Source organism: Pannonibacter indicus (genome assembly GCF_001418225.1).
In the GTDB taxonomy this organism is placed as follows: domain Bacteria; phylum Pseudomonadota; class Alphaproteobacteria; order Rhizobiales; family Stappiaceae; genus Pannonibacter; species Pannonibacter indicus.
Map to the genome: position 1 here is coordinate 17,861 of NZ_LIPT01000016.1, position 44,403 is coordinate 62,263.

At 63.8% G+C, this 44,403-nt stretch carries 46 protein-coding genes and 1 CRISPR repeat array; of the genes, 25 read left to right on the plus strand and 21 right to left on the minus strand.

The window, feature by feature from the left end; genetic code table 11:
* A CRISPR array of direct repeats spans positions 1-823; the repeat unit is 29 nt; unit sequence GCGTTCCCCGCACACGCGGGGATGAACCG.
* Between the two features lie 471 nt (positions 824-1,294).
* Positions 1,295-2,743 carry a TrkH family potassium uptake protein gene (locus tag ASC48_RS16920; RefSeq protein ID WP_244270096.1) on the plus strand — a complete coding sequence of 483 codons (1,449 nt, stop codon included), beginning with the start codon at positions 1,295-1,297 and terminating at the stop codon, positions 2,741-2,743.
* Between the two features lie 11 nt (positions 2,744-2,754).
* Positions 2,755-3,456 carry a DNA/RNA nuclease SfsA gene (gene sfsA, locus ASC48_RS16925; RefSeq protein WP_055456880.1) on the plus strand — a complete coding sequence of 234 codons (702 nt, stop codon included), beginning with the start codon at positions 2,755-2,757 and terminating at the stop codon, positions 3,454-3,456.
* An 18-nt stretch (positions 3,457-3,474) separates the two neighbouring features.
* On the opposite strand, the gene ASC48_RS16930 is transcribed toward sfsA, so the two are convergent.
* The 6 genes from ASC48_RS16930 to ASC48_RS16955 form a co-directional block, all read right to left on the minus strand.
* Entirely contained in the window at positions 3,475-4,221 is a 747-nt protein-coding gene (locus ASC48_RS16930) for a L,D-transpeptidase (RefSeq protein WP_055456881.1), read from the minus strand.
* Between the two features lie 108 nt (positions 4,222-4,329).
* Positions 4,330-4,734, minus strand: coding sequence for a hypothetical protein (locus ASC48_RS16935; protein ID WP_141659001.1), 405 nt, complete (start codon positions 4,732-4,734; stop codon positions 4,330-4,332).
* 166 nt (positions 4,735-4,900) lie between these two features.
* Positions 4,901-5,410 (minus strand): xanthine phosphoribosyltransferase, encoded by a 510-nt coding sequence (gene gpt, locus ASC48_RS16940; RefSeq protein WP_019966479.1) that lies wholly within the window; start codon positions 5,408-5,410, stop codon positions 4,901-4,903.
* A 16-nt stretch (positions 5,411-5,426) separates the two neighbouring features.
* Positions 5,427-6,176: a competence/damage-inducible protein A gene (locus ASC48_RS16945; RefSeq protein ID WP_055456919.1), complete on the minus strand. Its 750-nt coding sequence runs from the start codon at positions 6,174-6,176 to the stop codon at positions 5,427-5,429.
* A gap of 87 nt (positions 6,177-6,263) precedes the next feature.
* The gene (locus tag ASC48_RS16950) at positions 6,264-7,463 is read right to left on the minus strand and encodes an FAD-dependent monooxygenase (RefSeq protein ID WP_055456883.1); all 1,200 of its coding nucleotides are present in this window, start codon (positions 7,461-7,463) and stop codon (positions 6,264-6,266) included.
* A gap of 81 nt (positions 7,464-7,544) precedes the next feature.
* Positions 7,545-7,790, minus strand: a complete 246-nt coding sequence (locus ASC48_RS16955) for a zinc-finger domain-containing protein (RefSeq protein WP_055456884.1) — start codon at positions 7,788-7,790, stop codon at positions 7,545-7,547.
* Between the two features lie 228 nt (positions 7,791-8,018).
* Between ASC48_RS16955 and ASC48_RS16960 the strand changes: the two genes are divergently transcribed.
* Both ASC48_RS16960 and ASC48_RS16965 read left to right on the plus strand, forming a co-directional pair.
* Positions 8,019-8,771, plus strand: coding sequence for an alpha/beta fold hydrolase (locus ASC48_RS16960; RefSeq protein ID WP_055456885.1), 753 nt, complete (start codon positions 8,019-8,021; stop codon positions 8,769-8,771).
* Complete coding sequence (locus tag ASC48_RS16965; RefSeq protein ID WP_055456886.1) at positions 8,768-9,655, plus strand: alpha/beta fold hydrolase; 888 nt, start codon at positions 8,768-8,770, stop codon at positions 9,653-9,655. Before ASC48_RS16960 ends, ASC48_RS16965 begins: the two co-directional genes overlap by 4 nt.
* Positions 9,656-9,762: 107 nt before the next feature.
* Here ASC48_RS16965 and ASC48_RS16970 read toward each other — a convergent pair whose 3' ends face one another.
* Complete coding sequence (locus tag ASC48_RS16970; protein ID WP_072242690.1) at positions 9,763-10,566, minus strand: enoyl-CoA hydratase; 804 nt, start codon at positions 10,564-10,566, stop codon at positions 9,763-9,765.
* A 163-nt stretch (positions 10,567-10,729) separates the two neighbouring features.
* Between ASC48_RS16970 and cysE the strand changes: the two genes are divergently transcribed.
* Positions 10,730-11,563: a serine O-acetyltransferase gene (cysE, locus tag ASC48_RS16975; protein WP_055456887.1), complete on the plus strand. Its 834-nt coding sequence runs from the start codon at positions 10,730-10,732 to the stop codon at positions 11,561-11,563.
* Between the two features lie 117 nt (positions 11,564-11,680).
* Positions 11,681-11,905: a DUF3126 family protein gene (locus ASC48_RS16980; RefSeq protein WP_055456888.1), complete on the plus strand. Its 225-nt coding sequence runs from the start codon at positions 11,681-11,683 to the stop codon at positions 11,903-11,905.
* Positions 11,906-12,046: 141 nt separating this feature from the next.
* Here the strand turns inward: ASC48_RS16980 and ASC48_RS16985 are convergent, their stop codons facing one another.
* On the minus strand, positions 12,047-12,760 hold the full coding sequence (locus tag ASC48_RS16985; RefSeq protein WP_055456889.1) for a hypothetical protein: 714 nt from the start codon (positions 12,758-12,760) through the stop codon (positions 12,047-12,049).
* 222 nt (positions 12,761-12,982) lie between these two features.
* On the opposite strand from ASC48_RS16985, the gene ASC48_RS16990 reads away from it, so the two are divergent.
* A complete protein-coding gene (locus ASC48_RS16990; RefSeq protein WP_082440174.1) occupies positions 12,983-13,312 on the plus strand; it encodes a DUF6949 family protein in 330 nt (109 codons plus the stop codon).
* A gap of 28 nt (positions 13,313-13,340) precedes the next feature.
* Entirely contained in the window at positions 13,341-13,868 is a 528-nt protein-coding gene (locus tag ASC48_RS16995) for a gamma carbonic anhydrase family protein (protein ID WP_055456890.1), read from the plus strand.
* Positions 13,869-14,043: 175 nt separating this feature from the next.
* Here ASC48_RS16995 and ASC48_RS17000 read toward each other — a convergent pair whose 3' ends face one another.
* The 3 genes from ASC48_RS17000 to ASC48_RS17010 all read right to left on the minus strand — a co-directional run bounded on the left by ASC48_RS17000 (position 14,044) and on the right by ASC48_RS17010 (position 16,575).
* Complete coding sequence (locus ASC48_RS17000; protein WP_055456891.1) at positions 14,044-14,658, minus strand: transglutaminase-like cysteine peptidase; 615 nt, start codon at positions 14,656-14,658, stop codon at positions 14,044-14,046.
* Positions 14,659-15,188: 530 nt separating this feature from the next.
* The gene (locus tag ASC48_RS17005) at positions 15,189-15,845 is read right to left on the minus strand and encodes a PilZ domain-containing protein (protein WP_055456892.1); all 657 of its coding nucleotides are present in this window, start codon (positions 15,843-15,845) and stop codon (positions 15,189-15,191) included.
* Positions 15,846-15,942: 97 nt separating this feature from the next.
* A complete protein-coding gene (locus ASC48_RS17010) occupies positions 15,943-16,575 on the minus strand; it encodes a PAS domain-containing protein (RefSeq protein WP_208975792.1) in 633 nt (210 codons plus the stop codon).
* A gap of 466 nt (positions 16,576-17,041) precedes the next feature.
* On the opposite strand from ASC48_RS17010, the gene ASC48_RS17015 reads away from it, so the two are divergent.
* Both ASC48_RS17015 and ASC48_RS17020 read left to right on the plus strand, forming a co-directional pair.
* On the plus strand, positions 17,042-17,818 hold the full coding sequence (locus ASC48_RS17015) for a rhomboid family intramembrane serine protease (protein ID WP_208975793.1): 777 nt from the start codon (positions 17,042-17,044) through the stop codon (positions 17,816-17,818).
* A gap of 135 nt (positions 17,819-17,953) precedes the next feature.
* Entirely contained in the window at positions 17,954-18,385 is a 432-nt protein-coding gene (locus ASC48_RS17020) for a CBS domain-containing protein (RefSeq protein ID WP_055456895.1), read from the plus strand.
* A gap of 54 nt (positions 18,386-18,439) precedes the next feature.
* Here ASC48_RS17020 and ASC48_RS17025 read toward each other — a convergent pair whose 3' ends face one another.
* Both ASC48_RS17025 and ASC48_RS17030 read right to left on the minus strand, forming a co-directional pair.
* A complete protein-coding gene (locus ASC48_RS17025; protein WP_055456896.1) occupies positions 18,440-18,880 on the minus strand; it encodes a CoA-binding protein in 441 nt (146 codons plus the stop codon).
* A complete protein-coding gene (locus ASC48_RS17030; RefSeq protein WP_055456897.1) occupies positions 18,877-19,701 on the minus strand; it encodes an enoyl-CoA hydratase in 825 nt (274 codons plus the stop codon). The genes ASC48_RS17025 and ASC48_RS17030 overlap by 4 nt, the downstream gene beginning before the upstream one ends.
* Before the next feature lie 176 nt (positions 19,702-19,877).
* Between ASC48_RS17030 and ASC48_RS17035 the strand changes: the two genes are divergently transcribed.
* The 4 genes from ASC48_RS17035 to ASC48_RS17050 all read left to right on the plus strand — a co-directional run bounded on the left by ASC48_RS17035 (position 19,878) and on the right by ASC48_RS17050 (position 22,191).
* Positions 19,878-20,312 (plus strand): PaaI family thioesterase, encoded by a 435-nt coding sequence (locus ASC48_RS17035; protein ID WP_055456898.1) that lies wholly within the window; start codon positions 19,878-19,880, stop codon positions 20,310-20,312.
* A 205-nt stretch (positions 20,313-20,517) separates the two neighbouring features.
* Complete coding sequence (gene rplM, locus ASC48_RS17040) at positions 20,518-20,982, plus strand: 50S ribosomal protein L13 (protein WP_019966501.1); 465 nt, start codon at positions 20,518-20,520, stop codon at positions 20,980-20,982.
* A gap of 2 nt (positions 20,983-20,984) precedes the next feature.
* Positions 20,985-21,458, plus strand: a complete 474-nt coding sequence (gene rpsI, locus ASC48_RS17045; RefSeq protein ID WP_055456899.1) for a 30S ribosomal protein S9 — start codon at positions 20,985-20,987, stop codon at positions 21,456-21,458.
* A 295-nt stretch (positions 21,459-21,753) separates the two neighbouring features.
* Positions 21,754-22,191 (plus strand): EamA family transporter, encoded by a 438-nt coding sequence (locus ASC48_RS17050; RefSeq protein ID WP_055456922.1) that lies wholly within the window; start codon positions 21,754-21,756, stop codon positions 22,189-22,191.
* A 414-nt stretch (positions 22,192-22,605) separates the two neighbouring features.
* On the opposite strand, the gene guaD is transcribed toward ASC48_RS17050, so the two are convergent.
* Together guaD and ASC48_RS20290 are read right to left on the minus strand one after the other, a co-directional pair.
* Positions 22,606-23,937, minus strand: a complete 1,332-nt coding sequence (gene guaD, locus ASC48_RS17055) for a guanine deaminase (RefSeq protein WP_055456900.1) — start codon at positions 23,935-23,937, stop codon at positions 22,606-22,608.
* 124 nt (positions 23,938-24,061) lie between these two features.
* Positions 24,062-24,433, minus strand: a complete 372-nt coding sequence (locus tag ASC48_RS20290) for a hypothetical protein (RefSeq protein ID WP_425270044.1) — start codon at positions 24,431-24,433, stop codon at positions 24,062-24,064.
* Here ASC48_RS20290 and ASC48_RS17065 point away from each other — a divergent pair.
* Both ASC48_RS17065 and speB read left to right on the plus strand, forming a co-directional pair.
* The gene (locus ASC48_RS17065; RefSeq protein WP_055456901.1) at positions 24,363-24,671 is read left to right on the plus strand and encodes an addiction module antidote protein; all 309 of its coding nucleotides are present in this window, start codon (positions 24,363-24,365) and stop codon (positions 24,669-24,671) included. The two genes, ASC48_RS20290 and ASC48_RS17065, sit on opposite strands and share 71 nt — an antisense overlap.
* A gap of 123 nt (positions 24,672-24,794) precedes the next feature.
* A complete protein-coding gene (gene speB, locus ASC48_RS17070; RefSeq protein WP_055456902.1) occupies positions 24,795-25,754 on the plus strand; it encodes an agmatinase in 960 nt (319 codons plus the stop codon).
* Positions 25,755-26,166: 412 nt separating this feature from the next.
* Here speB and ASC48_RS17075 read toward each other — a convergent pair whose 3' ends face one another.
* Both ASC48_RS17075 and ASC48_RS17080 read right to left on the minus strand, forming a co-directional pair.
* A complete protein-coding gene (locus tag ASC48_RS17075) occupies positions 26,167-26,766 on the minus strand; it encodes a DUF6653 family protein (RefSeq protein WP_208975794.1) in 600 nt (199 codons plus the stop codon).
* 96 nt (positions 26,767-26,862) lie between these two features.
* The gene (locus ASC48_RS17080) at positions 26,863-28,686 is read right to left on the minus strand and encodes a PHA/PHB synthase family protein (protein WP_055456904.1); all 1,824 of its coding nucleotides are present in this window, start codon (positions 28,684-28,686) and stop codon (positions 26,863-26,865) included.
* A 279-nt stretch (positions 28,687-28,965) separates the two neighbouring features.
* Between ASC48_RS17080 and ASC48_RS17085 the strand changes: the two genes are divergently transcribed.
* The 9 genes from ASC48_RS17085 to ASC48_RS17125 all read left to right on the plus strand — a co-directional run bounded on the left by ASC48_RS17085 (position 28,966) and on the right by ASC48_RS17125 (position 38,857).
* A complete protein-coding gene (locus ASC48_RS17085; RefSeq protein WP_141659002.1) occupies positions 28,966-29,304 on the plus strand; it encodes a hypothetical protein in 339 nt (112 codons plus the stop codon).
* 310 nt (positions 29,305-29,614) lie between these two features.
* Positions 29,615-30,832, plus strand: coding sequence for an LL-diaminopimelate aminotransferase (locus ASC48_RS17090; RefSeq protein WP_055456906.1), 1,218 nt, complete (start codon positions 29,615-29,617; stop codon positions 30,830-30,832).
* Between the two features lie 93 nt (positions 30,833-30,925).
* Positions 30,926-32,254, plus strand: coding sequence for a homoserine dehydrogenase (locus ASC48_RS17095; protein ID WP_055456907.1), 1,329 nt, complete (start codon positions 30,926-30,928; stop codon positions 32,252-32,254).
* A 46-nt stretch (positions 32,255-32,300) separates the two neighbouring features.
* Positions 32,301-33,299, plus strand: coding sequence for a class II fructose-bisphosphatase (glpX, locus tag ASC48_RS17100; protein ID WP_055456908.1), 999 nt, complete (start codon positions 32,301-32,303; stop codon positions 33,297-33,299).
* 15 nt (positions 33,300-33,314) lie between these two features.
* Complete coding sequence (gene recJ / locus ASC48_RS17105) at positions 33,315-35,147, plus strand: single-stranded-DNA-specific exonuclease RecJ (protein WP_244270097.1); 1,833 nt, start codon at positions 33,315-33,317, stop codon at positions 35,145-35,147.
* A 131-nt stretch (positions 35,148-35,278) separates the two neighbouring features.
* Positions 35,279-35,482, plus strand: a complete 204-nt coding sequence (locus tag ASC48_RS17110) for a hypothetical protein (protein WP_055456909.1) — start codon at positions 35,279-35,281, stop codon at positions 35,480-35,482.
* A gap of 95 nt (positions 35,483-35,577) precedes the next feature.
* Positions 35,578-36,483 carry a nitrilase-related carbon-nitrogen hydrolase gene (locus ASC48_RS17115; RefSeq protein WP_055456910.1) on the plus strand — a complete coding sequence of 302 codons (906 nt, stop codon included), beginning with the start codon at positions 35,578-35,580 and terminating at the stop codon, positions 36,481-36,483.
* Positions 36,484-36,746: 263 nt separating this feature from the next.
* A complete protein-coding gene (locus ASC48_RS17120) occupies positions 36,747-37,265 on the plus strand; it encodes an NUDIX hydrolase (RefSeq protein WP_055456911.1) in 519 nt (172 codons plus the stop codon).
* 101 nt (positions 37,266-37,366) lie between these two features.
* Positions 37,367-38,857, plus strand: a complete 1,491-nt coding sequence (locus ASC48_RS17125; protein ID WP_055456912.1) for an inorganic phosphate transporter — start codon at positions 37,367-37,369, stop codon at positions 38,855-38,857.
* Positions 38,858-38,944: 87 nt separating this feature from the next.
* Here the strand turns inward: ASC48_RS17125 and ASC48_RS17130 are convergent, their stop codons facing one another.
* From ASC48_RS17130 to ASC48_RS17145, 4 genes are read right to left on the minus strand one after another with little or no spacing between them, the layout of a single operon-like run.
* Positions 38,945-39,514 carry a sarcosine oxidase subunit gamma gene (locus ASC48_RS17130; RefSeq protein WP_055456913.1) on the minus strand — a complete coding sequence of 190 codons (570 nt, stop codon included), beginning with the start codon at positions 39,512-39,514 and terminating at the stop codon, positions 38,945-38,947.
* The gene (locus ASC48_RS17135) at positions 39,507-42,527 is read right to left on the minus strand and encodes a sarcosine oxidase subunit alpha family protein (protein ID WP_055456914.1); all 3,021 of its coding nucleotides are present in this window, start codon (positions 42,525-42,527) and stop codon (positions 39,507-39,509) included. Before ASC48_RS17135 ends, ASC48_RS17130 begins: the two co-directional genes overlap by 8 nt.
* A complete protein-coding gene (locus tag ASC48_RS17140) occupies positions 42,524-42,829 on the minus strand; it encodes a sarcosine oxidase subunit delta (RefSeq protein ID WP_055456915.1) in 306 nt (101 codons plus the stop codon). Before ASC48_RS17140 ends, ASC48_RS17135 begins: the two co-directional genes overlap by 4 nt.
* 10 nt (positions 42,830-42,839) lie before the next feature.
* Positions 42,840-44,093, minus strand: coding sequence for a sarcosine oxidase subunit beta family protein (locus tag ASC48_RS17145; RefSeq protein ID WP_055456916.1), 1,254 nt, complete (start codon positions 44,091-44,093; stop codon positions 42,840-42,842).
* Positions 44,094-44,403 lie beyond the last annotated feature (310 nt).

A 44,403-nucleotide genomic window follows, 5' to 3' on the forward strand; every position in this document is an offset into this window, starting at 1 on the left:
GCGTTCCCCGCACACGCGGGGATGAACCGTGATCGTGCGGTTTGATCCCGACCGGCTGCACGCGTTCCCCGCACACGCGGGGATGAACCGGAGGGATACGGCCAGCTGCACAGGAGGATCGGTGCGTTCCCCGCACACGCGGGGATGAACCGCGCGGCTGCAGCGAGTGACCGCAGATGCGGACGCGTTCCCCGCACACGCGGGGATGAACCGGCCAGGCGTGCCGGGGCGATCACCGAGGAGCTGCGTTCCCCGCACACGCGGGGATGAACCGACAAGATGCGGCGCACCAGCGCCGCCCCGACCGCGTTCCCCGCACACGCGGGGATGAACCGAGTCCATCGCAGCTATCACGGATGACGCAGCCGCGTTCCCCGCACACGCGGGGATGAACCGGCTGTCAGTTGCTGCATTGATTTTCCTCACTTGCGTTCCCCGCACACGCGGGGATGAACCGCTGGCGCAGGGGGTCGGCAACGTCATGTGAAAGCGTTCCCCGCACACGCGGGGATGAACCGCCGGGGGGGGGCACCCACGAGCGCGAGCGGGTGCGTTCCCCGCACACGCGGGGATGAACCGGGCGCGGTCCAGATGGAAGAGCTTCGGCAACAGCGTTCCCCGCACACGCGGGGATGAACCGTGGGACTTCGCGCGCAGCCTGACCTATCGGATGCGTTCCCCGCACACGCGGGGATGAACCGTCATCGTCAGATTTGATCCCGACCGGCTGCACGCGTTCCCCGCACACGCGGGGATGAACCGCCCCCGATTGGTCATGAGTATTTTCAGGGCCTGCGTTCCCCGCACATGCGGGGATGAAACGAGAGGTTCTTGACTGGCGTAAATTCTGGCTTGAAGGCCGTTCTGGATTGCATTAAGCCTTAGATCAGGAATGGCCAGCTCAGCTCCACGGGCGGGTGCATTTATCATGTGTCTGCTCAATCCTGCTGGAATTAGCCCAGGTGGACGTGAGCCAGAGGGCCATTCCGTTCTTCTCTCCCAAAGCTTGCATTGCCCGAGGTTCGCCGCTGTGGGGTTCTGGTCTGTTGCTGTGACCGGAGCTGAGCGGTTGTTTCCGGCAAGTGCCGGGAGCCTTGCTGCGGGCTGAGGCTGGAAGCCAGGTTTTCCGGCTGCGCATCTGCCTGTTCCAGCGCCAAACTGCGCTCCTCAACAGGGGATGGGGCGTAATCCGGGCTCGACAGGGCGGGTGCGGCGCGGCAATGTCTGGCGCATGTGCCGGCGGGGTGATGCCTGATGCGGCGGTGATGACGTTGTTCCGGCGGAAAGTCCTGACTTGATTGCTCTGCGCCCAATCCTGAGTGTTCTCGGCTTTCTCTACGCCGCTCTTGCGACGGCCATGCTGGTGCCGGCCATGGTGGATGTGGCCAGCAAGAATGCCGACTGGCAGGCCTTCGTCTTCTCGGCCTTTCTGACCAGCCTTGCGGGTACCCTGCTGGCCCTTGCCATGCGCGGCACGCTGAGCCGGGGGCTGAACATGCGCCAGACCTTCGTGCTGACGGTGATGGCCTGGGTGACGCTGCCAGCCTTCGGCTCGCTGCCGTTCCTGTGGCTCGGCATCGGCTATGCCGATGCCATGTTCGAGGCTGTCTCCGGCTTCACCACCACGGGAGCCACCGTTCTGGAGGGGCTGGATTCCCTGCCGCCGGGGCTGCTCGTCTGGCGCTCCATGCTGCAGTGGATGGGCGGCGCCGGGATTGCCATCATGGCCGTGGTGCTGCTGCCTTTCCTGAGGGTTGGTGGCATGCAGCTGTTCCAGACGGAAGTGGCGGACCGCACCGAAAAGATCGTGGCGCGCTCCGTGCAGCATATCCGGCTGATCGCCGGCTGCTATCTGCTGCTCACCTTTGCCTGCGCGCTCGCCTATGCGGCGGCCGGCATGGAAGCCTTCGATGCGGTGAACCATGCCATGACCACGGTGGCCACCGGCGGCTTCTCAACTTACGATGCCTCCTTTGCCGCCTTTGCGGACATGCCGGCGGTGGTCTGGACCTCGATTGTCTTCATGATCCTTGGGGCGCTGCCTTTCGTGCTGATCGTCCAGGCGCTGCGCGGGCGGCCGCTGCAGCTCTGGAGCGATCCGCAGGTGCGTGCCTTCCTGCTGTTCATGGCCGTGGTGACGCTGGGCCTGACCGTGCATCTGGGCGGCACGCAGGATCTGGTTTTCCATGAGGCCCTCAGAAAAGCGGCCTTCACGGTGGTATCGATCACCTCCACCACCGGCTTTGTGCTGACCGATTATCAGGCCTGGGGCAGTGCGGTGGCCGGTCTCGTGCTGATGCTGTGCTTTGTCGGCGGCTGCACCGGCTCGACCTGCGGCAGCATCAAGTTCTTCCGCTATCAGGTGTTCTTCGGCACGGTGCGCTCGCATCTGCGCAAGATGGTGCGGCCCAACCGGGTGACGCCGGAGTATTTCGGCCGCACCCGGCTGACGCCCGAGCTCTCCTTCTCGGTGCTGTCCTTTCTCATCGTCTATATCGGCGCAGTCGGTGCGGTTACTCTGGCGCTGTCCGTGTTTGATCTGGGCGCCATGACATCCTTCTCCGCAGCGGCCAGTGCGATCGGCAACATTGGCCCGGGGCTTGGCCAGGTCGCTGGGCCGGCCGGCAGCTATGCGGCGGTGCCGGACGGGGCCAAATGGGTGCTGAGCGTTGCCATGCTGCTGGGACGTCTTGAGCTTCTCACCGTGCTGGTGCTGCTTGACCGCGATTTCTGGGCAAACTGAAAGGCTGGACGATGGACTTCGGCAAACCTCTCATCCGGGGGCGGCTGGTCAAGCGCTACAAGCGGTTTCTGGCGGATGTGGTGCTGGACAGCGGCGAGGAGATCACCGCCCACTGCGCCAATCCCGGCTCCATGCTCGGCCTCAATGCGCCGGGCTCGCTGGTCTATCTGTCGCGCTCGGACAATCCGGCCCGCAAGCTGGCATGGTCCTGGGAGATCATCGAGGCAGACGGCGCGCTTGTCGGCATCAGTACGGCCCATCCCAACAAACTGGTGGAGGAAGCGCTGCTGGCCGGGCTCATCCCGGAGCTTTCCGGCTTTGCCGGCCTGCGGCGGGAGGTCAGATACGGCAAGAACTCGCGGATCGACATCCTGCTGGAAGAGGTGGACGGCGGGCTCACCTATGTGGAGGTGAAGAACGTCCATCTCATGCGCCAGGCCGGGCTTGCCGAATTTCCCGATTCCGTGACGGCACGCGGAGCCAAGCATCTGGTGGAACTGGAGGATATGGTGCGCGCCGGGCACCGGGCGGTGATGGTCTATCTGGTGCAGCGGCCCGATTGCAGCGAACTGGATTTTGCCGCGGACATCGATCCGGCCTATGTGGCAGCACTCAGACAGGCCATGGCTGGCGGCGTCGAGGCCTATGCCATCGGCTGCGAGGTGACACCGGAGTTCATCCGCGCCACCCGCAAGGTTGCAATCCGCGCCTGAGCGGGTAAGCCGGTTGTGTCAGCTCGGCAGGGCTAAACCCTGCTGCGCGCCGCCGGCGACTGGGGCATTGGCAGGGGCCTGCAGCACAACGATCTTCGTGCCGTTGGGCACGCGGTTGTACAGGTCGATCACGTCCTGATTGATCATGCGCACGCAGCCGGAGGAAACGGCGGTGCCGATCGTCCAGTATTCTGCGGTGCCATGGATACGGTAGAGCGTGTCGCGGCCGCCTTCGAAGATATAGAGCGCGCGGGCGCCCAGCGGATTGGCGAGGCCCGGCTCCATGCCGTTCCGGTACTGCTCCAGTTCCGGCTGACGGGCGATCATTTCGGCCGGCGGCGTCCAGCGCGGCCATTCGCGCTTGTAGGCAATGCGGGCCGAGCCGCCCCAGGTGAAGCCGGCGCGGCCGATGCCCACGCCATACCGCATGGCCTGTCCGCCTTCCATGGTCAGATAGAGGTAGCGGTTGGGCGTGTCGACGATGATGGTGCCGGTCGGCTCTGGGCTCTGATAGGGCACGATCTGACGGAAATACTGCGGCTTGACGCGGCGCAGATCCGCAGCCGGGATCGGGAACTGCTCGTTCGGCATCGGGCCGTACATCTGCAGATATTCCGGCGGAATGTGGCTGTAGGAGGGAGCTGCGCCCTCATAGCCATCACGGGCGAAACCGGGCGAGGGGACCGGCTGGACGTAGCGGGAGTTACAACCAGCAAGAAGGGTTGCCGAGGCAGCAACCAGAAACCGGCGACGGGAAAGCAGCATTTAAGACCTCAATTCTGATCTGGAGCCGGCGGCATTGCGCTGCGCGGGCCAGGCTCCTGGCGACAAGCTCCCCGAATTAACTTTCCGGGGGCTTAATCCGTTCCATTTTCACGAAAAGTTTGATGAACGGGGTTTCGGGGGCGGGTCGTCCAGGCGGGCGGGAGCATCGCCATAAGGCTCCGGCGCTCCCAGCAGCAGGGGTCCGGCGGGCACGCTCACCCGCTGCGGCTGTTCCTGCAGGGGAAAGCCCATGATGCCGGTGCACAGCATGATCTTGCAGGGCGCACCCTGACCGGGCAGCACCGGCGCCCCCTCGTCCGGGGTGCCGGCCTTGGGGGCCATGCTGGCGATGACGCTGTAGGAGGCAGGCTGAAAGGTCTCAAGGCTCACCAGTCCCGCTCTGACAAATGCGGAATGGGCTTGCGCCGGGCGCATCACGGCAAGTGCCAGCACCAGCATCACAAGTGCCGGAGCGAGCGCCAGAATCGCCAGATTTCCTCTCAGGGCCGTCATCATGGTCCCCTCATTAAGGGGGAATGTGGCAGCGCGGGGGCGGGTCAGGCCAAATCGCCGTGACCAGCGGAGGAGGCGCAGCACGATCGCATCACTGTGGCAAAAAGGGCGCAGATACACTTGGGGCGCAGACACGTGCCTGCGCCCTCATGCTATAAGCGGGAGGTCAGCCGGCAGTCGTCTTGGCCAGCGGCGGCTGGAACTGCCAGCCCATGTCCCAAGGGAAATAGATCCAGGTGTCCTGCGACACTTCCGTCACGAAGGTGTCGACCAGCGGGCGGCCCATCGGCTTGGCATAGACGGTGGCAAAATGCGCCTTCGGCAGCATCTCCCGGACAACGCGTGCGGTCTTGCCGGTGTCGACCAGATCATCGATCACGAGCACGCCGCTGCCTTCGCCCTCATCAAGGCCGATGACGCGCGGGTCGATTGGCTTGATCACCTGCAGCGAGCCCTGATTTTCGTAGTCGTGATAGCTGGCGACACACACCGTCTCGATGGTGCGGATGCCGAGCTCACGGGCCACGATGGCGGCCGGCACAAGGCCGCCGCGGGTGATGCAGACAATCGCCTTCCATTCACCTTGACCGGACAGGCGCCAGGCGAGGGCGCGGGCGTCGCGGTGGAACTGGTCCCATGAGACGGGGAAGGCTTTCGGCTGGTCCGGGTTTTCCATGGAGGTCTTTTCCTGTTCAGGCATTGCTGAGGGCGGCAGCGACGGCAGCTTCCACGGCCTCGGTTGCGCGGTTCAAGGGGGCTTCATCACGGGCGCGGATCACGAGCTGGGTCGAGTAGCGGCCGTCCTGATTGCGGGGATAGGAGCCGATCACCGTCTCGGGATGGTCCTTCTGGATCTGGCGCAGGGCATCGGCAATGCGGCTTTCGGGCAGGGCGGCATCGACGCTGCGCGACAGGATCTTGCGGCCGGTGCGCAGGGTGGGTACCACCGCGTCCAGCATGGCCTGCATGATGTTGGGCACGCCGGCCATCACATGCACATTGCCGATGCGGAAGCCGGGAGCCTTGGACACCGGGTTTTCGATGAGGTCGGCGCCGGCCGGGATGCGGGCCATGCGCTTGCGGGCATCGGTGAACTGGCCAGGCGCGTAATGGGCTTCGAGAATGGCCATGGCGCGTGGATCGTAGTCAATGCTGACGCCGAAGGCCTTGGCGATGGAATCGGCCGTGATGTCATCATGGGTGGGGCCGATGCCGCCGGAGGTGAAGACGTAATCATAGCGGCTGCGCAGGGCATTGACTGCCTCGACGATACGGTCTTCTTCATCCGGCACGACGCGCACTTCACGCAGCTCGATGCCGGTCATGGTCAGCACATCCGCCACATGGCCGATGTTCTTGTCCTTGGTCCTCCCGGAGAGGATCTCGTCGCCAATGACGAGAAAGGCGGCGGTCACGATGTCACTGGGCTTGTCGCTCTGCATGGCCTGTTGCCTTTCCGGGCCTTTTACCTTCAGGGTTTGCCCGGCTGCTGGCAGCATGCATGCCGGGAAAAACGCTTTATCTCAGGTTTACGGCGCGCTCAAGCATGTGCAGGGGCGCCAGCCATAGATCCAGTCCATCCGCTGCAGCAGTGACTGCGGCGAGGACAGGCGCAGCACCGTGTCACGGGCCAGCGCTGCGGGCAGACCCAGATGATAGATGGTGGAGTTCGTGGCAGCCGTCTGCTGCACCTTGGCCGTGCGGGGCTGGCGCTCGCGCACATAGGCCTGAAGCGCGGCGGCGGGCTGATCCGGCCGCGCGGCCAGATGCTGCGCGAGAACGATGCCATCCTCGATGGCCATGGCCGCGCCCTGTGCCGCGAAGGGCAGCATGGCATGGCAGGCATCACCCAGCAGCGCGATGCGGCCTTTCTGCCAGATGCCGCCTGCATCGACGGCCCGCAGCGCCCAGCGGAGCCATTCATCCGGCAGCCGCAGCAGGTTCAGGGCCGGTTCAGGCCATCCGGCAAAGCGCTGCAGCAGGTTTTCCTTGCTGGCCGGTTCCGACCAGCCCGGTGCATCCCAGTCTTCTTCCACCAGCGCGACCAGATTGAACTCCCGCCCCTGCCGCAGCGGATAGTGAACAAGATGCGCCTTCCGGCCGAACCAGATGCCGGATCCGGCCAGAAACTGCGGCGGGATCAGGCTGGCCGGAACGGTTGCCCGGTAGGCGGTGCGGCCGGAGAAGACGGGAGCAGGGCCGTTGAGGATCGTCTGGCGTATTGCCGAGCGCACGCCATCGGCGCCGATCAGGGCGTGAGCTTCCAGCGTTTCGGGGGGAGTGACCCCTTGTGCCAGTGTCACCTGCAGCTTGCCGCCTTCCTCGGAGACCGAGGACACGCGGGTGCCCAGACGCAGGGAAACCGCCGGCATGGCATGGACCGCGTCCAGCAAAGCGTGCTGGATATCGGCGCGGTGGACCAGCAGATAGGGTGCGCCGTAGCGGTCAGCGGCGGTGGCACCAAGCGGCACATGGGCGAGAGTGCCGCCATGCCTTGCGCTGCGGATCGTCAGTTCCTGCGGTTCGAAGGCATGGCTGCGCACCGCATCCAGCACGCCGAGCGCTGCGAGCACATGCGTGGCATTGGAGGAAAGCTGGATGCCGGCGCCCACTTCCTCGAGCCAGGCGGCCTTCTCGGCCAGGATGACGGAAAAACCTCTTTGTGCCAGCGCGAGGGCGGCGGTCAGCCCGCCGATGCCCGCTCCGGCTATGATGACGGGATGCGTCATGGCCGCTCCTGTCCCGAAAGGGGACGCCGGATCAGCGGCGCCCGGCGGGCACCGCAGAAAGATACATCAGCCGGCCGGGAATCAGGCGGCTGCCGGAACCCAGACGCAATCCGCCGGATTGGCTTCGGCGGGCTTCAGGGCCGGGTTGAACTTGTAGAGCGTCGAGCAATAGGGGCAGACAATCTGGTCTTCATCGCCCATGTCGAGGAACACATGCGGGTGATCGAACGGCGGATTCGCGCCGATGCACATGAATTCATGCGCACCGATTTCAATGCTTTCGTGGCCGCTGCTGTTCTGGAAATGCGGTACTACGTGATCCGCCATGGCACCTGTCCAAGATTGCTGTCCGGGTCAAAAGATGCGCGAACATACCGCCCCCGCGCCGGAAAGTGTAGGGGGCTTGGCGGATTTCCCGTGCGCAGCGGCGGCCCGCAGGTTCCCTGTCCCTGCATAAGCCAGATCAGCCATTCCGGGGAACTTCCAAGCGGCGGATCTTGCGCCTAAGGTATCGGACAAATTGTCTCTGCCTTTAACGTAAACGTCAGGTCCCGCATGCCCGTCTTCAGATCCGATATCGCCGACATTGCCTACATCGATGAGGGGGAGGGGGAGCCGATCCTGCTGATCCACGGCTTTGCCTCGAACAAGTCCGTCAACTGGGTCAATCCGGGCTGGGTGGATCTTCTGGTCAAGGATGGCCGCCGGGTGATTGCCCTGGATAACCGGGGCCACGGCGAAAGCGGCAAGTTCTATGATCCGGCGGACTATGGCGCGCCGATGATGGCCGAGGATGCCCGGCGGCTGCTGGATCATCTCGGCCTCTCCAGTGTTGATGTGATGGGCTATTCCATGGGCGCCCGCATCACTGCCTTTCTGGCGCTCAATCATCCGGACCGGGTGCGCCGGGCAATCTTCGGCGGCTTGGGCTACGGCATGATCACCGGCATCGGTGATGGCGAGCCGATTGCCCGGGCGCTGGAAGCCGAAAGCCTGCAGGACATTCCCGATCGCACGGGCCGGGCCTTCCGCGCCTTTGCCGAACAGACCGGAGCCGACAAGCGGGCGCTGGCGGCCTGCATCCGCTCGTCCCGGCAGAAGATTTCCGAAGAGGATGTCGCCCGCATCGCCCGCCCGGTGCTGGTGGCCGTTGGCACGAAGGACGACATTGCCGGATCGCCGCAGGCGCTGGCGGACCTCATTCCGGGCGCAAGGGTGCTGGAGATCCCCAACCGCGATCACATGGTCGCCGTGGGCGACAAGGTCTACAAGCAGGGCGTCCTCGACTTCCTGGCGCAGACCGCATGAGCGCCCCCGCAGCCACCAGCTTTACCGGTGCCGAGGGCAACCGGCTTGCGGCTGACCGTTTCGGCAGCGGGACAGGCCAGCCGGTGCTGCTGCTGCATGGCGGCGGGCAGACGCGCCACGCCTGGGCGGGCGCGGGTGTCCGTCTCGCCAGGGCGGGCTTCACCGCCTACGCCATGGACCAGCGCGGCCATGGGGACAGCGAGTGGGTGGCCTCCGGCGCTTATGATTTTGCCGATTTCGGCAGGGACCTCTCCGCCGTGGCAGCACAGGTGGCGGAGCGCCATGGCCGCCGGCCGGTGCTGGTCGGTGCGTCGCTTGGCGGGCTGGCCGGACTGCTGTCTGAGGGCGCGCAGACGCCGGGGCGGCTCGAAGCCATGGTGCTGGTTGATATCACCCCGCGCGTCGATGCGGGCGGCGTTTCGCGCATTCTCGACTTCATGGCCGAGAAGGTGGACGAGGGCTTTGCCACGGTGGAGGATGCGGCGGATGCCATTGCCGCCTATCTGCCGCACCGGCCGCGCCCGCGCTCTCTGGACGGGCTTGCGAAGAACCTGCGCCTTCATCCCGATGGCCGCTACCGCTGGCACTGGGACCCGGCCTTCATCGCTGCACGCCATGCAGGGGGCGAAGATCTGCGGGCAAAGGTGGAAGCCGAACTCGTCGCCGCTGCCGCCCGCCTGACTCTGCCGGTGCTGCTGGTGCGCGGCGGCCAGTCGGAACTGGTCAGTCAGGAGCATCTCGACGAATTCCGCCAGCTCGTGCCCCATGCCCGGCTGGCCGATGTGGCCGGGGCCGGGCACATGGTGGCCGGAGACCGCAATGACGTCTTCACCGGCGCACTGCTGGCGTTTCTGCAGGATCTGGCGGTGGAGGCCAAAGCCTGAGTCGGATCAGGAGCTTGAGCCGTTTGGCTGAAGTTCTGATTCTGATTCAACTGGGGCCCGAAAGCTGAGTCGTTTCAGGCCTCTGGCCCGTGCGGTTGAGGCGCTGTTCACGCTCCCTTGAATTCTGGAGTCCGCTTTTCGAGGAAGGCGGTTCTTCCCTCTGCGAAATCCGCGCTGTCAAAGCAGGCGATGGCAGCGGCTTCCGCCTTGGCAAAGTCCGGTGCGGAGTGGCCTGCCGGGATGATGAGCGCCGCCTTGGTGGCGGCATGAGTCAGCGCTGCGTTTTGTGCAATCATGGCCGCCAGTTTCCGTGCCGCGGCCTCTAGTGCGCTGTCTTCCAGAAGCTGGTTGAGAAAACCCCAGTGCAGGGCCTCACCGGCTTCGATGCGCCGGGCGGTGAAGATCAGTTCCCTTGTCCGCGCCGGGCCGATGAGCGCGGCCACATCCATCAGCGCCGCCGGGGGATAGGCGATGCCGAGCCGGGCGGCGGGGATGCCGAAGCTGCTGCCGTGGCTGGCAAGGCGCAGGTCGCAACTGGCGGCAAGACCAAAGCCGCCGCCGAGGCAATGGCCGCGGATCATGGCAATCACCGGCTTGCGGCAGGCCTTCAGCGCCTCGAAGGCGGCGAGGTTGATGTCCTCATAGGCACGGGCGGCCTTCGCGTTCTTGCGGGTTTCCTCGAACTCGGAAATGTCCGCCCCGGCGCAGAAGGTTTCGCTGCCCGCACCGCGCAGGATGATGGCGCGCACATCGCGCTCGGCTTCAAGCGCAGACACGGCAGCGGGCAGGGTGCGCCACATCTCCAGCGTCATGGCGTTGCGGCGCTTTTCATTGGCGATCACCAGCCAGCCGGTGCTGCCTTCAATCCGGATCTCAAGTTCCGGCGGGGGAGTGTGCGATTGTCCCGTCACGTGATATCTTCCCTGTCTGGCGCCTTGATGGAATGGCGTCCGGTGATGAGTTCTTTCCCTTTTGGCCGGGCTTTGTTATGGCTCGCTCCGGCCTATATGAGGACGGCATGACAGGTCCGGCGCGGCAGAGGCTGCGCACAGGGCCTGCGACAGGAGACGCGCCATGGTGAACACCACTTTCAAGACGGCCAAGCCAACCGTGAGCTTGCATGATCCCGTATGGCATCAGCTTCGGGAAGAGGCCGAAAAGATGGTCATCGGCGAACCGGCCCTGTCGTCCTTCGTTTATGAGACCATTCTCAACCACGGGCGCCTTGAGGATGCCGTGATCCACCGGCTTGGCGACAGGCTGGGCCGGGACGTGGTGTCCGCCTCCCTCATCCGCCAGACCTATTCCGAAGCCCTCAGCGACGAGCCGGAACTGGGCGAGATCTTCCGCGTCGACATGATGGCCGTGTTCGACCGCGATCCGGCCTGCGAACGGCTGCTGGAGCCGCTGCTCTATTTCAAGGGCTTCCATGCGCTGCAGACGCACCGTCTTGCCAACTGGCTGTGGCGGCGCGGGCGCTCCGACTTTGCGCTGTATCTGCAGAGCCGCTCCTCCGAGATCTTCCAGGTGGATATCCATCCGGCGGTTCCTGTCGGCCGGGGCATCTTCATGGATCACGCCACGGGGCTTGTCGTTGGCTCCACGGCCGTCATCGAGGATGATGTCTCGATCCTGCAGGGCGTGACGCTGGGCGGCACCGGCAAGGAGCAGGGCGACCGGCATCCGAAGATCCGCAAGGGCGTGCTCATCGGCGCGGGCGCCAAGATCCTCGGCAATCTTGAAATTGGCCGCTGCTCGCGCATTGCCGCAGGCTCGGTTGTGCTTCAGGACGTGCCTTGCAACACCACCGTGGCCGGGGTTCCGGCGCGGGTCGTGGGGCAGGCGGGATGCGCAGAACCGGCCCGGTCCATGGACCAGCTGCTGGCGGATAAACAGCCTGAGGCGTGATCCCCCTGTGGGAAAGCCCATGATTCCGGGGAAAGGCGGTTCCGGCGGTTGGCTCACGGCGCTGTTCGTGTAGGTTCCGCACCCGTGAAATACGGGGACCCGAAAGGAGCGAAAGACGTGAAAGCCGACGAAATCAAGAAGCTGGAAGCCTATCTGCAGCGCAAGTTCAACCTGCCGTCCATGAAGGTGAAGGCCCGTCCGAAGAAGGACGATTCCGCCGAGGTTTACATCGGCGACGAGTTCATCGGCGTTGTCTTCCGTGATGACGAGGACGAAGATCTGAGCTGGAGCTTCCAGATGGCCATCCTGGAGATGGATCTCGAGGAAGACGGCGAGGATTGATCCGGCAAGCCGCCGCCGGAGCCATGAGCAAGCGGCACCGGCTGCCGGAACTGATCTGAAAGGGACGTGCCCTGCGCAAAGCTGCAAGGCGCGTCCCGTCTGTTTTCCGGTCTGGCGTAGACGTCTGGGAGCGTCCAGGTATCAGTGAGGCAGGAAACTCTCGAAAAGTGCGCCCATCTGCCGGTCCAGCCGGCCCCAGCTGCTGAGCAGCTTCATGTCGAAGCGGTAGCTGGCCACGAGATCCGGAGCGAGGCGCATGTCACGCAGGCAGCTTGCCGGTGCGTCTTTCGGCAGTCTGCAGCGGGCGGCAAATCCGGTTTCAAGCCCTGTGCCGTCATCCTCGTAGAACAGGACATCTTCGCTGGCGCCTGCCTTGCCGGACATGTCGAGCATGTAGAGCCCGCCTTGTCCCACCTGCGGCTTTCCGGCGGCAAGGCGCCGCAGCATGGTGTCCATCCGCTCCATGACCGTCTCGACCTTGCGGGACGCCATAAGTTCCACGGTGATTGGCATTTCCGCGGCGGTCCGGTTGCCCCTGTTCCCGCTGGTGCCTGCATAGCCGGTCATGGAGGGCCAGTTGACTTCCAGGGTCAGCCGCTCGTGGAACGAGCCTTCCTTGCGCTGCTCCGGCTTGGGCAGCATGTTCATGGGAACCGTTACCTTGCGGTCGCCAAGCCAGAGCGTGACAAGGCGGGCTTCGGCCGTGCGCAGCTCCGCCTGAGTGGCGGCCTGTTCAATCCAGCCGCCAATCATCTTTGCAATATAGGCAAGGGTCAGCAGCACCAGCAGCGTCAGAATCAGAGCGGAATGGAACGGCCGGTAACCTGTTGCCTTGGGTAGGGTGACCGGCATCATGGCCGCCACCTTTCGGCTCTGCGCGCAAAGCAGCCGTCAGCATTTCCGTGCCAAAGCAGGACAGATGTTCCAGAACGGTATGGGCAGACCTGTGATGGTTGCTGCATTCGCTTGGTTTCTGTTCCGTTCGTGACCGCCGGAAACCGGCATGCGGTTTGCACTTCCCCTCCTGTCTCCGTGAGGACAGACTCATGCCCCGATGGTTAACAAGAGGTTAATGCTGTGCTTCTTGAACTGCTGCTTGCCGTTTACATGGGCTGCGCCGGCTTCGTTGCAGCGGGCCTGGTTGGAAGCGCTTATCAACTTGTTACCGACTCGCCACCCAGTTTCCAGATCCCGGCGCACAGTATCGCAGGAATTCTGGGGGTTGTTCTGATCTGTGTCTTCGCCGGCCCCTTCATCATCATGCGCAATGCCATCCGTGGACGGCGGCTGGAAGGGCGCCCGGTCGGGTGGCTGGTTGCCTCCTCCACCATTGCAGGCATGTGGAGCCTGTGCTCTGGTGTCCTCTTAATGCATTTTGCGCTGGGGCTTGCCAACTCATGGTCGTGATCCCGGTGTGACAGACCGGGAGGAAAACATGACGCTCTACCGCCTTGGAGACCGGATGCCGGAACTTGCTGCCGGTGGAGCCTGCTGGGTGGCGCCAACGGCGGTGCTGATCGGGGCGGTGCGGCTGGAGGAGGGGGCGAGCGTCTGGTTCGGCGCCGTGCTGCGCGGTGACAATGAACTGATCCTCGTTGGCAAGAACAGCAATGTCCAGGACGGCTGCGTGCTGCACACGGACATGGGCTATCCTCTGACCATCGGCGAAGGCTGCACCATCGGCCACAAGGCCATCCTGCATGGCTGCACCATCGGCAGCAATTCGCTTATCGGCATGGGCGCGACGGTGCTGAACGGCGCGAAGATCGGCCGCAACTGCATCGTGGGCGCCAACGCGCTGATCCCCGAGGGCAAGGAAATCCCGGACAATTCGCTGGTGGTGGGCATGCCGGGCCGTGTTGCACGGACGCTGGATGCTGCGGCGGAAGAAGGCCTGCGCAAATCGGCCGCAGGCTACGTGCGCAACTGGCAGAGGTTCAAGGCCGGGCTGGCACCTCTTTGAACTCACGACTGAATGATGATGGTCCGCCGGAATACGCCTGAAAAGGCGGGAGCCGGTCTCGCGGGGGCGGACCGGCTCCCTGAACCCGGCCGTGGTTGGGATGGGGAGGGTGGGGACGCGGCCGGGCTGTTCTGTCGGGCTCCGGGACGTCCCGGAACGCTTCCGTATGCGGGTCTCAGTTTCCGATGCTGGCCACGGTGGTGACGCGGGTATCGGAAATGCTGGTCCAGGCGGCTGCCGATGTCGTGGCCTGCCGCTTCACGTAACGGTAGGGCGTCGAGTACCAGGGCAGCACGGCCTCGATCTGGTTGTCGAGGATCAGGTCGCCCTGATCCGTGCGGACGGTGAGGACCGCATGGCCTTCGTTGTTGATGTCCTTCACCACCGTGATCAGCAGCGCGCTTGCGGGCCAGCCGGCCTTTAGCAGACGGCGCTGCTTTTCGATCACATATTCCTCGCAGTCGCCAATGCCATTGTCTGGAAAGGTCCAGTATTCTGGCACGCCGAACTGTTCCATGTCCGTCACGGGACGGATTTCCCGGTTGACGGTGGCATTGACCGAAAGCAGTTCCTCGAAGCGCTCTTCCGAGAGCTTCACGACAACCGGCTTGCTGGTGCGGGCCGCGCAGGCCGCCGGATGTTCCTTGCAGAAGACGAGATGTCCCTGCGGCGCTGCCGCAGCTCCGGCCATGGCCATATAGCGGCCGGGATTGGCGCTTGCTGCTGTGGCATACATGGCTGCCGCAAAGGCAGCGCATGCGATGATTGGCTTCCAGATCTTTATCTTCATGTCGTCGCCCTCCCCAAGGCTGACGACACCATTTCATCTGCAATTTTATTTGCGTCTAAGTCGAGTGATTGCTTTTTCCATGATGTTTATCTGAATTTGAATTGAGTTTTTTATTTATTTTATTTGATTTTGATCTGAGTTTTATATTGATTTGAATAAAATTTTATATATCTTATTCAAGTTGCTGATTTAAAAGATAAATTTTCAGAAATCGGATGGCTGCGGCGGAGGGCCTGTTCTCCTCAAGCCCATCAAAAAGCCGTTTCAGCCTCGCGTGGGCGAGGAAAGAAAGCTGAAACCATACGGGAATTTTCTGTGTTGCCGGCCGTATTGGCCCTGCCGGAGCCCCTCCCCGGGAGGCGGCCTCACTCCGCGGCAAGGCGGAGGCATGAGCCTTGAGAGGAAGGATTGGTTGCCTTCCGCACAAAAAAATCCCGGCTTTGGGCCGGGATTTCTTTGCGGTGTCATTCTGAAAGGCAATGCCGGTTTCCGGTGACTTCACCGGAAGGGCGATAGGGGCCACGCAGGCGTTATGCCGGCGGCGTGCTGCCGTCCTCCGGATCATCCGGTCTCATATGCTGTTCGAGCAGGGCCTGATTCTGGATCACGGCGAATTCGACCGCAATGCCACCTTCCAACTGACGCACGACGCGTGCCCGCATCCGGCCGAGGGCGATCTCGGTGCCGATCGGCGGACGTGCCGGGCAGGAGAGCGCAGCGCCGGACAGTGATACGTCGATGATGCGGCAGGTATAGGCGCTGCCATCGGGCAGAACGATACGGGTGACCGGGTTCTTCGGCACGAAACGCTCGTGGCGCCGGTCTTCCGGCAGGTTCAGCTCGTTGCGGTTGGCCAGCCAGGTCAGCACGCTGGCGATCTTGTCACGCTTGCGCGGCGTGTTGGCCAGCGCCACGGCAAAGCCGCCGTCGATCTCGCGTATGATCGTCCCCTCCACCCGGCCGATATGGTCCAGATAGGCCACCACCTTTTCGCCCACACGTCCTGCCACAGGGGCAATGAGTGCCATGCCGCCGGGCGACATGTTGACGACCTGACAGGGATATTCCTGCCGGTTTTCCAGCATGAAGCGGCCGAGGACGTTCACCTTCACGCGCTGGTGACGGCGCCGGTCCGTGCCCTTGGCGGGCAGACCGGGCGCGGGCCTGGCAGCTTCTGCTGCTGTCATGGATCTTGTTTCCCTATCTTATACGGGATGACTCTTGTTCTCCACGGACACGATAGGCGGGGACTATTAACATTGCGTAAGATCAGCCCATGACTTTTCAGATCTTGCCGCCGTCATAGACAGTCAGATGCCCGACGCGTCTCGTCCCTTCCATCGACGGGGCGGCAAGATGGGCCTGTCCGCCATTGATGATCTGCGGAACAGCCGTGCGGCGCGGGGCAGGGGTGCCTGTCAGGAAGGACGGGCGCTCATCAGGCCAGATCAGCCGCAGGCTGGAGATGGACTGGTTCAAAATGGGATGCAGGCCCAGCCAGTAGGGGCGCTCGAAGCTGGCGCTGGCGCCAAGGATGCGGCTGCGGCCTTCGCCCGGCATATGCAGGGGGAGAAGCAGCATCTCCATCTTCAGAACCTGATTGCGCTCGGTGTGCCCGTCAACGCCGATAACCGCCGCCGCAGCATCTTCAGTGATTGCGGCCATGACGGAGGCGAGGGCTTCCCGGTCCTCATTTCCCCAGCCACGCAGGAAATTGCGGCCTTTCAGCTCGCGGCAATGGGTGGAGCAAAGACGGGTTCCTGCGAGGCGGTAGCGGTAGGTGTCCTGATCGACAGCTTCCAGAATGAAGGTGTCGCCGAGCAGGCCGCGAATCCGGCCCGGGTCGATCTCCGACCGGTTCGGGGCGGTGCGGGTGCCGCGCAGTTCGTCCCAATACTGATAAAGGGTACGGTTCATACCATGCTTCATTTTGACCGGTCCTTCTGCCACTTGTGCGCCGCTGCGGCATGCGTGTCCTTATCTGGGACAGTTCTCCGCGCCTGCGCTGGTTCTGCCGGTTACAGAGCATTTACTATGCCAAATGCGCCGGTGGGGGGGGAAATCACCGGCTTTCCTAAAGTTTGAACGGATTTTTAAGGTTACTCCAAGCTTGCGCTTGCTCGGGAAATTGCTTTGGCACAGGCTGATTGCAGCCAGGTGCAAGAGATCCGGACGGCCGGACCGGTCACACTGCGGCGCATTTATCCGGGCCTTGCGGCAGGTGCGGGGTCCGGAACAGGTCATGAGGCGCCCGTTGCCGGCAAGGCGGCGGGCGCCTTGTCTTTGTCTTGTCTTTCCGGGGCAGATCCTTAAGTGTCTGGACATGAACCGGGCATCCTCAATGTCCGCAAGTGAAACAGATGTCAGGATTGAACCGGTCAAAATGAACCAGCCCCAGCCGATCGGCCCGTCCAGTGGCCTGCCGCCGCAAGGCCCGCTCCCGCCAAGCCAGAAGGCCTTCAACATTCCTGCCGTGGTGGCCATTCTGGCCGGTCTCATGCTGGTGGTCCACCTGATCCGCACGGAGTTTCTGAGCGCGGATGCCAATTACGAGATTCTGGTGCTGTTCGGCTTCTGGCCTGCCCGTTACAGCGCGGAGCTTTTCGGCGCCGGGCTCGTTCCGGGCGGATATGCGGCGGACGTCTGGTCGTTTCTGACCTATGCCTTCCTTCATGGCAGCTGGGCGCATGTGGGCATGAACATGGCCTGGATGATTGCCTTTGCACCGCCTTTGGCGGTCCGCCTAGGCACCGTCCGTTTTCTCGCCCTGAGCGCGGTGGCGGCCATTGCCGGCGTTCTGGTGCATCTGGCGCTGCATTTCGGCGAGGCTGTGCCGGTGATTGGGGCTTCTGCCGCCGTGTCCGGGCAGATGGCGGCGGTGTTCCGTTTCGCCTTCCAGCCGGGCGGGCCGATGGCCGGTGGCAACCGCAATGATCCGCGGGCCTATGAGCTGCCGGTTGCGCCCTTGCGCGACGCCCTGTTGAATGCCCGCGTCCGCAATCTCCTGATCCTGTGGTTCGGCATCAATCTGCTGTTCGGCGTGGCGGGCGGGGAACTTCTCGGTGCCTCCGGGGATATCGCCTGGGAAGCGCATGTGGGCGGCTTTCTGGCCGGGTTTCTCCTGTTTCCCTATTTCGACCCTGTCCGGCGGTTTCGATAATGTGACGTAAAGTGAAGCTCTCCGCCCAATGCAGGATTTGCATCCGCTGCGCTTTTGAGGGCATGATGAACGTCAGGTTACCGCCGGGAGGAGATGGGAGGTAGCCGGTGCCACGTCAGCTATCGGGAGAGCAGCATGACAGTAGCTTCGATTCTCAATACCAAAGGCCGTGACGTGATCACGGCGAGTTCGTCGGCCACGGCCGGCGACATCTGCAAGCTTCTTGCAGAAAAGCGGATTGGCGCGGTGGTGATCACTGATGCGAAGCGGCACATCGAAGGCATCGTTTCGGAACGTGATATCGTGCGTGTCATCGGGGCGGAGGGGCCGGAAGCCCTGAACAAGCCGGTGACGGCCATCATGACCCGCACCGTGATCAGCGCATCTGAAGGCGATACGCTCAACAGCATCATGTCCCGGATGACATCCGGCCGCTTCCGCCACATGCCTGTGGTGTCCGGCGGCAAACTGACCGGCCTCATCTCCATCGGCGACGTGGTCAAGCACCGCATCGCACAGGTGGAAGAGGAAGCCGAGCAGATGCGCAATTACATCGCCATGGCGTAAAGGCCTTGCGTGGCCCCGGCAGGCGTGCCGGGGCTGCGAGTGCCAGCAGGATGTTTATCCGCCTGCAGGAAACAGGCGCGGATACTCGATCTTGGGGCAGCGGTTCATGATCACTGTCAACCCGGCAGCCTCCGCCTTGGCGGCCGCTTCCGCGTGCTCGACGCCGATCTGCATCCAGATCACCTTCGGACGGCTGGCCAGCGCCAGTGCCTCGGTGACGATGCCAGGCACCGCATCGGACGCGCGGAAAATATCCACCATGTCCACCGGCACGGGAATGTCCGTCAGGCTGGCATAGACCGTACGGCCCAGCAGCTCCTTGCCGGCAAGTCCCGGATTGACCGGATAGACCTCGTAACCCTGATCAATCAGGAATTCCATAACGTGGTGCACCGGCCGGTCCGCATTGGCGCTGGCGCCGATGATGGCGATGGTCTTCGTCTCTTCAAGGATCCGCCGGATCAGGCTGTCGGGATAGGCGGGCGTCATGGTCATTCTCCGGTCCATTCGGGTTTGCGCTTCTGCAGGAAGGCGTTGATGCCTTCTTCCGCGTCGCGGGCCATCATGTTCTCCACCATCACCGACGCGGCATAGTCATAGGCCTCGCCCAGCGGCATTTCGAGCTGGCGGTAGAAGGCCTCCTTGCCAATCTTCAGCGTCAGCGGCGGCTTGGAGGCGATGACCTCGGCATATTTCTGCACGACCTGTTCCAGATAGTCGCCCGGAACTATGCGGTTAATGAGGCCAAAGGACTTGGCGGTGGAGGCATCGATGCTTTCCCCCGTCAGCAGCATCTCCATGGCCTGCTTCGGGCTGGCATTGCGGCTCACCGCCACCATGGGGGTGGAGCAGAACAGGCCGATGTTGACGCCCGGCGTGCAGAAGGTGGCCGTGTCCGTGGCCATCGCCAGATCGCAGGAGGCGACAAGCTGGCAGCCGGCCGCCGTTGCAACGCCCGTCACCACCGCAATCACCGGCTTGGGCAGGCGCACGATCTGCTGCATCAGGTCCGAACACTGGCGCATGATGGCTTCATATGTGGCCCGGCCGCCGTCTGCCTCGGCGCGGGCTGCCGTCAGCTCCTTCAGGTCATGCCCGGCGCAGAACACCTTGCCCTCGGCGCCTAGCAGGATGACCCGCACCGCCGGGTCATTTGCCGCCAGCTCCAGCTCGGAGGACAGCGCGGTCATCATCGCCCGCGACAGGGCATTCATCCTTTCGGGCTGCTGCAGCACGAGGCGCAGCACGCCATTGTGCAACAGCTTGCCGATCAGCGGGCGGGTTTCGGCTGCGGCGGTGTCTTCTGTCTTCTGCATTCTGCTTTCCCGGCATGGTCACGATGTGGCCGGAGCATACAGCAGCCGGGCCAGCGGGGAAGCAGGCAAAAGGGGCACATCTCTGGTGCTGCCTCCGTCATTTGGCCGATGCCCCTCCTGGTTGGCAAGGGCCGTGTTTCCGGCAAGAGTGGTCCAGGAACGAGAAGGGGGACGCGATGCTGCCGGTGATGAGCGTGGACGAGGTGGAGGCGTTTCTGCGGGCCGAGTTTCCGCAGATCTATCTGGACGGGCCGCTCACCCGGGTGGAGGAGATCGCGCCGGGGCTCGCCACCCTGCGCTTCACCGCCAGCGAGCGGCACCTGCGGCCCGGCGGCACAGTGTCCGGCCCTTCGATGATGGCGCTGGCTGATCTTGCCGCCTATGTGGTGATCCTCGCCCATGTCGGCCCGGTGGCGCTGGCGGTGACAACGAATCTCAACATCAACTTCCTGCGCAAGCCCGCGCCGGGCGATCTCATCGCCACCTGCCGGATTCTCAAGCTCGGCCAGCGGCTCGCCGTGGTGGATTGCGCCATCTGCGGGGACGGGGAGGGCGAAATGGCCGCTCACGCCACCGCCACCTACTCGATTCCGCCGCGCCGGCAGGGCTGAAACGGCAAGATTTATGCGGTATTTAGTTACCGTTTTTGCAAGTCATTGATTTATAAATCTAATTTGAGGCATGGTGCAAATGTTTCGCCTTGACGGTTTGCTGGCGAACGCGTATCACCCTGCCCGAACACACGGTGTGCCGTGCGGGATCTCTATCCTGCCAAGCCGCCGTTCTGGTTTCACCGACGATTCACGGATCAGACACATGAAGACCTTCTCTGCCAAGCCGGCTGAGGTCGAGAAAAAGTGGATCTTGATCGACGCTGAAGGCATGGTCGTAGGCCGTCTGGCTGCCTACATCGCCAGCCATCTGCGTGGCAAGCATCTGCCGACCTTTACTCCGCACGTTGACTGTGGCGACAACATCATTGTCGTCAACGCTGACAAGGTGGTGCTGACGGGCCGCAAGTACGAAAACAAGAAGTACTACTGGCACACCGGCCATCCGGGCGGCATCAAGGAGCGTACTGCACGCGCCATCATCGAAGGCCGTTTCCCCGAGCGCGTGCTCGAGAAGGCTGTCGAGCGCATGATGCCGGGCGGCCCGCTGTCCCGCCGCCAGCTCAAGAACCTCAAGGTTTACGCTGGCCCGACCCACCCGCATGAAGCTCAGACGCCGGTCACCGTCGACGTCAAGAGCCTCAACGAAAAGAACGCGAAGAGGGCTTGAGCATGGCTGAGCTGCAATCCCTGGACCAGCTGAAGGGCGCCGTTCCGGCAGCCGTCGAAGCTCCGGTTCATGTCCAGAAGCTGGACGCCCATGGCCGCGCCTATGCCACCGGCAAGCGCAAGGACGCGATTGCCCGCGTCTGGGTCAAGCCGGGCACCGGCAAGATCACCGTCAACGGCAAGGACTACACGGCATACTTCGCCCGTCCGGTCCTGCAGATGATCCTGCGTCAGCCGATCCTGCTGACCAACCGCGATGGCCAGTATGACATCGTTGCCACCGTCACCGGTGGCGGCCTGTCCGGCCAGGCCGGCGCTCTGCGTCATGGCATCTCCAAGGCCCTGACCCACTACGAGCCGGAACTGCGCGGCATCCTCAAGAAGGAAGGCTTCATCACCCGCGACAGCCGCGTGGTCGAGCGCAAGAAGTACGGCCGCGCCAAGGCCCGCCGTTCCTTCCAGTTCTCCAAGCGCTGATCTTTCAGCTGCTTGTCAGACGCAAAAAGAACCCGCTGGTGCGAACCGGCGGGTTTTTTGTTGTGGGGGGAGAGGTTTTTCAGAAGGCGGCCACAGTGCTGTTGCCTGAAAATGATACTTGCAGCACTTTTTTGAACGAGTTTTCAAGGAGCATGATGTTTTGCCATTCCTGCGCGCAAAAAGCAGTTCTGCGGGTGCAGGAAAAATGCCTCTGAGCGTTGCGCTTGCCGAAAAACGCGTGGTTCCACAGGAAGCCAGCTTGGCCCCTGCGAGGCTGCGGACAGGAGATATCAGCGTGAAAAGCCTTTTTGCCAGCTGGCCATTCTGGGCGCTGCTTTCGGCCGGATTTGCTGCCTTGACGGCGGTTTTCGCCAAGGTTGGCGTGGAGAATGTCAATTCCGACTTCGCCACCTTCATCCGCACCATCATCATTCTGATGGCCGCCGGGCTGATGATCTACATCACGGGCAACTGGCAGGCCCCTTCCACGGTGTCTCCCCGCACCTGGCTCTTCCTCGTTCTGTCAGGGCTTGCCACCGGCGTCTCCTGGATCTGTTATTTCCGCGCCCTGAAGCTGGGCGACGCGGCAAGGGTCGCTCCCATCGACAAGCTGTCTGTCGTATTCGTCTCTGTCTTCGCCGTGCTTTTCCTTGGTGAGAAACTGTCCTTCCCCAACTGGCTCGGCGTCGCCATGATCGCAGGCGGTGCTGTGCTGGTGGCTTACAGGGGGTGAGGGGCGGGAGGAAGGTCCCGCGATAGCTGTGTGCCGGGCACAAGATCTATGGCCGCCGGTTCTGTTGGAACGTGGCGGGAGCCGGGCGGAAAGGCTCAGGAAACGGACCAGACCCCGGCACAAGGCCGGGGCGGCGCGGAGAGCGGGCGGGCGCTGGAAATCCCGTCTCACAGCCTGCGATCTGCACCCGTTATCACCGTTGTTACTACGTAACGAAACGCGGCGCGTTCGCCACGGCAAAGTGCCGGATGCCCCCATGTTGGGGACGTCCGGTCCAAGCCCCTCCACCGCGCCGTCCCGGCCTTGAGCCGGGATCTGTCAGGGACGCACAGCCTCAACACGGCAGCCTTGGGGCGGGACTTGTGTCACCATGCTGGTTGTAAAGAGATGATATTCACCTGACAGTGACGCGCTTTAAATCAAGCTTGCCCCCTTCATTCCCACCCCCGCCACATAGGTCTCCACCACCGCCCTGTCGTCACCCAGCGTCTGCAGGATGAAAAGCTCATCTGCCAGGGAGCGGGCGGTTTCGGCGCGCAGGGCCATTTCGCGGGTGGCGGCGGGGTTGAGGATGATGATGTCGGCTTCCGTGCCGGGCTCCAGCGTGCCGATCCTGTCTGCGAGGGACAGGCTTTCGGCATTGCCGCGGGTGGCCCAGTAGAAGGTCTCGAAGGGGTGGAGGCGCTGGCGCTGGAGTTGCAGCACCTTGTAGCCTTCATCCAGCGTGCGCAGCATGGAATAGGACGTGCCGCCGCCGATATCCGTGGCGATGGCGCTGCGCACGCCCGCGCTGTCCATGCGTGCCTTGTCGAACAGCCCGCTGCCGAGAAAGAGGTTTGACGTGGGGCAGAACACGGCCACCGAACCCGTCTCCCGCATCACGGAAAGCTCCCGGCCGTTCATGTGGATGCAGTGGCCGAGCAAGGTCTTGCGGCCCAGCAGGCCATAGCGCTCATAGATGGCGAGATAATCCGCATCCTGCGGGTAGAGCTCCAGCGTGTAGCTGATTTCGTTGAGGTTTTCGTTGATGTGGGTCTGCAGGTGGCAGTCCGGAAACTCGCGCAGGAGCGTGCCGGCTGCCTCCAGCTGTTCCGGTGTGGAGGTGATGGCAAAGCGCGGGGTGATGACGTAGAGCGCGCGGCCCCGCCCGTGCCATTTTTCCAGCAGCGCCCGGCTGTCGTCATAGGCGCTCTGGGCCGTGTCGCACAGGGCAGCGGGGGCGTTGCGGTCCATCATGGTCTTGCCGCCCAGCATGCGCATGCCGCGCCGCTCCGCCTCCTCGAAATAGGCCTCGGCGGAATTGGGGTGGCTGGAGCAATAGGCCACCGCCGTGGTGGTGCCATGGGCGATGAGCGTGTCATAGAAGGTGCTGGCGATGCGCGCACCATGGGCCTTGTCGGCAAAGCGCTGTTCGGCGGGGAACGTGTAGTCGTTCAGCCAGTCCAGCAGCTGGTCCGCCCAGGAGGCGATCACCTGCGCCTGCGGGAAATGCAGATGCGTGTCGATGAAGCCCGGCAGGATCAGATGCGGGCGGTGGTCGGTGACGGGCGTCCCCTCGGGCGCCCTGGCGGCCACAGCGGCGAAATCACCCGCAGCGGTGATCAGCCCGTTCTCGATCAAGAGCCCGCCATCTTCATGCACCGCCAGCGCCCCCTCATCGCCCGCGCCCATGGGCCGGCGCAGAAACGAAACGGTACGGCCGCGCAGCAGCTTTGTGAGGGACTGAGGCAAGGGTCTGATCTCCATGTGAACGCGCCCGGAAGCAAGGACGGATTAGGCAGCCATCCGCCAAACCCTTCCCTTTTAATGAGGGGTAGGGGGCGGCACAAGGGTGGCGATTGCTTTGCTGTCGTTTAAAGACTACATCTCATCATGCTTGTCCTGAAGCAAACTGAGACATTTCGCAAATGGTGGTCACGGTTGAAGGATGAGCATGCCCGAGGTGTAATTGCTTCCCGGCTGGACCGGCTTTCGTTCGGGCATGCCGGTGATTGTGCGTGCCGTGGGCGATGGCATCAGCGAGCTGCGCATTCATCATGGCCGCGGTTACAGGATCTATTTCATCCGCAATGGCGATGAGTTCATTCTTCTGATTTGCGGTGGCGGCAAGGGATCCCAGGACCGGGATATCAAGGCGGCCAAACGGCTGCTTGCAGAGTGGAAGGCTGGAGATGGTTCGCCCGATCAGCACATTTGATCCAGCAGAAGCCCTTGGTACTGATGAGGCAATTGCTGCTTTCATGGCAGAAGCCTTCGCATCGGGGGATCCCGCCTATATCGCTCATGCGCTGGGTGTCGTGGCGCGGGCCAAGGGCATGAGCCAGATTGCGGCGGAGACTGGCCTTTCCCGGCAGCAGCTCTACCGGTCGTTCAGTGCCAGCGGCAATCCGACATTGCGGACAACTCTGGCGGTGATGAAGGCGCTCGGCGTGCGGCTGACAGCCGAACCCCGGGATCCGGCGGAACGCCGGAGCGCCTGAAGGCTGTCCGGCACACGAAGATGTCTTGATGCCCCGGCAAGGCCCTTGTTTTCCCGGATGGCTGGGCTAGGGTCGCGGGCGCGGGGTGTGTTGCCTCATATTTCTGACTTTCCCGGAGTTCCCATGTCTTTCAAACGTCCCCGTCCGACCGACAATGCGGTGTTCGGCAAGAGCGTGACCGGCGGCTCGCATGAGCCTACATATGGCGGCGTGCTGTCCTTCATGCGCCGCCGTTACAGCCGTGATCTTGCGGGCGTGGATGCCGCGGTGCTGGGCATTCCCTTCGATGCTTCTGTGTCCAACCGTCCCGGTGCCCGCTTTGGCCCGCAGGGCGTGCGCCGCGCTTCGGCGATCTTTGACGGCGACCCTCAGTATCCGTTCCATGCTGACCCGTTCGAGGGGCTGGCCGTGGTGGATTATGGTGATGTCTCGTTTGACTATGGCCGCAACGCCGAAATCCCGGCCTGCATCGAGGCGCAGGCGCGCGAGATTCTGGATCAGGATGTGCATCTCTTCTCCATCGGCGGCGACCACTTCGTCACGCTGCCGCTGCTGCGGGCGCATGTAGCCAAACACGGGCCTCTGGCGCTGGTGCAGTTCGATGCCCATCAGGACACCTGGCCGGATGATGGCGGGCGCATCGACCATGGCACGATTACCGGCCGCGCCGTGCGTGAGGGGCTGATCGATCCGGACAAGTCGATCCAGATCGGCATCCGCACCCATGCGCCTGAAACCTGCGGCCTTGAAATTATCTATGGCGAGGAGGTCGAGATGCTCGGCGTCAATGGCGTGGTGGAAATGATCCGCGACCGGGTGGGCGATGCCAAGGCCTATATGACCTTTGACATCGACTGCCTGGACCCGGCCTTTGCGCCCGGCACAGGCACGCCGGTGGCGGGCGGGCTGACCTCGCGCGAGGCGCTGATGATCCTGCGCCGCCTCGGGCCGCTCAATTTCATCGGCGGCGACGTGGTGGAAGTGGCCCCGGCCTATGACCACGCCGACATCACCTCCATCGCCGGCGCCAGCGTTGCCCAGCATTACCTTGGGCTGCTGGCTGAAAAGAAGCGGCAGGGGTGAGGGGAGGCCATGGCGCGGCGGCGGTTCACGCCGGGACGGGGCGGAGAATGCAGCTGCGCAGATGGAAGCACCAGCGTGCCGCATATCCGGCGCCGCCCCGGGCGGAGCGAGGCGCAGACCCGGGGACCACTCGTTTGCTGAGTGGTGAGGTGAGCCGCAGCAGGCAGTACGGGCACATGAGATCTGCTAATGCCAGCTCTCGATGAGCTTGCCTCAGCGGGAGCTGGTCAAGCCCGTGCGGTGCTTGCGCAATTTCAAGCCGTGATGAGTCAGCATCCCGGCGCCTTGGTATGAGCGTCAGCTCCCGAGGGGGTGGCATCTCTCTGCGAGCGAGTAGGTCCGGGCTCAAAAGGCCGGGGTGGCGCAGCGGTGAGGGGCAATGCCGTGCGGAACGCCCCTGATCGCGCAGCTCTTATCCGTGCTTGCGGCTGAACAGGCCGGAGGGGCTGCTGTTGTCGTTTTGCGGGGTCAGGGACCAGGCCTTGTAGAGCGGGTGGCTGTCCTTCATCCGTGCGTACAGCTTTGTCATCTGATGCAGGAAGGCCATCTTGCCGGCATAGGTGAGGGCCGCGCCGCCAAGCGTCAGAGCCAGCATGTTTTCCGCAGCGCCCCACAGCGCCAGAATGAAACCGGCGCCGGCCACCAGCGACAGGAGGAGGGCGGTGCGGGACATGTCCTGCGGAATGGGCACGAACATGCGGTTCAGCCAGATCCGCTCGCCAAAGGTGGCGCGCACGTGCCAGCGGTCCGTCCGGCGGGGCGGCGGGAACAGGCGGGGATTGAGCCAGAGCCATATCAGCACAAGGCCGGTGGCCGCCAGCGCGCCCGGCATGCCGATGATGGTGTGGCTCCAGATGGCCAGAAGCAGAACGGGCAGTGTGGCAAAACGTGTCCATACGCTCCAGCCGCTGGCGTGGCGCTGCCAGACCTTCGCATTCATGCCGAGCCAGCGGATCTGCCCGGCCGGCATGACGGCAGGACGGATGCGGGTGTTCCCTGCCTGCGGCCTCAATTGCCTCGCGTTTTCCATCGTCTTGACGGCGTGCCCCGAAACCGCTCCCTGAGTCTCTGCCGCGCCCATTGCGCGTCAGCAATCCGGTCCTCCGGATCAGGCTTTCATCTTAACGTAAGTTCCCGGCGCGTCACCCAGGATTTTCACCCGGTGCGCGCCCGGCTTGCGAGCCTTCACCGTGCTGCCGTCCTGCTGGCGCAGCCAGGCATCCCAATGCGGCCACCAGGAGCCGGGGTGTTCCTCCGCCGTTTTCAGCCAGTCCTCATAGGTACCTTCCGGCTTGCCGCCGGTCCAGTACTGGTATTTGCCGCGGGCCGGAGGGTTGATCACACCGGCAATGTGCCCGGAGCCGGAGAGGATGTAGTCCACCGGCCCGCCGAAGCAGGACGAGCCCTTGAACACCGAACGCGGCGGGGCGATGTGGTCTTCCTTCGTCGCCAGATTATAGACCGGAATGGTGACCTTCTTCAGGTCCAGCTTCTGGCCGCCGATCTCCATCTTGCCCTTGGAGAGGTTGTTCTCCAGATAGCAGTTGCGCAGGTAGAAGGAGTGGTTCGCCGCCGGCATGCGGGTGGAATCGGAGTTCCAGAACAAGAGGTCGAAGGGGAAGGGCTCCTTGCCGCGCAGGTAGTTGTTGACCACGTAGGGCCAGATCAGATCGTTGGAGCGCAGCATGTTGAAGGCGGATGCCATCTTCGAGCCGTCCAGATAGCCGCGCTCGGCCATCCGCTTTTCCAGAATGGCGATCTGCTCCTCGTCCACGAAGACCTTCAGATCGCCGGCATAGGTGAAATCCACCTGCGTGGTGAAGAAGGTGGCCGAAGCGATGCGGTCATCACCGGTCGCGGCCATATAGGCCAGCGTCACGGCCAGCAGCGTGCCGCCGACGCAGTAGCCGATGGCGTTGACCTTGGTTTCCTTCGTGGTCTTGGCGATCACGTCCAGCGTGCTCAGAATGCCTTCGCGCATGTAATGCTCGAAGCTCTTCTGCGCCTGATGCTCATCCGGGTTGATCCACGAGATGACAAAGACCGTGTGGCCCTGATCCACCGCCCATTTGATGAAGGACTTCTCCGGCGTCAGATCGAGAATGTAGAACTTGTTGATCCAGGGCGGTACGATCAGCAGCGGGCGTTTCAGCACGGTTTCCGTGGTTGGATCGTACTGGATCACCTCGCACACATCATTGCGGGCAATGACCTTGCCAGGTGTGAGGGCAAGGTTCTTGCCGAGCGCAAACTTGCTGGCATCGGTCTGGCGGATCTTGATGTCGCCGTGCCCGGCCTTGATGTCTTCGGCCAGAAGCTCCATGCCGCGGGCGAGGTTCTCGCCGTTGGAGGCCAGTGTTTCCTTCAGCAGCGCCGGGTTGGTCAGCACGAAATTGGACGGGGACAGCGCATTTGACAGCTGCTGGACGTAGAAATCGGCCTTGTGCTTCGTGTGCTCGTCCAGCCCCTCGGCTTCGCTCACCATGGACTGAGCCCAGTTGCTGGTGATCAGATAGAGCTGCTTGAGGAAATCGAAGAACTGGTTCTCGTTCCAGTCCGGGTCCTCGAAGCGCTTGTCGCGCGGCGGGGGCGTGACGGCGGGCTGCGAAGGCTCGCCCATCATGCGCTTGAGGGAGGAGTTCCACAGATTGATGTAACCGCCCCACAGCCGCGACTGGGCGTCGATGGCGCGCTGGGGATCGGACATCCAGTATTCGCCGACCTGCGCCAGCGTCTTGACGACGGAGGTCAGCTCGTCCGGGGTCTGGGGCGAGGCTTCCCCCTTCTCGCGGGGCTCCAGATAGGCGGCCAAAGCCTTGCCGCCGTTCTCCATCATCTTCGCCAGATTCTGCGCAAAGGCTTCCGGATTTTTGACGATGTACTGCATGACCGGATTGTTCTGTTCATCTGCGTTCCGGCGGTCATCTGCCATGTCAGGGTTCCCCTCCCTATCGGACTGCTTTTCTCTGCTCGGCCGGCCTTCGGCGTTCTGCGATGCTTTGGCGCCTTCATTATCAATGTTGCCGTTCTGATTTATGACACGGAATGAGGCGAGGGCGAACGCTGATTTCTAGCATAATCAACTGATGCTGGCGGGAAATCCGAAAAACACCGGATTGGCGAGTGACCGCATGCCGTTCGCGGGGTTATAAGCGGCCAGATGTTTCGCGCGCTGGCCCTGGTGCCGTGCGCCTTGCGGAGGTTTGAGACGGTGAGAGCGATTGCGGCTTTGGGGGTGGTGGTGCTGTTGGGCGGCTGTGCAAGCGAGCCGGATACATCTGTCTTCAGCATGGTGAGTGCCCCAATCACGGGGAAGCGCCCGCAGACCTCCCTGCCGCCGCTGCCGCCCACCATTGCGCAGGATGGCGAAGAGGTTTCTGGCGTTCTGGACGATCAGGCACGCGAGGCGAATCTGGAACGGCTGAAGAAACTGTCGGAGGCACGGGCCGCCGGGGCGGGACGCAATGGCACGTCAGCGTCCGCGGCCGAGCTGGCGCGCCTGCGCGATGCCCATGGCAAGGCGGCGCTTCAGGAAATTGAAGGGCAGTAGGTCAGGAAGGCGCCAGGGTACTGACGCATCACGCCTTGAAGAGGTTCAGGCACCATACGGGCTTGGCCAGGTTCCGGGGAGGCCTGCGCATGGCGGGCTGTCGAGGGTACACTGTGATAAGCCACCAAAAAAACACGGCGCAGGCCCTTGAAGGTGCGTGCGCAAGTGAAGTGGTGCTGATAAGAAGAGCGCCACACAGCAACAGGCCGCATGCGCCTGTTGCTGCGTCTGACCAGGTGGTCAGCGAATCTGGCGGGAAACAGCCGCCGGATGTGTTCGGCTAGCAGCAGAGGAACGCGAGGCCCGCGCCATGGAAGAGTTTCACAAGACCCGCAGACTGCCCCCTTATGTCTTCGAGCAGGTCAACAAGCTCAAGGCGGCGGCACGAGCGCAGGGCGCGGACATCATCGACCTTGGCATGGGTAACCCGGATCTGCCGACGCCCCCGCATATCGTCGAGAAGCTGACCGAAGTGGTGCAGGACCCGCGCACCCACCGTTATTCCGCCTCCAAGGGCATCACCGGCCTGCGCAAGGCCCAGGCTGCCTATTACGAGCGCCGATTCGGCGTGAAGCTGAACCCGAACACCCAGGTGGTGGCGACGCTCGGCTCCAAGGAAGGCTTTGCCAACATGGCCCAGGCGATCACCGCGCCGGGCGATGTGGTGCTGAGCCCCAACCCCAGCTACCCGATCCACACCTTCGGCTTCCTGATGGCCGGGGCCGCGATCCGCGCGATTCCCGCCGAGCCGGGACCGGAAGTGTTCCATGCGCTGGAACGTGCGGTCATCCACTCGGTGCCCAAGCCGATTGCCGTGATCATGTGCTATCCGGCGAACCCGACTGCCTATATGGCGGATCTGGAATTCTACAAGGATGTGGTGGCCTTTGCGCGCAAGCACGACATCTTCATCCTGTCGGATCTGGCTTATTCCGAGATCTATTTCGGTGACACGCCGCCGCCTTCCATGCTGCAGGTCCCGGGCGCCATCGAGGTGACGGCGGAGTTCACCTCCCTGTCCAAGACCTTCTCCATGCCGGGCTGGCGCGTCGGCTTTGCCGTCGGCAACGAGCGGCTTCTGGCGGCGCTTGCCCGCGTCAAGTCCTACCTCGACTACGGCGCCTTCACGCCGATCCAGGTGGCGGCGACGGCTGCGCTCAACGGGCCGGAAGACTGCATCGTGGAGATGCGCAACACCTACAAGCGCCGCCGCGATGTGCTGGTGGAAAGCTTCGGCCGGGCCGGCTGGAACATCCCGGCTCCCGAAGCCAGCATGTTCGCCTGGGCGCCGATCCCGGAGAAGTTCCGTGCGCTCGGCAGTCTCGAATTCTCCAAGCTGCTGCTGGAGAAGGCCGAGATCGCCGTCGCACCGGGCATCGGCTTCGGTGAATATGGCGATGACTATGTGCGCATCGGCCTCGTCGAAAACGAGAAGCGCCTGCGTCAGGCTGCACGCAATCTGCGCCGTTTCCTTGAAACGGCGGATGAAACGTTGCACAACGTCGTGCCGGTCAGCGCGGCGCGCTGACCCTCTCACAGGCCGGGGCTGCCCGGCACCCGGACTAAACCGGCTGGCGCCCCGCGGCGGGCGCTGGTCCTCATCAACCGGAACATATCGTCAATGGCTTCAGCTTTGAGACTTGGTGTCGCGGGATTGGGAACGGTCGGAGCTTCGCTCATCCGTCTCCTGTCCAAGAATGGGGATGCATTGGCCCGCAAGTGCGGGCGTCCCGTTGTCCTGACTGCGGTGACCGCAAGGGACAAGACCCGTGACCGCGGCCTTGATCTCACTGGTGTCACCTGGTTCGACGATGCGGCCGAAATGGCGCGCTCGGCCGATGTGGATGTTGTGGTGGAACTGATCGGCGGCGCCTCTGGTGCGGCCGAAGCCTGCGTCCGTGCCGCGCTAACCTCCGGAAAGCACGTGATCACCGCCAACAAGGCGCTGCTGGCCGCCCATGGCGTGGAACTGGCCGGGATCGCCGAAAAGGCCGGTGTCTCGCTCAACTATGAGGCGGCGGTTGCGGGCGGCATTCCCATCGTCAAGACACTGCGCGAGGCGATGGCTGGCAATTCCGTCACCCGCGTCTATGGCATTCTCAACGGCACCTGCAATTACATCCTGACCCGGATGGAGCGCGAGGGCCTGTCCTTTGCCGAGTGCCTCGCCGATGCACAGCGCCTTGGCTATGCGGAAGCGGATCCCACCTTCGACATCGAAGGCAACGACACGGCGCACAAGCTGGCGCTGCTGACGAGCCTCGCCTTCGGCTGCAAGATCAGCGCCGACGACATTTATCTGGAAGGCATCAGCTCCATCACCACCGCCGACATCAAGGCGGCCGACGAGCTCGGTTACCGGATCAAGCTTCTGGGCGTCGCTCAGGTGACCGAAAGCGGCATCGAGCAGCGCGTTCACCCGACCATGGTGCCGAAGACCTCGGCCATCGCCCGTATTGACGGCGTGCTGAATGCCGTTGCGGTGGATGGCGACTTTGTCGGCGGCGTCGTGCTGGTCGGTCCCGGTGCGGGCGGCAATGCCACGGCATCCTCCGTTGCCTCGGATATTGCCGACATCGCCCGCGGTGACATTGCCCCGGCGCTGGGGGCGCCGAGTAACGTGCTGACGGATTACAAGCGTGCGGGCATGCGCCTGCATGAGGGCGGCTATTACATCCGCCTGTCCGTGTTTGACCGTCCTGGCGCCTTTGCCACCATCGCGCGCTGCATGGCGGATGCGGATATCTCGCTGGAATCCATCGTTCAGCGCCGCCGCCGTGCGCCGGGCAGCCTTAATGGTGCCGAAACTGAGGTGCATGAGGCTCAACCTGTCATACTGATCACGTATGAGACATCCGAAACGGCGGTCCGTCAGGCGCTGGAGGCCATCGAGGCCAAGGGTGTCGTGGCCGACCGGCCGCAGATGATCCGGATCGAGAAACTGTCTTAAGACCATCCATTGCGGATGATCCCATTCATGTGTTCAGGGGATTGCAATGCCGAAGAAAGAAGCCGCCGCCGCATCGAGCTCGCTTGATCGCATTCTGACGCTGGAGCTGGCCCGCGTGACCGAGCGTGCCGCTGTCGCCGCTGCCCGTCTGCGTGGCCATGGCGACGAAATGGCTGCCGACCAGGCCGCCGTGGACGCCATGCGCCGCGAGTTGAACAACCTGCCGATCGACGGCACGGTGGTGATCGGAGAGGGCGAGCGCGACGAAGCGCCGATGCTTTACATTGGCGAGGAAGTCGGCACCAAGCAGGGCCCGAAGGTGGATATCGCCCTCGACCCGCTGGAAGGCACCACCATCTGCGCCAAGAACCTGCCGAACTCGCTGGCCGTGATCGCGCTGGCCCCGGCTGGTGGTCTGCTGAATGCGCCGGACAGCTACATGGAGAAGCTGGCCATCGGACCCGGCTATCCGGTCGGCATCATCGACCTTGATGCCCCGATTGCCGAGAATATCGCCAATGTTGCCAAGGCCAAGGGCGTGAAGATCTCCGAAATCACCGCTTGCGTGCTCGACCGTCCGCGTCATGCCCGCCTGATCGAGGACATCCGCGCCACCGGCGCTGCGATCCGCCTGATCGGCGACGGTGACGTGGCTGGTGTCATCCACACCACCGACCCGGAAGAGACCGGCATCGACATCTACGCCGGTATCGGCGGCGCGCCGGAAGGCGTGCTGGCGGCTGCCGCGCTGCGCTGCATCGGCGGCCAGATGCAGGGCCGTCTCGTCATCACCCGCGACGAGCAGGTGGAACGCGCCCACCGCATGGGCATTTCCGACATCAAGCGCAAGTATCAGCTTGAGGAGATGGCTTGTGGCGACGTGCTGTTTGCCGCCACCGGCGTGACCGATGGCAACTTCCTGCAGGGCGTGCGCTTCGGCCGCGAACGCATCACCACCCACACCGTGGTCATGCGCTCTTCGACAGGCACCGTGCGTTACATCAAGGCCCAGCATACCCAGGTCGAAAAGTTCCATCTGGGCTGAGCTGGAGGGCAGGGCGTGACAGGTGCCGGACCTATTGCAGGTGCCGCTTCGGAAACCGGGCGCACCGTGCTGGGCGTAACACGTTCTGCAAACGGACAGATCTGGCGTGAGCGGTTGACACAGGCGCAGTCGCTCACCGCCCTTGCCATGGCGCAGCGCTTCGGCCTTGCCGATGTGATCGCGCGCGTCATGGCCGCCCGCGATGTGGCGCTGGAGGAGGCGGAAGCCTTTCTGGACCCGACTCTCAAGGCGCTGATGCCGGACCCTTCCAGCCTTGTTCACATGGATGAGGCTGTGGCGCGGGTGGCTGATGCCGTCCAGTCCGGCACCCGCATTGCCATCTTCGGCGATTATGACGTGGATGGCGCCACGTCTTCCGCGCTGCTCTCCCGCTATCTGGCCGAGGTGGGGCAGGAAGCGGTGATCCATATTCCCGACCGCATCATCGAGGGCTACGGCCCCAATGGCCCGGCCATCGAGGCGCTGCATCACGATGGGGCACGGCTGCTGGTGACTGTCGATTGCGGCAGCACCTCCTTCGAGGCATTCGAGACGGCGGCGCGGCTGGGGCTGGATGTGGTGGTGATCGACCATCACCAGTGCGGCGTGGAATTGCCGCAGGTGCGCGCGCTGGTCAATCCGAACCGGCAGGATGACCTGTCGGGGCAGGGACATCTGGCCGCTGTTGGCGTCACGTTCCTTTTTCTTGTCGGCCTGAACCGCGAACTGCGGCGGCGCGGCGCCTTTGCCGGACGCCGGGAGCCGGATCTGCTGGCGCTGCTCGATCTCGTTGCCCTTGGCACGGTCTGCGATGTGGTGCCGCTGAAGGGGTTGAACAGGGCCTATGTCACCAAGGGCCTCATCGCCATGCATGGCCGCTCCAATCCGGGCCTTGCGGCGCTGGCAGACGTGGCGCGGGTGGGGGGCAAGCCGTCCTCCTATCATCTGGGCTTCCTGCTTGGGCCGCGCATCAATGCTGGCGGGCGCATTGGCGATGCTGCCCTCGGTGCGCGCCTTCTGACCACTCGTGACAGCGCGCAGGCCCGTGCCATTGCCGAACAGCTGGACCGGCTGAATGCCGAGCGGCAGGCGATGGAAGCGGTGATGCTGGAAGAAGGCGATGCACAGGCCGTCATCCGCATCCAGTCGGAAGACCCGGCGGTGCTGCTGACAGGTTCCGATGGCTGGCATCCGGGCATCGTCGGACTGATCGCATCCCGCCTCAAGGAAAGCCACCGCCGTCCGGCCTTCGCCATCGCCTATGACGCCAGCGGCAAGGGCACCGGCTCCGGCCGTTCGATCCCCGGCGTCGATCTTGGCCGGGCCGTGCGCAAGGCGGTGGAAGAGGGTCTGCTGGAAAAAGGCGGCGGCCATGCCATGGCAGCGGGCCTGACCGTGCGGCGCGAGCGGGAAGGGGAGCTGACCGCCTTCTTCAACGAGATGCTGCGCGAGGACGTTGAGATCGCCAGCGCCAGCCGCGAGATGAAGGTGGATGCGGCGCTGACGGCGGGCGGGGCAACGATCGAGCTGCTGAACAAGCTGGAACTGGCCGGACCGTTCGGTGCTGGCCATCCGGAGCCGGTCTTTGCCTTCCCCGCGCACCGCATTTCCTATGCGGATGTGGTCGGCAACGGCCATGTGCGGGCAACGCTGGCCGGTGCCGATGGCCAGACGCTGAAAGGCATCGCCTTCAAGGCGGCGGAAAAGCCCTTTGGCGAGGCGCTGCTGGCCGGGCGGGGCAAGACGCTGCATGTGGCGGGCAGCCTGTCCATCGACACCTGGCAGGGCGCGCAGCGGGTGCAGCTGCGCATTCTGGATGTTGCGGACCCGCAGGTGAACCGGCTGTGAGGCACCTGCGCGCAGCATAGGGCGCGCGGGGGCAGGTTTTGCGTTTTTCTGCCCTATTCGCGTTGCATTAACCATGCCGTAAGAGGCACGCGGTAGAGTCATCTGGCTGAAGGATACAGCGCGGGGATCTGATGAAGAGCCAGGACGAACTCAGAGCGGTGTTTGCGGAACTTGACCGTTCTGCCGATCGGGCGCTCGCTGGCCTTGCCAAGGTCCGCACTGGAGTGGATGCCGATCCTGCGCCGCTGCCGTCCAGCTTCATTCCCGTGCCCCTGCAGGAATGCCTGGCAGTCGCAGCCCTGCTCAGCCTGTTCAAGCTGGGCATCCCGGGCTGAACGCCAGCAGATCACGTTTCCGTCTCTTTACCAGCGCTCTTAAATCGGTCATGCAGAAGGGGTAAGTTTGCCCCGCAACAGCATATGGACCGGCCATGACTGACTTTCCGATTGCCCTTTGCGCCTTCAATCTCGGCTTCGCACCGGCCTCACCGGCGGAGTATGTGGCCGCCATTGAAGCCCGCATGCAGCGGGCAAAGGAGGGCGGTGCAAGGCTTCTGGTGCTGCCGGAATATGCCATCGAGGCCTGCCTCTCGTTCAAGCCGGACGGACTTGCGCCAACATCCGAACTGGCCTTCATGGCAGGCGTTGCACAGGAAATTGCCCCGCTCCTGGCGGATCTGCCGCGCAAATACGGCCTTTCGCTTCTGGCTGGGTCAACTCCCTGGCCCGCCGAGGACGGCGGTTTCACCAACCGGGCCTGGCTTTACACCCCGGAAGGAGAGGCCCATTCCCACGACAAGCTGGCGCTGACGCCCTTCGAGAAGGATCCGGAGAGCTGGACGCTCAAGCCCGGCAAGCGGTTGAAGGTGTTCGAGCTGGAGGGCGTGCGCATGGCCATGCTGATCTGCCTTGATGTGGAAATGCCCGCATTGTCCTGTCTGCTGGCGCCGGAAAAGATCGACCTGTTGCTGGTCCCTTCCATGACATCGCAGCTGTCGGGTTATCACCGGGTGTTCGACTGTGCCAAGGCGCGGGCGGTGGAACTGATGACTTGTGTTGCCGTCTGCGGTGTGACGGGCGCCTCCACCGGCACGACGCAGAATGACACCAACATCTCCGGTGCGACGCTGTTTACCCCTTGCGAGGCGGAGCTGGGTTTCACCGGCATTGCAGCCACCCTGGCACCTACCGGCGGCACTGCCGGAGAAGAACCCTTCCTCATCGTCCATCCGCCGCTCGATGCAGTGCGCCAGTTGCGTGCCGGCGGAGCCGAGGTCTGGCCGGGCAGCTGGAGCGCGGAGGGAATCACGGTGGAACGCGAGGATCTGAACGTCTGACGCCAAGGCGCTCGAGAGGCAGAAAACCGGGTCTGCCGTGAGCCGGAAAGGAGCTTTTTGCAACTTAGCCGGCAAATTTTTCGGATTATCGAAGGTGACTTAACGGAATGTCGCATTATGGACGTCATTCTGTCTGAGGATGCCTTGACTTGCCGGTTCGAATGAACATTTCTTAAGGGCGAGCGTTTTCATTTGAGCCTTTAAGGGTGGTGTTTCGTCCCTGTCAGGCCTCCTCTTTCACACGGTTGAGGAAAGGACGTCCGATGGTGGACAGTGCGGCCTCATATCTGGACCCGGCAGTGACGTCCCAGTCTACCACACAGCGTCTGTGGGGCCTTTTGCGCGGCCTCTTCCTGCGCCCGGCACGGCTGCAGATCGCGGCTCTGTGCCATCGTGTGCGCAACGGCCAGCTGGAGGTGCTGCTGGTCGCCTCACGCGGCACCAAGCGCTTGATCCTGCCGAAAGGCTGGCCGGAACTGGAACACCCCTCGCACCGCACGGCCATGATCGAGGCCTTTGAAGAGGCGGGCGTGACCGGAAAGGTTTCGCAGGAGCCCTATGGCCGTTTCCGTTCCACCAAGGGCCTCGACAGCGGCCTGCGCGTCGACACCGATGTGCTCGTCTTTCTGATCGAGGCGCAGGCACAGGCTGAGGACTACCCCGAGGCAGGCGAGCGGGAATGCCGCTGGCTGCCGGTTGCCGAGGCGATCAAGCTCGCCAGTGAGCCGGGTCTGGTGGATATTCTGAAGCGGCTTCAGAGTGATCGGGTTACAGCCGCCTGAAAATCTGCAATAACGGCGCCAATCCATAAAAAAACCTGTCGCGGGTGCTCTTTTGCACCCGCTTGAAGGACGTCACTGGGGACGCCGCGAGGCGCTGCACCTTGAAGAAACCGGAAACTCAATCTGCCCTCGACAAGGATCTCGACCGGATCGGTTATATCGAGGATGCAGCCGGAACGGCTGCGCGCCGTCTCGTTGCGCCCGGCCTCTCCTTTGTCTTCATCATGGTCTGTGCGCTCGCCGCCTGGCAATTCGTTGGTGGGGGCATGTCCGGTTCCATGCTGATCGCCGCTGCCGCGCTCGGCGCCTATATGGCACTGAACATCGGCGCCAATGACGTCGCCAACAACATGGGGCCGGCGGTCGGCGCGCGCGCCCTGTCGCTGGGGGCGGCTCTCGCCATCGCGGCGGTCTGTGAAACGCTCGGCGCTCTGCTGGCGGGACGTGAGGTGGTGAACACCATCTCCAGCGGCATCATTCATCCGCAGGATCTCGCCAATCCGCACGCCTTCATGCTGGTCATGCTCTCGGCGCTTGTGGCTGCCGGTGTCTGGGTCAATCTGGCCACCTGGATTGGCGCGCCCGTCTCCACTACGCAGGCCATTGTCGGCGCCGTGGCCGGGGCAGGTGCGGCAGCTGCCGGCATTGCTGCGGTCAACTGGACGACGCTGGGGGGCATCGCCGTCAGCTGGGTTACATCTCCGGTGCTTGGCGGCATTCTGGCTGCTGTCTTTCTTGCCTTTGTCCGCAATGTAACGATCTACCAGCCGGACAAGATCGCTGCCTCCCGTGTCTGGGTGCCGGTTCTGATCGGCGCCATGGCGGGTGTTTTTTCCACCTATCTGGTGATGAAGGCCTTTCCGGCCTCCGGGCTCCGGCTGCCTGGGGCGATGCTTGCCGGACTTGCGGTCGCCGTTGTGTCCTGGCTGCTGGCCCGGCCCTATGTGCGCCGTCAGGCGCGGGGCATGGCGAACCGCAACCAGTCTGTCCGCCGCCTGTTTTCCCTGCCGCTTGTCTGCGCGGCTGCACTCATGTCCTTTGCCCATGGTGCCAATGATGTGGCCAATGCGGTGAGCCCGGTGGCTGCCATCGCCGGGGTTATCCGCTCCGGCCATATGGTGAGCCAGGTTGAGATCCCGCTCTGGGTGATGCTCATCGGTGCCATTGGAATCTCGCTGGGGCTGGTGCTGTTCGGCCCGCGCCTCATCCGCCTTGTCGGCCAACAGATCACCAAGCTCAATCCGATCCGGTCCTATTGCGTGGCTCTGGCAACGGCCGTGACGGTGATCCTTGCCTCCGCTCTGGGCCTTCCAGTCAGCACCACCCATGTGGCTGTTGGCGGAGTCTTCGGCGTCGGTTTCTTCCGTGAATGGGAAACCCAGCGTTTCGGCACCCGTTTGAGCGTCATGGCCGATGGTGCGGGCAAGGGCAAGCGTCTGCGCCCGATCAAGAACCGCGAAGAGCAGAAGCGCCGCTTCCTCGTCCGCCGGGCCCATTTCATGACGATTCTGGCGGCATGGGTCGTGACAGTTCCAGGCGCTGGGCTGCTCGGCGCCGGCGTGCTTGTGGCCCTGTCCTTTCTGCTCGGCTGAAGGCTCTCCGCCCCATGACAAAAGCCCGGAAGCGGTGGCGCTTCCGGGCTTTTGTGTTACTGCATCAGGCGGGCGTTGCGCGTTCTTTCAGACCGCAGCCTTTGCCCCAAGTTCCAGAGCTGCATCTTCCATGTGTTCCAGCACGTAAGGCAGGAAGCTGCGCCAGGATTCCAGTACGAAACTGTCTTCGGCAATCCGCCACAGGATGACGTCAGCCTTGTGGTAGAGCGTGCGTGTGACCGTGCCCACCGGGAAGGCAGCGGGGCTCAGATCAAGGAAGACAGCGGTGTTGAGCAGCCAGACGGCCTTTGCGCCCGAAACAAGCACCGCGTCCTGCCGGTGCGAGATATCCGTGACCGACGCAGCAAGGCCCGAGACGGCGCTGTCTGCTGCCGCCAGAAAGGTGTCCAGCTCCGCTTCAGGGGCCAGCAGCAGCCAGTCATCGGGGCCAAGCCACAGGGCCGCCTTGCTGCCGGCGGCAGCTGCCGTCAGCGGTGTCTGGGGCAGGGCAGTGCCAAGCACAGAGGCGATGGCCTCCTGCGCCGGGGCGCGGCCCCGGAAGGAGAGCCGGGCCAGCGGCGCGCAGCGCGAAACGCTCAGGCCTTCGTAACGCAGAACCGGGGTTTCGCCTGCGGCAGGGGTATAGATCTCAGCCATCGAGACGGGTTCCTTCCGGGTCATACATCACAGGGTCTACGATCTTCACGGCAATGGCACCCGAGGGCATCGGCACCTGCAGAACTTCGCCCATGCGGCTGCGGCCATCCTTGACGACACCAAGACCAATGGTGCGGCCCAGTGCCTCGCTCCAGTAAGCCGAGGTCACATGGCCCAATGCAGGCGTGCCCTTGGCCGGGTTCGCCTCAGCGGTGATCTGCGCGCCCTCTTCCAGCATCCGCTTGGGATCAACCGGCTGCAGGCCCACAACTTGCTTGCGGCCCATGGCCACCAGATCCGGCCGTGCCAGCGAACGTTTGCCGACGAAGTCGAACTTCTTCTTGCCGATGGCCCACTCAAGGCCCGCATCGGCAGGCGTTACGGTGCCGTCGGTTTCCTGGCCGACGATGATGTAGCCCTTTTCGGCGCGCAGCACGTGCATCGTTTCCGTGCCATAGACGCAGCCGCCGTGCTTTTCGGTTTCGGCCCAGATCATCTCCCACACCTTGGCGCCATGGCGGGCGGGGACATTCACTTCAAAGCCGAGTTCGCCGGTGAAGCTGACGCGGAACAGGCGGCAGGGCAGCCCGGCAAAGCGGCAGGTGGCAACGCTCATGTGCGGGAAGGCTTCAGCCGAAAGATCCAGCCCCTCGACGAAGGGGACAATGATCTGCCGTGCCTTCGGTCCCTGCACGGCGATGACGGCGAACTGTTCCGTGGTGGAGGTGATCCACACGTCGAGATCCGGCCACTCTGTCTGGAGATAGTCCTCCATCATGGCAAAGACCCGCGCCGCACCGCCCGTGGTGGTGGTAACGTGGAACCGGTCCTCCGAAAGCCGGCCCACCACGCCGTCGTCAATGATGTATCCGGCCTCGTTGAGCAGCACCGCATAGCGGCAGCGGCCCGGCTTCAGACCCTTCCACGGATTGGTGTAGAAGCGCTCCAGAAACTCCGCCGCGTCCTTGCCCACCACCTCGATCTTGCCGAGGGTCGAGGCATCGAACTGGCCAGCTGCCTTGCGTGCCGTGCGGCACTCGCGGGCAACAGCGGCGTGCATGTCCTCGCCTGCCTTGGGGAAATACCAGGCGCGCTTCCATTGGCCGACGTCCTCGAAGACGCCGCCCTGCTTCACCACCCAATCGTGCGAAGGTGTGCGGCGGACGGGATCGAAGGCATCTCCGCGCGAAGACCCGGCGAAGGTACCGAAAGTCGTCGGCGTGTAGGGCAGGCGGAAGGTGGTGAGGCCCACTTGCGGCAGGGGCGTGCCAAGCGCGCCGGAGGCAATCGCCAGCGCGTTGAGGTTGGACAGGCGGCCCTGATCCGTCGCCATTCCGGTGGTGGTGTAGCGCTTGATGTGCTCGATAGAATGCATGCCCTCGCGCACGGCCAGTTCCACGTCCTTGGCGGTCACGTCGTTCTGGAAATCGACGAAGGCTTTCACACGGGAAGCATCACGGTCATGCGGCAGGGCGCCAAGGAAGCCGCCGGTGGCAGCATCCGCCCCATCGGCGCGGATGCTGCGGGCCTTCAACGGCGCACCCACGGCCTTGTGTGCTGCCTGCTCACCGGCGGCATAGCCATCATTGAGGACAGCGGCAAGGCCGTTCACGCCCCGGCAGCTACCGGCGGACCGCTCGTTCTGGACGCTCACCCCTGGCAGGAAGGCCTGTATTTCGTCATTCCAGACCACCTTGCCACGGGACTGGGAATAGAGGCTGACGGCTGGCGTCCAGCCGCCGGACATGAGAATTGCGTCGCAACTGATGTCACCGGCGGCGGCCACGCTGCCATCCTCGCGCAACCGGCCCAGCAGGGCCTTGCTGACGCGCAAGTGTCCGGAGGTACCGGTGACGGTGCAGCCCGTCTCGACCCGAATGCCGAGCCTTGCAGCTTCCGCGACCAGATGCTCCGGCGGGGTGCGGCGCAGGTCGGCGATGGCAGCGATATCCACGCCGGAGGCGGCGAGATCGAAGGCTGCCGTCCAGGCGCTGTCACAGGCCGCAGCCACCAGCACGTTGCGGCCAACTTTCGCGCCATAACGGTTGAGATAGGTCCGCCCTGCGCCGGCCAGCATGATGCCGGGGCGGTCGTTTTCCGGGAAAACGAGCGGGCGCTCATGGGCGCCAGCGGCAATGACGACTTCCTTCGCGCGCACCTGCCACATCCGCTCACGCGGCAAGGCCGGGTCGGGCTGCGCGATATGGTCCGTGACGCGTTCGGCCAGGGCGACGAAGTTCTGCACGAAATAGCCGAAAGCCGTGGTGCGCGGCAGCAGGGTAACGTTGCCGCGTGCGGCGAGGGTGGCGAGCGTTGCCGCCGCCCAGTCCGCCGCCGCATGGCCTTCGATGGTGGCGCCAGATTCTGCCAGCAGCGAGCCGCCCATTTCCGCCTGCTCGTCGCACAGGATCACCCGCGCGCCGCTTTCGCTGGCGGCAAGAGCGGCGGCAAGGCCTGCGGGGCCAGCACCAATCACCAGCACATCGCAGTGCGCATAGGTGTTGGCGTAGCGGTCGGGGTCAGCCAGCTTTGGCGGCTTGCCGAGACCAGCGGCAGCGCGGATCACCGGCTCATACACCCGGTCCCAGAACGCCTTCGGCCACATGAAGGTCTTGTAGTAGAAGCCCGCCGGGAACAGCGGCGACAGCACATTGTTGACCGCCCCCACGTCGAAATCCAGCGAGGGGAAACGGTTCTGGCTGACGGCCTTAAGGCCTTCGTAAAGCTCCACCTGCGGGGCGCGCAGGTTCGGCGTCTGGTCGCCGTGCCGGTAGACGCCCACCAGCGCATTGGGTTCTTCCGAACCCGCCGTCACTATGCCGCGCGGGCGGTGATACTTGAAGGAGCGGCCGGTCAGATGCACCCCGTTGGCGATGAGGGCCGAAGCCAGTGTATCGCCCGCAAGACCGGTCATTTCCTTTCCATCGAAAGTGAAGCTGAGGTGGCGGGAGCGGTCAACCCGTCCGCCGTTGCCGGTACGCATGTGGCCGCCGCGCGTGCTGTGGCTGGTCATTTCGCGGCCTCCCGGGCAAGGGCTTCAAGATCAGGCTTCGGTTCCCCGGTCTTGTAGGTGCAGATGAACTTGTCGCTCACCGTGTCGCGCACGGCATTGAAGAAGCGCCCACAGCCATGGGCGTGGCGCCAGCGCTCGGCATAGAGCCCGCGTGTGTTGGAGCGCATGTAGAGAAACTGGGCCCATTCCTCGTCATTGAGGGCGGAAGGATCGGCCGGGCGGGCGATATGCGCCTCGCCGCCGTAGCGGAATTCGGTCTCGGGCCGTTCGACGCCGCAACAGGGGCAGAAAATCAGCAGCATGGAGAAAGCCTCAGTGAGCCACGGCGGCAGCAGCCGCCTCGTCGATCAGGCGTCCGGTGCGGAACCTGTCCAGGGAGAAGGGGGCGTTGATGGGGTGCGGCGTGCCGGTTGCAATGGTGTGGGCAAACACATGGCCCGAGCCCGGCGTCGCCTTGAAGCCGCCCGTGCCCCAGCCGCAGTTGACATAGAGCCCCGGCACCGGCGTTAGCCCGATGATCGGCGAGCGGTCCGGCGTGTTGTCGACGATGCCGCCCCAGTTGCGCAGCATGCGCATGCGCCGGAACATCGGGAACAACTCGCAGATGGCATCGAGCGTGTGCGTGGTAATGTGCAGCCCGCCCGCCTGCGAATAGGAGACGAACTGGTCCGTGCCCGCGCCGATCACCAGCTCGCCCTTGTCGGACTGGGAGATATAGGCGTGGATGGTGTTGGACATGACCACGCAAGGGAAGGCGGGCTTCACCGGCTCGGACACCAGCGCCTGCAGCGGATTGGATTCCAGCGGCAGCTTCAGTCCCGCCATGGCCATGACGACGGAGGTGTTGCCGGCCGCGACACAGCCGATCTTCTTTGCCCCGATGAAGCCGCGGGAGGTCTCCACGCCCGTGACCTCGCCGGAAGGCGCCCGGCGGATGCCGGTGACGGCGCAGTTCTGGATGATATCGACCCCCATGGCGCTTGCCGCGCGGGCATAGCCCCAGGCCACGGCATCATGCCGGGCCGTGCCGCCCACCCGCTGCAGGGCCGCGCCCATCACCGGATAGCGGATGTTTTTTCCGATGTTGAGCGGCGGGCAGAATTCCTTCGCCTCTTCCGGCGTCATCCATTCGTTCTCGACCCCGGCCAGCCGGTTGGCGTGGATGTGGCGCTTGAACACCTGCACGTCATGTACCGTATGGGCCAGCATCATCACGCCGCGCTTGGAATACATGACGTTGTAATTGAGGTCCTGCGACAGCCCGTCCCACAGGTTCAGCGCGTGCTGGTAGAGAGCAGCGCTTTCCTCCCACAGGTAGTTGGAACGCACGATGGTGGTGTTGCGGCCCGTGTTGCCGCCGCCGAGCCAGCCCTTATCCAGCACGGCCACATTGGTGATGCCGTGCACCTTGGCCAGATAATAGGCGGTGGCCAGCCCATGGCCGCCGGCGCCGATGATGATGACGTCATAGGCGGCCTTGGGCTCCGGAGAGCGCCATTGGCGGCCCCAGTTCTTGTGCGCGCTGAAGGCGTTTTTCGCCAGTTCGAGAAGGGAATAGCGCGTCATGGCCGCCGGCAGGCTCCTTGTCATGATGTGCCGCTGCGCCGCCGCCGGGCAGGGCTTGTTGTCTCAGTGTGACTGACGCGGACGGCTGGGCACAAGGGAGCCTCACGTCAGAACAGGCCTCTCACTTTTGCCAGCAGCAGCGCAACATCCTAACCTCAGACAGTCCTGCAATGGTCAGAATCCGACATGTCCGCCGCACCGGCCGCAGAGACCGGAAAATTCTGATGGAACAGGGGGTGATCGGCCCCCACGGACGGGTCCAATTTGATTGTTAGTGCAATGATGGTCGTGGCGCCAGCGCGGGCGGCAT

Coding starts and splice junctions, on each gene's coding strand:
- sfsA (WP_055456880.1), top strand. CDS start 2,755: ATGGACTTCGGCAAACCTCTCATCCGGGGGCGGCTGGTCAAGCGCTAC.
- ASC48_RS16930 (WP_055456881.1), bottom strand. CDS start 4,221: ATGCTGCTTTCCCGTCGCCGGTTTCTGGTTGCTGCCTCGGCAACCCTT.
- ASC48_RS16935 (WP_141659001.1), bottom strand. CDS start 4,734: ATGACGGCCCTGAGAGGAAATCTGGCGATTCTGGCGCTCGCTCCGGCA.
- gpt (WP_019966479.1), bottom strand. CDS start 5,410: ATGGAAAACCCGGACCAGCCGAAAGCCTTCCCCGTCTCATGGGACCAG.
- ASC48_RS16945 (WP_055456919.1), bottom strand. CDS start 6,176: ATGCAGAGCGACAAGCCCAGTGACATCGTGACCGCCGCCTTTCTCGTC.
- ASC48_RS16950 (WP_055456883.1), bottom strand. CDS start 7,463: ATGACGCATCCCGTCATCATAGCCGGAGCGGGCATCGGCGGGCTGACC.
- ASC48_RS16955 (WP_055456884.1), bottom strand. CDS start 7,790: ATGGCGGATCACGTAGTACCGCATTTCCAGAACAGCAGCGGCCACGAA.
- ASC48_RS16960 (WP_055456885.1), top strand. CDS start 8,019: ATGCCCGTCTTCAGATCCGATATCGCCGACATTGCCTACATCGATGAG.
- ASC48_RS16965 (WP_055456886.1), top strand. CDS start 8,768: ATGAGCGCCCCCGCAGCCACCAGCTTTACCGGTGCCGAGGGCAACCGG.
- cysE (WP_055456887.1), top strand. CDS start 10,730: ATGGTGAACACCACTTTCAAGACGGCCAAGCCAACCGTGAGCTTGCAT.
- ASC48_RS16985 (WP_055456889.1), bottom strand. CDS start 12,760: ATGATGCCGGTCACCCTACCCAAGGCAACAGGTTACCGGCCGTTCCAT.
- ASC48_RS16995 (WP_055456890.1), top strand. CDS start 13,341: ATGACGCTCTACCGCCTTGGAGACCGGATGCCGGAACTTGCTGCCGGT.
- ASC48_RS17000 (WP_055456891.1), bottom strand. CDS start 14,658: ATGAAGATAAAGATCTGGAAGCCAATCATCGCATGCGCTGCCTTTGCG.
- ASC48_RS17005 (WP_055456892.1), bottom strand. CDS start 15,845: ATGACAGCAGCAGAAGCTGCCAGGCCCGCGCCCGGTCTGCCCGCCAAG.
- ASC48_RS17010 (WP_208975792.1), bottom strand. CDS start 16,575: ATGAACCGTACCCTTTATCAGTATTGGGACGAACTGCGCGGCACCCGC.
- ASC48_RS17015 (WP_208975793.1), top strand. CDS start 17,042: ATGAACCAGCCCCAGCCGATCGGCCCGTCCAGTGGCCTGCCGCCGCAA.
- ASC48_RS17020 (WP_055456895.1), top strand. CDS start 17,954: ATGACAGTAGCTTCGATTCTCAATACCAAAGGCCGTGACGTGATCACG.
- ASC48_RS17025 (WP_055456896.1), bottom strand. CDS start 18,880: ATGACCATGACGCCCGCCTATCCCGACAGCCTGATCCGGCGGATCCTT.
- ASC48_RS17030 (WP_055456897.1), bottom strand. CDS start 19,701: ATGCAGAAGACAGAAGACACCGCCGCAGCCGAAACCCGCCCGCTGATC.
- ASC48_RS17035 (WP_055456898.1), top strand. CDS start 19,878: ATGCTGCCGGTGATGAGCGTGGACGAGGTGGAGGCGTTTCTGCGGGCC.
- rplM (WP_019966501.1), top strand. CDS start 20,518: ATGAAGACCTTCTCTGCCAAGCCGGCTGAGGTCGAGAAAAAGTGGATC.
- rpsI (WP_055456899.1), top strand. CDS start 20,985: ATGGCTGAGCTGCAATCCCTGGACCAGCTGAAGGGCGCCGTTCCGGCA.
- guaD (WP_055456900.1), bottom strand. CDS start 23,937: ATGGAGATCAGACCCTTGCCTCAGTCCCTCACAAAGCTGCTGCGCGGC.
- ASC48_RS17065 (WP_055456901.1), top strand. CDS start 24,363: ATGGTTCGCCCGATCAGCACATTTGATCCAGCAGAAGCCCTTGGTACT.
- ASC48_RS20290 (WP_425270044.1), bottom strand. CDS start 24,433: ATGAAAGCAGCAATTGCCTCATCAGTACCAAGGGCTTCTGCTGGATCA.
- speB (WP_055456902.1), top strand. CDS start 24,795: ATGTCTTTCAAACGTCCCCGTCCGACCGACAATGCGGTGTTCGGCAAG.
- ASC48_RS17080 (WP_055456904.1), bottom strand. CDS start 28,686: ATGGCAGATGACCGCCGGAACGCAGATGAACAGAACAATCCGGTCATG.
- ASC48_RS17090 (WP_055456906.1), top strand. CDS start 29,615: ATGGAAGAGTTTCACAAGACCCGCAGACTGCCCCCTTATGTCTTCGAG.
- ASC48_RS17095 (WP_055456907.1), top strand. CDS start 30,926: ATGGCTTCAGCTTTGAGACTTGGTGTCGCGGGATTGGGAACGGTCGGA.
- glpX (WP_055456908.1), top strand. CDS start 32,301: ATGCCGAAGAAAGAAGCCGCCGCCGCATCGAGCTCGCTTGATCGCATT.
- ASC48_RS17110 (WP_055456909.1), top strand. CDS start 35,279: ATGAAGAGCCAGGACGAACTCAGAGCGGTGTTTGCGGAACTTGACCGT.
- ASC48_RS17115 (WP_055456910.1), top strand. CDS start 35,578: ATGACTGACTTTCCGATTGCCCTTTGCGCCTTCAATCTCGGCTTCGCA.
- ASC48_RS17120 (WP_055456911.1), top strand. CDS start 36,747: ATGGTGGACAGTGCGGCCTCATATCTGGACCCGGCAGTGACGTCCCAG.
- ASC48_RS17130 (WP_055456913.1), bottom strand. CDS start 39,514: ATGGCTGAGATCTATACCCCTGCCGCAGGCGAAACCCCGGTTCTGCGT.
- ASC48_RS17135 (WP_055456914.1), bottom strand. CDS start 42,527: ATGACCAGCCACAGCACGCGCGGCGGCCACATGCGTACCGGCAACGGC.
- ASC48_RS17140 (WP_055456915.1), bottom strand. CDS start 42,829: ATGCTGCTGATTTTCTGCCCCTGTTGCGGCGTCGAACGGCCCGAGACC.
- ASC48_RS17145 (WP_055456916.1), bottom strand. CDS start 44,093: ATGACGCGCTATTCCCTTCTCGAACTGGCGAAAAACGCCTTCAGCGCG.